51 protein-coding genes and 1 pseudogene (2 of these 52 cut by a window edge) are annotated in these 56,962 nt (G+C 64.1%); 35 read left to right on the forward strand and 17 right to left on the reverse strand.

Translation table 11 applies throughout. The features are described from left to right. Both AB3X96_RS07825 and AB3X96_RS07830 read left to right on the forward strand, forming a co-directional pair. Window positions 1–1,084, forward strand: partial view of a beta-galactosidase gene (locus AB3X96_RS07825; protein ID WP_368589244.1) — the 3' portion only. The gene continues 881 nt to the left of window position 1, outside the view; 1,084 of the gene's 1,965 nt are visible here — the last part of the coding sequence; its start codon lies off the left edge, out of view; it ends in the stop codon at window positions 1,082–1,084. A gap of 40 nt (window positions 1,085–1,124) precedes the next feature. Then, window positions 1,125–1,566, forward strand: a pseudogene (locus tag AB3X96_RS07830) (glycosyl hydrolase 53 family protein); the annotation flags it as partial. A 24-nt stretch (window positions 1,567–1,590) separates the two neighbouring features. Here AB3X96_RS07830 and AB3X96_RS07835 read toward each other — a convergent pair. Then, window positions 1,591–1,923 carry a hypothetical protein gene (locus AB3X96_RS07835; protein ID WP_176120664.1) on the reverse strand — a complete coding sequence of 111 codons (333 nt, stop codon included), beginning with the start codon at window positions 1,921–1,923 and terminating at the stop codon, window positions 1,591–1,593. A gap of 165 nt (window positions 1,924–2,088) precedes the next feature. Next, the gene (locus AB3X96_RS07840; protein WP_368589245.1) at window positions 2,089–2,541 is read right to left on the reverse strand and encodes an Lrp/AsnC family transcriptional regulator; all 453 of its coding nucleotides are present in this window, start codon (window positions 2,539–2,541) and stop codon (window positions 2,089–2,091) included. Between the two features lie 90 nt (window positions 2,542–2,631). On the opposite strand from AB3X96_RS07840, the gene AB3X96_RS07845 reads away from it, so the two are divergent. After that, window positions 2,632–3,279 (forward strand): LysE family translocator, encoded by a 648-nt coding sequence (locus AB3X96_RS07845; RefSeq protein ID WP_368589246.1) that lies wholly within the window; start codon window positions 2,632–2,634, stop codon window positions 3,277–3,279. Between the two features lie 120 nt (window positions 3,280–3,399). On the opposite strand, the gene AB3X96_RS07850 is transcribed toward AB3X96_RS07845, so the two are convergent. From AB3X96_RS07850 to AB3X96_RS07860, 3 genes are all read right to left on the reverse strand, one after another. Further along, complete coding sequence (locus tag AB3X96_RS07850; protein WP_368589247.1) at window positions 3,400–4,758, reverse strand: MFS transporter; 1,359 nt, start codon at window positions 4,756–4,758, stop codon at window positions 3,400–3,402. A gap of 372 nt (window positions 4,759–5,130) precedes the next feature. Then, window positions 5,131–6,117, reverse strand: coding sequence for a M14 family metallopeptidase (locus AB3X96_RS07855; protein ID WP_368589248.1), 987 nt, complete (start codon window positions 6,115–6,117; stop codon window positions 5,131–5,133). 283 nt (window positions 6,118–6,400) lie between these two features. After that, window positions 6,401–7,483, reverse strand: a complete 1,083-nt coding sequence (locus tag AB3X96_RS07860) for a tartrate dehydrogenase (protein ID WP_368589249.1) — start codon at window positions 7,481–7,483, stop codon at window positions 6,401–6,403. Between the two features lie 242 nt (window positions 7,484–7,725). On the opposite strand from AB3X96_RS07860, the gene AB3X96_RS07865 reads away from it, so the two are divergent. The 3 genes from AB3X96_RS07865 (at window position 7,726) to AB3X96_RS07875 (ending at window position 9,599) form a co-directional block, all read left to right on the forward strand. Next, complete coding sequence (locus tag AB3X96_RS07865; RefSeq protein ID WP_368589250.1) at window positions 7,726–8,478, forward strand: hypothetical protein; 753 nt, start codon at window positions 7,726–7,728, stop codon at window positions 8,476–8,478. A 1-nt stretch (window position 8,479) separates the two neighbouring features. After that, window positions 8,480–8,788: a hypothetical protein gene (locus AB3X96_RS07870; RefSeq protein WP_368589251.1), complete on the forward strand. Its 309-nt coding sequence runs from the start codon at window positions 8,480–8,482 to the stop codon at window positions 8,786–8,788. Between the two features lie 325 nt (window positions 8,789–9,113). Then, on the forward strand, window positions 9,114–9,599 hold the full coding sequence (locus AB3X96_RS07875; RefSeq protein ID WP_176379608.1) for a hypothetical protein: 486 nt from the start codon (window positions 9,114–9,116) through the stop codon (window positions 9,597–9,599). Window positions 9,600–9,726: 127 nt separating this feature from the next. Here the strand turns inward: AB3X96_RS07875 and prpR are convergent, their stop codons facing one another. Continuing rightward, complete coding sequence (prpR, locus tag AB3X96_RS07880) at window positions 9,727–11,685, reverse strand: propionate catabolism operon regulatory protein PrpR (protein ID WP_368589252.1); 1,959 nt, start codon at window positions 11,683–11,685, stop codon at window positions 9,727–9,729. Between the two features lie 244 nt (window positions 11,686–11,929). Here prpR and prpC point away from each other — a divergent pair, with 244 nt between their 5' ends. From prpC to AB3X96_RS07900, 4 genes are all read left to right on the forward strand, one after another. Beyond that, the gene (gene prpC / locus AB3X96_RS07885) at window positions 11,930–13,099 is read left to right on the forward strand and encodes a 2-methylcitrate synthase (RefSeq protein WP_368589253.1); all 1,170 of its coding nucleotides are present in this window, start codon (window positions 11,930–11,932) and stop codon (window positions 13,097–13,099) included. 184 nt (window positions 13,100–13,283) lie between these two features. Continuing rightward, the gene (gene acnD / locus AB3X96_RS07890; protein ID WP_368589254.1) at window positions 13,284–15,881 is read left to right on the forward strand and encodes a Fe/S-dependent 2-methylisocitrate dehydratase AcnD; all 2,598 of its coding nucleotides are present in this window, start codon (window positions 13,284–13,286) and stop codon (window positions 15,879–15,881) included. A 109-nt stretch (window positions 15,882–15,990) separates the two neighbouring features. Further along, complete coding sequence (gene prpF / locus AB3X96_RS07895) at window positions 15,991–17,175, forward strand: 2-methylaconitate cis-trans isomerase PrpF (protein WP_368589255.1); 1,185 nt, start codon at window positions 15,991–15,993, stop codon at window positions 17,173–17,175. A 235-nt stretch (window positions 17,176–17,410) separates the two neighbouring features. Then, window positions 17,411–18,652: an MFS transporter gene (locus AB3X96_RS07900; protein ID WP_368589256.1), complete on the forward strand. Its 1,242-nt coding sequence runs from the start codon at window positions 17,411–17,413 to the stop codon at window positions 18,650–18,652. Between the two features lie 13 nt (window positions 18,653–18,665). Here AB3X96_RS07900 and AB3X96_RS07905 read toward each other — a convergent pair whose 3' ends face one another. Further along, window positions 18,666–19,061 carry a DUF305 domain-containing protein gene (locus AB3X96_RS07905; RefSeq protein ID WP_368589257.1) on the reverse strand — a complete coding sequence of 132 codons (396 nt, stop codon included), beginning with the start codon at window positions 19,059–19,061 and terminating at the stop codon, window positions 18,666–18,668. 190 nt (window positions 19,062–19,251) lie between these two features. Between AB3X96_RS07905 and AB3X96_RS07910 the strand changes: the two genes are divergently transcribed. Next, window positions 19,252–19,566 carry an antibiotic biosynthesis monooxygenase gene (locus tag AB3X96_RS07910; RefSeq protein WP_176107625.1) on the forward strand — a complete coding sequence of 105 codons (315 nt, stop codon included), beginning with the start codon at window positions 19,252–19,254 and terminating at the stop codon, window positions 19,564–19,566. A 73-nt stretch (window positions 19,567–19,639) separates the two neighbouring features. Next, entirely contained in the window at window positions 19,640–20,647 is a 1,008-nt protein-coding gene (locus AB3X96_RS07915; RefSeq protein WP_368589258.1) for an NAD(P)-dependent alcohol dehydrogenase, read from the forward strand. A gap of 50 nt (window positions 20,648–20,697) precedes the next feature. On the opposite strand, the gene AB3X96_RS07920 is transcribed toward AB3X96_RS07915, so the two are convergent. Together AB3X96_RS07920 and AB3X96_RS07925 are read right to left on the reverse strand one after the other, a co-directional pair. After that, on the reverse strand, window positions 20,698–21,321 hold the full coding sequence (locus tag AB3X96_RS07920; protein WP_368589259.1) for an ATP-binding cassette domain-containing protein: 624 nt from the start codon (window positions 21,319–21,321) through the stop codon (window positions 20,698–20,700). Between the two features lie 107 nt (window positions 21,322–21,428). Next, entirely contained in the window at window positions 21,429–22,277 is an 849-nt protein-coding gene (locus AB3X96_RS07925; protein ID WP_368589260.1) for a shikimate dehydrogenase, read from the reverse strand. Window positions 22,278–22,482: 205 nt separating this feature from the next. Between AB3X96_RS07925 and AB3X96_RS07930 the strand changes: the two genes are divergently transcribed. From AB3X96_RS07930 to AB3X96_RS07960, 7 genes are all read left to right on the forward strand, one after another. Then, window positions 22,483–24,270, forward strand: a complete 1,788-nt coding sequence (locus AB3X96_RS07930) for an FAD-dependent oxidoreductase (RefSeq protein WP_368589261.1) — start codon at window positions 22,483–22,485, stop codon at window positions 24,268–24,270. A 99-nt stretch (window positions 24,271–24,369) separates the two neighbouring features. Next, the gene (locus AB3X96_RS07935) at window positions 24,370–26,154 is read left to right on the forward strand and encodes an FAD-dependent oxidoreductase (protein WP_368589262.1); all 1,785 of its coding nucleotides are present in this window, start codon (window positions 24,370–24,372) and stop codon (window positions 26,152–26,154) included. Further along, window positions 26,154–26,765: an NIPSNAP family protein gene (locus AB3X96_RS07940; RefSeq protein WP_368589263.1), complete on the forward strand. Its 612-nt coding sequence runs from the start codon at window positions 26,154–26,156 to the stop codon at window positions 26,763–26,765. Before AB3X96_RS07935 ends, AB3X96_RS07940 begins: the two co-directional genes overlap by 1 nt. 15 nt (window positions 26,766–26,780) lie before the next feature. Continuing rightward, entirely contained in the window at window positions 26,781–27,632 is an 852-nt protein-coding gene (locus AB3X96_RS07945; protein ID WP_368589264.1) for a sugar phosphate isomerase/epimerase family protein, read from the forward strand. Between the two features lie 234 nt (window positions 27,633–27,866). Continuing rightward, complete coding sequence (locus AB3X96_RS07950; RefSeq protein WP_368589265.1) at window positions 27,867–28,721, forward strand: IclR family transcriptional regulator; 855 nt, start codon at window positions 27,867–27,869, stop codon at window positions 28,719–28,721. A gap of 213 nt (window positions 28,722–28,934) precedes the next feature. After that, a complete protein-coding gene (locus AB3X96_RS07955; RefSeq protein ID WP_368589266.1) occupies window positions 28,935–29,177 on the forward strand; it encodes a hypothetical protein in 243 nt (80 codons plus the stop codon). 677 nt (window positions 29,178–29,854) lie between these two features. Then, window positions 29,855–31,753: an ATP-dependent metallopeptidase FtsH/Yme1/Tma family protein gene (locus AB3X96_RS07960; RefSeq protein ID WP_368589267.1), complete on the forward strand. Its 1,899-nt coding sequence runs from the start codon at window positions 29,855–29,857 to the stop codon at window positions 31,751–31,753. A gap of 16 nt (window positions 31,754–31,769) precedes the next feature. Here the strand turns inward: AB3X96_RS07960 and AB3X96_RS07965 are convergent, their stop codons facing one another. Both AB3X96_RS07965 and AB3X96_RS07970 read right to left on the reverse strand, forming a co-directional pair. After that, window positions 31,770–32,030 (reverse strand): hypothetical protein, encoded by a 261-nt coding sequence (locus AB3X96_RS07965; protein ID WP_368589268.1) that lies wholly within the window; start codon window positions 32,028–32,030, stop codon window positions 31,770–31,772. Between the two features lie 85 nt (window positions 32,031–32,115). Further along, window positions 32,116–33,264: an acyltransferase family protein gene (locus tag AB3X96_RS07970; RefSeq protein ID WP_368589269.1), complete on the reverse strand. Its 1,149-nt coding sequence runs from the start codon at window positions 33,262–33,264 to the stop codon at window positions 32,116–32,118. Window positions 33,265–33,594: 330 nt separating this feature from the next. Between AB3X96_RS07970 and AB3X96_RS07975 the strand changes: the two genes are divergently transcribed. Both AB3X96_RS07975 and AB3X96_RS07980 read left to right on the forward strand, forming a co-directional pair. Further along, window positions 33,595–34,710: an OpgC domain-containing protein gene (locus AB3X96_RS07975; protein ID WP_368589270.1), complete on the forward strand. Its 1,116-nt coding sequence runs from the start codon at window positions 33,595–33,597 to the stop codon at window positions 34,708–34,710. Between the two features lie 35 nt (window positions 34,711–34,745). After that, window positions 34,746–36,401 carry a tannase/feruloyl esterase family alpha/beta hydrolase gene (locus AB3X96_RS07980; RefSeq protein WP_368589271.1) on the forward strand — a complete coding sequence of 552 codons (1,656 nt, stop codon included), beginning with the start codon at window positions 34,746–34,748 and terminating at the stop codon, window positions 36,399–36,401. Window positions 36,402–36,501: 100 nt separating this feature from the next. On the opposite strand, the gene AB3X96_RS07985 is transcribed toward AB3X96_RS07980, so the two are convergent. Continuing rightward, on the reverse strand, window positions 36,502–36,978 hold the full coding sequence (locus tag AB3X96_RS07985; RefSeq protein ID WP_368589272.1) for a hypothetical protein: 477 nt from the start codon (window positions 36,976–36,978) through the stop codon (window positions 36,502–36,504). Window positions 36,979–37,071: 93 nt separating this feature from the next. Here AB3X96_RS07985 and AB3X96_RS07990 point away from each other — a divergent pair, with 93 nt between their 5' ends. From AB3X96_RS07990 to AB3X96_RS08005, 4 genes are all read left to right on the forward strand, one after another. Continuing rightward, the gene (locus AB3X96_RS07990) at window positions 37,072–37,254 is read left to right on the forward strand and encodes a hypothetical protein (RefSeq protein WP_368589273.1); all 183 of its coding nucleotides are present in this window, start codon (window positions 37,072–37,074) and stop codon (window positions 37,252–37,254) included. A gap of 314 nt (window positions 37,255–37,568) precedes the next feature. Beyond that, window positions 37,569–39,500, forward strand: a complete 1,932-nt coding sequence (locus tag AB3X96_RS07995; RefSeq protein ID WP_368589274.1) for a response regulator — start codon at window positions 37,569–37,571, stop codon at window positions 39,498–39,500. Between the two features lie 221 nt (window positions 39,501–39,721). Then, window positions 39,722–40,648, forward strand: a complete 927-nt coding sequence (locus AB3X96_RS08000; RefSeq protein ID WP_018437181.1) for an ABC transporter ATP-binding protein — start codon at window positions 39,722–39,724, stop codon at window positions 40,646–40,648. Continuing rightward, a complete protein-coding gene (locus AB3X96_RS08005; RefSeq protein ID WP_176107643.1) occupies window positions 40,645–41,406 on the forward strand; it encodes an ABC transporter permease in 762 nt (253 codons plus the stop codon). The genes AB3X96_RS08000 and AB3X96_RS08005 overlap by 4 nt, the downstream gene beginning before the upstream one ends. An 82-nt stretch (window positions 41,407–41,488) precedes the next feature. On the opposite strand, the gene AB3X96_RS08010 is transcribed toward AB3X96_RS08005, so the two are convergent. Next, window positions 41,489–42,490: an autoinducer binding domain-containing protein gene (locus AB3X96_RS08010; RefSeq protein ID WP_368589275.1), complete on the reverse strand. Its 1,002-nt coding sequence runs from the start codon at window positions 42,488–42,490 to the stop codon at window positions 41,489–41,491. A 182-nt stretch (window positions 42,491–42,672) separates the two neighbouring features. Here AB3X96_RS08010 and AB3X96_RS08015 point away from each other — a divergent pair, with 182 nt between their 5' ends. From AB3X96_RS08015 to AB3X96_RS08025, 3 genes are all read left to right on the forward strand, one after another. Then, entirely contained in the window at window positions 42,673–43,584 is a 912-nt protein-coding gene (locus AB3X96_RS08015; RefSeq protein ID WP_368589276.1) for a helix-turn-helix domain-containing protein, read from the forward strand. A gap of 280 nt (window positions 43,585–43,864) precedes the next feature. Then, window positions 43,865–44,290: a DUF3830 family protein gene (locus AB3X96_RS08020; protein WP_368589277.1), complete on the forward strand. Its 426-nt coding sequence runs from the start codon at window positions 43,865–43,867 to the stop codon at window positions 44,288–44,290. A gap of 121 nt (window positions 44,291–44,411) precedes the next feature. Next, window positions 44,412–45,446, forward strand: coding sequence for an SGNH/GDSL hydrolase family protein (locus AB3X96_RS08025; RefSeq protein WP_368589278.1), 1,035 nt, complete (start codon window positions 44,412–44,414; stop codon window positions 45,444–45,446). Window positions 45,447–45,520: 74 nt separating this feature from the next. Here the strand turns inward: AB3X96_RS08025 and AB3X96_RS08030 are convergent, their stop codons facing one another. Together AB3X96_RS08030 and AB3X96_RS08035 are read right to left on the reverse strand one after the other, a co-directional pair. After that, window positions 45,521–45,649 carry an oxalate:formate antiporter gene (locus AB3X96_RS08030; protein WP_368589279.1) on the reverse strand — a complete coding sequence of 43 codons (129 nt, stop codon included), beginning with the start codon at window positions 45,647–45,649 and terminating at the stop codon, window positions 45,521–45,523. A gap of 10 nt (window positions 45,650–45,659) precedes the next feature. Next, window positions 45,660–47,063, reverse strand: a complete 1,404-nt coding sequence (locus AB3X96_RS08035; protein ID WP_176107649.1) for an OFA family MFS transporter — start codon at window positions 47,061–47,063, stop codon at window positions 45,660–45,662. A 675-nt stretch (window positions 47,064–47,738) separates the two neighbouring features. Here AB3X96_RS08035 and AB3X96_RS08040 point away from each other — a divergent pair. The 6 genes from AB3X96_RS08040 (at window position 47,739) to AB3X96_RS08065 (ending at window position 53,853) form a co-directional block, all read left to right on the forward strand. Beyond that, on the forward strand, window positions 47,739–47,957 hold the full coding sequence (locus AB3X96_RS08040) for a hypothetical protein (RefSeq protein ID WP_368589280.1): 219 nt from the start codon (window positions 47,739–47,741) through the stop codon (window positions 47,955–47,957). After that, a complete protein-coding gene (locus AB3X96_RS08045) occupies window positions 47,935–48,654 on the forward strand; it encodes a GntR family transcriptional regulator (protein WP_013091210.1) in 720 nt (239 codons plus the stop codon). Before AB3X96_RS08040 ends, AB3X96_RS08045 begins: the two co-directional genes overlap by 23 nt. A gap of 438 nt (window positions 48,655–49,092) precedes the next feature. Next, window positions 49,093–50,856, forward strand: coding sequence for a thiamine pyrophosphate-binding protein (locus AB3X96_RS08050; RefSeq protein WP_368589281.1), 1,764 nt, complete (start codon window positions 49,093–49,095; stop codon window positions 50,854–50,856). Between the two features lie 24 nt (window positions 50,857–50,880). Beyond that, entirely contained in the window at window positions 50,881–52,128 is a 1,248-nt protein-coding gene (frc, locus tag AB3X96_RS08055; RefSeq protein WP_368589282.1) for a formyl-CoA transferase, read from the forward strand. Window positions 52,129–52,137: 9 nt separating this feature from the next. Next, window positions 52,138–52,953, forward strand: a complete 816-nt coding sequence (locus AB3X96_RS08060) for a fumarylacetoacetate hydrolase family protein (RefSeq protein WP_368589283.1) — start codon at window positions 52,138–52,140, stop codon at window positions 52,951–52,953. Window positions 52,954–53,007: 54 nt separating this feature from the next. After that, window positions 53,008–53,853, forward strand: a complete 846-nt coding sequence (locus AB3X96_RS08065; protein ID WP_368589284.1) for an NAD(P)(+) transhydrogenase (Re/Si-specific) subunit beta — start codon at window positions 53,008–53,010, stop codon at window positions 53,851–53,853. Window positions 53,854–53,943: 90 nt separating this feature from the next. Here AB3X96_RS08065 and AB3X96_RS08070 read toward each other — a convergent pair whose 3' ends face one another. Then, the gene (locus AB3X96_RS08070; protein WP_368589285.1) at window positions 53,944–54,264 is read right to left on the reverse strand and encodes a hypothetical protein; all 321 of its coding nucleotides are present in this window, start codon (window positions 54,262–54,264) and stop codon (window positions 53,944–53,946) included. A 96-nt stretch (window positions 54,265–54,360) separates the two neighbouring features. Continuing rightward, window positions 54,361–55,308, reverse strand: coding sequence for a LysR family transcriptional regulator (locus AB3X96_RS08075; RefSeq protein WP_176107657.1), 948 nt, complete (start codon window positions 55,306–55,308; stop codon window positions 54,361–54,363). Window positions 55,309–55,684: 376 nt separating this feature from the next. Between AB3X96_RS08075 and oxlT the strand changes: the two genes are divergently transcribed. Beyond that, a protein-coding gene (gene oxlT, locus AB3X96_RS08080) for an oxalate/formate MFS antiporter (RefSeq protein WP_368589286.1) crosses the window boundary here: on the forward strand, window positions 55,685–56,962 show its 5' portion. Its footprint extends 72 nt past the window's final position; only the first 1,278 of its 1,350 coding nucleotides appear in the window; its start codon is at window positions 55,685–55,687; the stop codon falls past the right edge of the window.

Below are 56,962 nucleotides of genomic sequence, written 5' to 3' on the forward strand. Positions count from 1 at the left end.
CGTGTCCGCGTTCGATCACGACCGCTACCGCGGCATTGGCGGCGGGCGCTTCTGGGTGATGGAGCAGCAGGCCGGTCCGGTGAACTGGGCGTCGTGGAATCCGGTGCCGGCGTCGGGCATGGTGCGGCTGTGGGCTTACGAGGCGTTCGCGCATGGCGCGGAGCTGGTGTCGTATTTCCGTTGGCGCCAGTGCCCATATGCGCAGGAGCAGATGCATTCCGGGCTCAACCTGCCGAACAACGAACTGTCGCCGGGCGGTCTCGAGGTGCAACGGGCCGCGCGTGAAATCGCGGGCAGTACGGCGCTGTCGACGCTTGCCGCGCCCGCACGAGCGGCCACCGCGCTGGTATTCGACTACGAGACGCAGTGGATGTTCGAAATTCAGCGACATGGCAACGGCTTCGACTATCAGACGCTCGCGTTCGACTACTACGAGTCGCTGCGCGAACTCGGGCTCGATGTCGACATCGTGTCGAGCCGGGCGGATCTTTCAGGCTACCAGCTAGTCGTGGTGCCGAGTCTCGCGGTGGTCGACGCCGCACTCGTCGAGCAGATCGCGCGTTCGAACGCGCAATGGGTGTTCGGCCCGCGCAGCGGCTCGAAAACCGACGCGTTCGCGATTCCGGGCAATCTCCCGCCCGGCGCATTGCAGCGCGTGCTGCCGATCCAGGTGCTCGAAGTCGAAACACTGCGCTCGACGCTCGCGCCCGCGCTGTCGCTCGACGGCACGACGGGTCACGCGCTGCACTGGCGCGAGCATGTGCGCGCCAATGGCGAGACACGCATTGCCGCGCGCTTCGACGATGCGTGGCCCGCGCTGCTGATGCACGGCAACGTGCGCTACGTGGCCGGCTGGCTGTCGCATGAACTGCATCGCACGGTGTTGCGGCAGGCGGCGCGCGACGCGGGACTCGATACGCAGATGCTCGCCGACGGACTGCGGCTGCGCCGCCGTGGCGGCCTGACCTTCGCATTCAATTTCGGCGCGCAACCGGTGCAGGTGCCGGCGCCGCGCCATGCGACGTTCGTGCTCGGCGAGCCGCGCCTGAATACCTGCGACGTTTGCGTGTGGAAAGACACGTGACGTGGTGCGGATGTCACGTCATGTCGGAGAGTCAACCAGGTTCGACAGCATGACGCAGCGCGGCGTCACATTCGACGTGATCCGCCTGTCGTACTACCCGCCGTGGCAGGGCTCGTTCAGCGACCTGCAGGGCAATGTGAGATCTCGCGACGCGCTACGACAAGGACGTGATCGTCGTCGAGACCGCGTATCCGTGGACGACCAGCGACGGCGATCCGGAACCGGACTCGATGACCAACGTCGGCACTGCGCCGTATCCGCAGACGCCCGCCGGCCAGGCGCAGTCCCTCGGCGCGGTGACCGACATCGTGAAGGCGATCCCCGACCGCCACGGCAAGGGCGTGTTCTGGTGGGAGCCGGAGTGGATTCCGACGCCGAACGTCGGCTGGAAAGTTGGCGCCGGCGATCAGTGGGACAACAACACGCTGTTCGATTTCCACGGCAATGCGTTGTCGTCGCTGGAGGCGTTCCGGCGGCGTTAGCGCATCGCGGGCGACACACCGGCATTACTGTGCCGGCGCTGCCTGCCCCTTGTGCTGGTTCACGCACTCCGACGTGATCGCCATGCTCGCCTGATCGGGCGTCATGTGGGGCGCGTCGGGGCGGTAGATCTTTTCGATGATCGCATTGACGGCCGCGCGGTCGGACGGGTCCTTGTAGTAGCGGGCGGCCTGGTCGAGCGCCTGAGCTTTGGTCTTCTTGTGGGCGCGCCACGACGCGACCTGGCCGGCGATATCGCCGAGCGCGAAACATTGATTGCTGACGGTCTGCGCAACGGCCTGAGTGGCCGGCTGCGCGACGCACAGCGCGACGAGCGCGGATACGACAACGCGTTTCATTACCGGAATCCTGAGATGAGACGGCGGCGGCGGGGAAGCGGCGGTGGTCGCCGCGCCGGGCCGCGCGCGGAAAAATTGTTGCGTAGTGTATCGGGAAGTGGCCTGGGGCGCTTTTTGCCGCGGTGGATCACAACGCCGCAGGCGAACGGGCGTGACGTCGTTGCGTCACAACGGCAGCGGCCGATCTTCGAAAATGCTCTTCATGACCAGCGTCGACGACAGTCGCAGCACGCAGGGCAGCGTCAACAGATAGCGGTCGTAAAGCACCTGGAACGCCTTCAGATCGCGGGTGACGACGTGCAGCATGCAATCCGGATCGCCAAACAGGCGCTCCGCCCGGGTGATCTCCGGGATGTCCGACAGCGCGCGTTCGAAAGACTCGATGTTTTGGCTACTGCCTTCCCGTAACGTCGCGAACACGATTGCCGAGAAGTTCAAACCGATCGTTGCCGGATCGATAACCGCGCGATAGCCGCTGATGACCCGGGCTTTCTCCAAAGCCCGCAGGCGCCGCTGGCACGGCGAAAGACTCAGACCGATCCGCTCACTGAGTTCAGTGACGGTGAGTCGTCCATCTTGCTGCAATTCAGCAAGAATCTTGCGGTCAATTTCGTCCATATGAAAAATTCTAGCGCAGACCGCTTTGTGGGGGCAAGAAAGAGGGAGCACCTTCGACAGCCAAAGCCGTAACATTCCCTCCGTCCAAATATGCTCGTCGGGGAGAAGAAGGCTGTGGAAGTGAGCTTGTTGACGGCCTTTTGGCTCGTGTCTTTTTCGTTGGTGCTGGTACCCGGCGCGGACTGGGCGTACGCGATCTCGGCTGGATTGCGCGAGCGGGCGATTGCGCCCGCCATCGCCGGCATGTTGTCCGGCTATCTGGCGATCACCGTGGTGGTGGCGGCCGGTGTCGGCGCGCTGGTCGCCAAGGCGCCAGCGGTGCTGGCCGTGTTGACGTTCGTGGGGGCGGGCTATCTGCTGTGGGTCGGCGGCAATATTCTTGCTCGCCCCGCGGTGCCGACGGTAGCGGCCCAGCGCGCATCCGGCGCGGCGTTGGACTGGTCCATCCGCGGCTTCGCGGTGAGCGGCCTCAATCCGAAAGCGCTGCTGCTGTTTCTCGCGCTGCTGCCGCAATTCACGCGTGCGACCGACGCGTGGTCGATTCCGGTGCAGATCGGCGCGTTGGGCCTGCTGCACATGGCCAATTGCGCGGTGGTTTATTCGGTCGTCGGACTCGGCTCGAAGGTGGTTTTGCGCACGCGTCCGAGCGTCGCGCGCAGGGTTAGCCAGGTTTCGGGCGCGGCGATGGTTCTGATTGCCGTGCTGCTGTGTGTCGAGCAGCTCCTCGCGTTCAAATAGGCGCGAGATTCCATGCGTTCAGCCAAATAAAAAGCCGCCCTGCGAATCGCAGGGCGGCTTCTGGGTCACCACTCGTTCGAACCGTTAACGGTCCGCTAGCGGACACATTTCATTGCACGCTCAATGGCCGAACGATTGCGTCTTCGACGCACCCGCTTCCGACGTATGCGGGCGTGCCGCCTGCTTGATCAGCAGCGCGACGCACGACAGCACACCCGCGGCCGCGATCGTCGTGAAGATGCCGCCGAACGAGAAGTGGCGGCGCGTCAGCTCGGCCACGAGGAACGAGCCCGCGATGCCGCCGAAGCGGCCGACGCCGAGCATCCACGCGACGCCCGTGCCGCGGCCCGCGGTCGGGTAGAACGCGGCGGCGAGCGCCGGCATCGACGATTGCGCGGTGTTCATCAGCACGCCGGCGATGAACACGATCAGCACGAGCGCGCCGACGTTGCCGGCCGCCTGACCGATGAAGTACACGCTAATGGCGGTCAGCGCATAGCAGACCGCGATGACGCGGTTCGCGTTGAAGCGGTCCATCAGCACGCCGGCCAGCACCGCGCCGACGCCGCCGAGCGGGAACAGCGCGGAGATCAGCGTCGCGCGTTGCGGCGTGAGGCCGGCGTCCTTCAGCAGGATCGGCATCCAGTTGATCGACGCGTAGAAGATCACGAGGCCCATGAAGTACGCGAGCCACAGCATCACCGAGCCGACGATGTACGAGCGCGACAGCACGACGCCGAGACCCTTGCCGCCGGTTTGCGGCGCGGTTTCGGTCATCGTGAAGCCGACGGCCTGCACCGCGTCGCCGGAAATGCGAGCAAGCGCCGCGCGAATCCGGTCGGCCGGCTTGTTGTTCGCGACCATGTAGCGGACCGACTCCGGCATCTTGGCGAGTAGCAGCGCCAACAGGAGCAGCGGCGTGACGCCGCCGAGGATCAGCACGCTGCGCCAGCCCAGATGCGGAATCATCCACGCGGCGAGGAAACCGCCGAACGCGGCGCCGAGCGGGAAGCCGCAGAACATCAGGTTGATCACGGTGGCGCGGCGGTTGTCCGGACAGTATTCGCCCATCATCGTGACCGCGTTTGGCATCGCGGCGCCGAGGCCGACGCCGGTGATGAAGCGCAGCACGGTCAGCTGGTCGATGCTGGTCGAGAACGCCGACGCGAGACAGGCAAGGCCGAACAGCAGCACCGAGCCGACCAGCATCGAGCGACGCCCGAGGCGGTCGGATAGCGGGCCCGAGCCGAGCGCGCCGCACGCGAGGCCGAACAGCGCGGCGCTCAGCACCGGCGCGAGCGCGGGCTTCTCGATGCCCCATTCGGTGACCAGCGAAGGCGCGATGAAGCCGATCGCAGCAGTGTCAAAACCGTCCAGCAGGACGATGATGAAGCACATGAAAAAGATCAGCCACTGGAACGGCGAAAACGGATGCTCGTTAATGAAGGTTTGAACGTTCACAGCGGGGCTGCGGTTCATGATGGTCTCCTGACAGCGAAAGGCCCGACACGACGAGCGATTCTTCTCAAACTGTACGCCGTCTGGCAACGGCGCACGCTGCCTGCAGTGGCCGAATTGGCCATGCATCGGCAATGAATCATACCCGGACGGATCGGCTTGACGGAATCGCGCCGGGCGAGGAATGTTGTTCGTATACAGAACGGTGATTCTCTACGCGAACGCGCGCCACTGTAAGGAATGAAATCAATCCGGTCAACGGGGGAATACCCGAGTTTTCGCGCTGTCGATGCGTGGCAGGGCGGTGCGCTGCAAACGCGCCGGAGAAAGGGCCAGGCGCGCCAAGCTCAGCGCGCCGAAACAAGCGGCAAACGGCTTCGAGACACCCGCCGGTCAGCTCGTCACCGCGGGATGAGCCACCGTCCGCTCGATTCGTCCCAGCCGCACGACGGTCACACCGGGGCGCAACTGCCGCAGCGACGGCATCACGAGCATGCAGTTGTCGTAGGGGGTGCGCACCTCTTCGCCGTTGGACCAGCCGATCACGGCGCCTGCCTTGGCGAAAACCTCGAGGCCGGTGTACGCCGCCGCGAAGCTGAAGTCCATGCTGGTCGCGACGACCGGCTGTGTCACGCGCACGATGCTCTGCTCGGGCGGCAACGGCGCGAGCCACCCCGGCGGCAGATCCGTCTCGTCCATCACGCCGGCCAGCAACAGGAAACGCGCGGTCGCGTCGCGTGCGACCGCCACCGCACTGCGCTCCCAATGCTGGCCGCATTCGATCAGCAACGCGTTCTTCGGGCTCGCGGCATCGCCGAACCCTTCGTAGTCGCGCATGCGGCGGCCTTCGGGATGCCCTTCGTCGCAGATCACCGTGGCGGGCGTACCGAGCCGCACCGCGAGGTCGATGCCTTTTTGCAGCGGTCCCGCGACGATCAGCGGCTTGCACCGCTCGTGCATCGAATGCAGGTCGAGCAGCGCGTCGACCGTGTCGATCACCGGGCGCATCGCACGCGCGCGCTTAAGTTCGCTCGACGTGCGCGATCTGTCGTCGAGCACCGCCGCCGTCCACACGCGGTTCAAGTCCTGATCGACGAAGCGCGCGGCGTCGGGATTCGCGGGATCGAAACGCCGGTACGCGGCGACGTTCGCGAACGACAGCGTGAGCTGCCCGCGTCGCGGCCGCAGCGCGCGGCGCAGCAACTCATCGACGACGATCGCGCCGCACACTTCGTTGCCATGTGTAAGCGCGTTGATCATCACGTGCGGCCCGGGCACGCCCGAATCGAACGTGTGAACGTATGCGATGCCCGACGACGACTGCTCGTGCTGCGCAATATCGGGGAATTCGACTTCGATCGGATAGGCTTCTCGGCTCATAGCGGCGTCCCGGGTGAATGGCATGGGTAATCTTTCCGTAAGACGTCGCTATGTTCGGCGCCTTGCGCAAAAGACAGTAAATGTTCTTCCGATATGTGCTCACCGTATCCCGCGACATCGACAAAATCGTGAACAGATATCAATGAGGTGTGGATACGATGCGCATTTTCAGCGTGTGCGTTCGCGCATCGCCCAATACCGGTTGCCGAGAAAGCCCGCGATCCCGTAGACGGGAATGCCGCACAGTTGCGCGAGGTAGGGCGCGTGCCGTCTTTGCTTCATATCACGCGAGTTTCGCAGCAATCGCCTTGCCGACTTCGCTCGTGCTTGCGTTGCCGCCGAGATCGCCGGTGTGCGGACCCTCGATCAGCGTCGCCTCGATCGCTGTCAGGATCGCGTCGTGCGCCTCGCGTTCCTTGCCGCTCGAATGACCGAGGAAGTCGAGCATCATCGCGGCCGACCAGATCATCGCGATCGGATTCGCGATGTGCTTGCCGGCGATGTCGGGTGCCGACCCGTGCACCGGCTCGAACAGCGACGGAAACTTGCGGTCCGGATTCAGGTTGCCCGATGGCGCGAGGCCGATCGTACCCGTGCACGCGGGGCCGAGATCGGACAGGATGTCGCCGAACAGATTGGTCGCGACGACCACGTCGAAACGGTCCGGGTTCAGCACGAAGCGCGCGCACAGGATGTCGATGTGCTGCTTGTCCCACGTGACGTCCGGATACTGCGCGGCGATGCCGGCCGCGCATTTGTCCCACCACGGCATGCTGATCGCGATGCCGTTGCTCTTCGTCGCGACGGTGATTTTCTTGCGCGCGCGGCGCTGCGCGAGATCGAACGCGAACTTCAGCACGCGCTCGCTGCCGTGCCGTGTGAACACCGACTCCTGCAGCACGAACTCGCGCTCGGTGCCTTCGAACATCACGCCGCCCACCGACGAATACTCGCCCTCGGTATTCTCGCGCACGATCCAGAAGTCGATGTCGCCGGCCTTGCGTCCCGCGAGCGGCGACGGCACGCCTGCAAATAGGCGCGCCGGACGCAGATTCACGTACTGGTCGAACTCTCGGCGAAACTTCAGCAGTGACCCCCACAGCGAGATGTGATCGGGCACGGTGTCGGGCCAACCGACCGCGCCGAACAGGATCGCATCGGCCGATTGAAGTTGCGCTTTCCAGTCGTCCGGCATCATCTTGCCGTGCTTCGCGTAGTAGTCGCAGCTCGCCCACTCGATGTGCTGATACTCGAGTTCGATACCGAAGCGTTGCGTTGCGACCTCGAGTACGCGCAGCGCTTCGGGCATCACCTCGACGCCGATGCCGTCGCCGGGGATGACGGCAATCCGGTATTTGTTCGACATGCTGGGCTCCTCCTTGGGGAATGGATTGGGGATTCGGTGACGGATATTTTATTCGTGGCGCGTTCGTTCGTGCGGTTTGTCGTTCCGGCGGAGGCGGGGATGGATGTGCATATTGATCCGATGACTTGAGAATCTGCGCGACGAGGAAGGCGCGGCACGCATCTCATGCGAGGCTGAAGGAGGGGTTTTTTGGGATGTGTCTTGTTGCACAATCGGGCCTCCTTCATTGGCTGTGAGGTACGATGACTTCACTTTCCCTCGGTTCTTTCCATGAGGTCCGTGAAAGGCGGCACGGACATTTCTTCTCGATCAGTCTTTACAGATCGTTCAACCTTCACCTCGAATCTAACTGGTTGTTTGACGTTGACCGGTGGTTCCATTTTGCATTGCCGGCGAGCGTACCCCGCGAGTCGCACGATGACATCGTGCAGGGCATGGAGGAAGCGCGCGCAGCGTGGCTGCGATATAGCCCATCCATGCTGCTGTCGCACCAGTCGTACGAGTTGCGCGATATGCTCGGCCGGAGTCACAACCGCTTTCATATGTACAGGATGAAAGACGATGAGGTTGCCAAAGCCCTGTACAACGAGGTGAAGGGCGGTAGTCTGATCTTTGTCCCTGAGCGGGACGAGATGCGAAAGTGCGTGCAGGCGATACGGGAGCAGCGGGAGATGGCGTCCCGGGCGGGCCCCGTGCGCGAGCAGCAATCGAGCGACGTGGACATGCTAAGGTCGATCTACGGGAACCGCCCGCGCGTGCCGCAGAATCTTGGCAACGCAAAGCCGTTTGAGTACACACCGGACGCGTTAAGCGACGATGTGCAGACCATTGCGGCGCGCGGCGTCAGTGAGGCCCACGAGGCTGAATGTTATGCACTCTATGATCGGGACATCGAGCAATGCAATGTCGCGCGGGCGATATATCAGGATCCGCGCACATACGCCCTATGCACCCAGCGCGCTTTTTTCAATTATCAAAGCTGTCGAGGATACTGAGATGTCGAAGCCCCCACGCGCAACTATCATTTTCTACGACGAACAAACACAGCAATTGAAAATGTGTACGGTATTCAGGAGAGAAGTGCAGACCGTCATTGACCGTGAAATAGCCAGAAGCGGCGGTATGACCATTCCGCCCGGAGCAGAGGAGTATGGGACGGAGCCAATCGGGGATGAAGACGCCCGTAAGCTTGGTGCGATGGCAATACTCATGCAGGCAGGGGTACATGTAGAACTTCGTGAGCGACTCCAAATCACGACCGCAGAGCCAATCAATTGGGATAAGCAGAAGCCATCTGCAGACTAGTGCTACCAACGCAAACGCAAATCAGAACGATCCGATGCACAATGCGGCGCCGGTCCGTATGTTGATCGGCCAGTTGCTTCGATGACTGGCTGTTCTAGCTAGTGCTATGGCCATTGCCGCCTCCTTTGAGGCGGATTTTTTGGGATGGTGTCTTGTTGCACAATTGGGCCTTCTTCATTGGCTGTGAGGCACGATGACTTCACTTGCCCTCACTTGGACTGAACAAGGATCAGACTCGCCGCCTTCGTTGCGATATCCAGAACGACGATCTTGAGTAACACGGCATGATGGAGCGCGCCCTATACTTGTTTGGAGACAAATCGGAATGATCGATACGAAAGAGCAGGTAGCTCGTCACCTTTCCACTTTGATCGGGCTTGACGTTAGCGGAGTGGCGCATGCGGCTGACATGCTCACGCTACAGTTCGGACCGCTTCGGGAAGTAAAGACCAATAGAGGCACCATCAAGCATCTGGGCGATTGGGCGCTACATATTCAGTGTGACTGGCGCATCGAGCAAGGAAGCGCGATCGTTGCGTCTTACTCGGACTTTGCAGCATCTGAAGAGAGTACGAGAATAACAACACAACGAATTCGCGATCTCCTTGTGACTCAAGGCCCAACGGCTGTTTTGGATATCGAGGCGGGCGAAGGCGGTAATGCCGTCATTTGGCAGGCGGGAGGTATGCGTCTAGTAATTCTTGCGGATGCAATACCTGACGATGAGGACTGGCGCCTATTCTCCTCGAATCCCGATGCGAAGCACTTTGTGATCGAAGGCGGCAAGGTCGATCCCGGGTCCTTGTATTGACTGTGCACCAAAAAGCAATACCATCTTTTCGGGCTGCCAACGGCCTCGGTGCGACGTTTTCAATTCGCGACCCAAAGGGGTCTCGGCCCAGCATGACGTCCGCCGTTCCAAACTTCGCCGCAAACACCTACCGCCCCGCATTCAACTTGCGCCACAACGTCGTCTTGCTGATGCCCAACGCGGCGCAAGCCGCATCGCGATCGCCTTCGTGAGACGCGAGCACCGCGCGGATTTCATCGGCCTCGACATGACGGCTGCGCTCTCGCAGCGTCAGCGCCGCCGGCTTCGTGCGCGCGATGGGCTCGACGACTTCCGGCGCGATCACGCGCAGCATGTCGCGCGTGACGAGCGCCGCGCTGGCATCCGTGCCCGCGTCGCTATCGGCGAGTTCAACCACGATCCGCTCGATCACATTCTGCAACTCGCGCACATTACCCGGCCACGCATAGCGCCGCAGCGCCGCACCCAACCCCTCGAGCATGCGCGCGGCGGTCTGCGCGTCGGGCACGCGCGCGGCCAGCCTCGGCTCGCGCGCGGCCGCCTGGCGCAACAGTTCGGCGGCGAGCGGCAGCAAGTCGTTCGGCCGCTCGCGCAGCGGCGGTAGCGCGATGCTGAGGATGTTGAGCCGGTAGTACAGATCGGCGCGGAAACTGCCGGCCGCGACGGCGTCGGTCAGCGCGCGATGCGTCGCCGCGACCACGCGGATATCGACGCGCATTGGCTCCGTCGACCCGAGCCGCACGACCTCGCGCTCCTGCAACACGCGCAACAGGCGGCTCTGCAACGGCAACGGCATCTCGCCGATCTCGTCGAGAAACAGCGTGCCGCGATGCGCGACCTCGATCAGCCCCGCCTTGCCGCCCCGGCGCGCGCCGGTGAACGCACCTTCCTCGTAGCCGAACAGCTCGCTTTCGAGCAGCGCCTCCGGAAACGCGCCGCAATTGATCGCGACGAACGCGAAGTCGCGCCGTACGCTCAACTGATGCATGCTCTGCGCGACCATCTCCTTGCCGGTGCCGCTCTCGCCGAGAATCAGCACGGTCGCGTCCGACCTCGCATAACGCGCGACCAGCGCGCGCACCCGTTCGATCGATTCCGACGCGCCGACGATATCGTCGAGCCGGTAGCGCGCGGTGAACTGCTGCACACGTTGCCGCGCGCGCAACGTGCGATCGAGCCGCTCGACCGCGCGCGATTCCTGAAACGTCAGCACGGTGCCCGGCGCCGCGCCGCTGCTCGCGAGCGGCCCGCGATGCACGACATAGCTCGCGCCGCGTACCGTGCAGAAGCTGTCGCCCTCCGCGTCGGGCAGACTGCCCGCAAGGTCGGGCGCGAGTTCGAGCAGCGCGCGGCCGACGGCCTTCGCGGCATCGATGCCGAGCACGCTCGCGAGACGCTGGTTCATCAGTTCGACGCGGCCTTGCGCATCGAGCGCGACCACACCGTCGCGCAGATGCTGCAGCAACGTGTCGAGCCGCTGACGTCGCACGGTTTCGCGGCGCGTCGCCTGCGCGACTTCGAGCGCGGTGTCGAAGCCGGCCCGTACCGACGCGCGCGAATAAAGAAACACCGCGTCCATGCCCGCGTTGGCGGCGAGATCGGTGACCATGCCCGGGCCGACCACGACGTCGATGCCGCGATCGCTGAGATCGAGCACGACGCTCTCGGCGTCCTGCGCGGACTGATACGACGCGAACGTGACGTCGAGCGCGTACGCGGCGGTGAAACGGCGGACTTCGTCGGGGGTGTCGCCGTGCGTGACGAGCGCGACGCGCGCGCCTTCGCGACGCGCGCGGGCGAGCGCATGCATCACGTCGTAGCCGGTCGGACTGATGCGCACGACCGGCACCGACACGCGCGTCTTCAGATATGCGCCATTCGAGCCGCCCGCTAGCACGACATCGGGCCGCGCGGCGCCCGCGCCTTCGATTTCCCGCACCGCGTCTTCGAACGCGTGCGACACGATGCGAACATCCGCGCGATCCACATATTCGCCGGCGATGTCGAAGAACAGATCGCGCAGGCGGCTGATGCTGAGCGCCCAGACGCGCGGACGCTGTGGCGGTTCGTAAAGAGAGGTGCTCAAGGTGGGCGACTCGCGACGGCGGGTTGGTTCGGAGACTCCATTATGCGAGCATTCGTTCCCAATTTGAAATTCGCAGTTTCATTAATGAAATCGAGTGTGTGGCGAGGCCGCCTGATTGGTTCGCCACACTTGCGTCAAATCAGGCACTTAGCAGGCGGCGTGCGGCCTGGCCCGTTCCTTGCGTTCTAGGCAGCCCAGTCAAGGCAATGCCCCAAATTCCAATCCTTTCCCGGAGACAATCCAAATGAGTGAAGCAGACAACAGCACGCCGAACACAGGCGCTTTCAAGCCGAAAAAATCCGTCGCGCTGTCGGGCGTGACCGCGGGCAACACCGCGCTGTGCACGGTCGGCAAGACCGGCAACGATCTGCACTATCGCGGCTACGACATTCTCGACATCGCCGAGGCGTGCGAATTCGAAGAGATCGCTTACCTGCTGGTCCACGGCAAGCTGCCGACCCAGTCCGAACTGACCGCCTACAAGACGAAGCTGAAGTCGATGCGCGGCCTGCCCGCCAACGTGAAGGCCGCGCTCGAATGGATTCCGGCCGCCGCGCATCCGATGGACGTGATGCGCACCGGCGTGTCGGTGCTCGGCACGGTGCTGCCGGAGAAGGACGATCACAACCTGCCCGGCGCGCGCGACATCGCCGACAAGCTGATGGCCTCGCTCGGCTCGATGTTGCTGTACTGGTATCACTACTCGCACAACGGCAAGCGCATCGAGGTCGAAACCGACGACGATTCGATCGGCGGCCATTTCCTGCATCTGCTGCATGGCGTCGAGCCGTCGAAGGCGTGGGTCGATGCGATGCACGTGTCGCTGAACCTGTACGCGGAGCACGAGTTCAATGCGTCGACGTTCACGGGCCGCGTGATCGCGGGCACGGGCTCGGACATCTATTCGGCGATCACCGGCGCGATCGGCGCGCTGCGCGGCCCGAAGCACGGCGGTGCCAACGAAGCCGCGTTCGACATCCAGTCGCGCTACCAGACGCCCGACGAAGCGGAAGCCGACATCCGCCGCCGCGTCGAGAACAAGGAAGTCGTGATCGGCTTCGGCCATCCGGTGTACACGATCTCGGACCCGCGCAACAAGGTCATCAAGGACGTCGCGAAGAAGCTCTCGAAGGAAGCGGGCAACATGAAGCTGTTCTCGATCGCCGAGCGCCTCGAATCGGTGATGTGGGAAGCGAAGAAGATGTTCCCGAACCTCGACTGGTTCAGCGCGGTGTCGTACCACATGATGGGCGTGCCGACCGCGATGTTCACGCCGCTGTTCGTGATCTCGCGTACGGCCGGCTGGAGCGCGCACATCATCGAGCAGCGCGTCGACAACAAGATCATCCGGCCGAGCGCGAACTACACCGGACCGGACGACCTGCCGTTCGTGCCGCTGGCGAAGCGCGTTTGACGTGAGCCTCGGAGCGGCACGCATCGCGCGGCCGCTCCGCTGGAAGCATCGAACAATCGCAAATCAGCAACCCGTCAGCAGCGAGCTAAACTACCTGCACTGCCCGTCCGGCCGCGCGAGCGACGCGCTCCCGGAGGCCGCCGGCACACCGTCCGGCAGCCGATAACCGTCCTGTCCCTACGTCATGAATACTGCCAACCGCAAACGCCTTCCGGGCACCGAACTCGACTTCTTCGATACGCGTGCCGCGGTCGACGCGATCGAACCCGGCGCCTACGACAAGCTGCCCTACACGTCGCGTGTGCTCGCCGAAAACCTGGTGCGCCGCTGCGATCCGGTGACGCTGACCGCTTCGCTGAAACAGATCATCGAACGCAAACGCGAGCTCGATTTTCCGTGGTTCCCGGCGCGCGTCGTGTGCCACGACATTCTGGGCCAGACCGCGCTCGTCGATCTGGCGGGTCTGCGCGATGCGATCGCCGCGCAAGGCGGTGATCCGTCGCTCGTGAATCCGGTGGTGCCGACGCAGCTGGTCGTCGATCACTCGCTCGCCGTCGAGTGCGGCGGTTTCGATCCGGACGCGTTCGCGAAGAATCGCGCGATCGAAGACCGCCGCAACGAAGACCGCTTCGACTTCATCAACTGGACCAAGCGCGCGTTCCGCAACGTCGATGTGATTCCGCCGGGCAACGGCATCCTGCATCAGATCAACCTCGAACGGATGAGCCCGGTCGTGCAGGTGAAGGACGGCGTCGCGTTTCCCGACACGCTGGTCGGCACCGACTCGCATACGCCGATGGTCGATGCGCTCGGCGTGATCGCGATCGGCGTCGGCGGCCTCGAAGCGGAGAGCGTGATGCTCGGCCGTGCGTCGTACATGCGGCTGCCCGATATCGTCGGCGTGGAGCTGAGCGGCAAGCCGGGCGAGGGCATCACCGCGACCGACGTGGTGCTTTCGTTGACCGAATTCCTGCGCAAGCAGAAGGTGGTCGGCGCGTACCTGGAGTTCTATGGCGAAGGCGCGGCGAACCTGACGCTGGGCGATCGCGCGACGATCGCGAACATGGCGCCCGAGTTCGGCGCGACCGCCGCGATGTTCTACATCGACGAGCAGACCATTCGCTATCTGAAGCTGACCGGCCGCGACGACGAACTCGTCAAACTCGTCGAAACGTACGCGAAACACACCGGCTTGTGGGCCGATACGCTGAAGCATGCCGAGTACGAGCGCGTGCTGAAGTTCGATCTGTCGACCGTGGTGCGCACGCTCGCGGGGCCGTCGAATCCGCATCGCCGCTTGCCGGTGTCGGAGCTGGCCGCGCGCGGCGTCAGCGGCAAGGTCGAGAACGAGCCCGGTCTGATGCCGGACGGCGCGGTGATCATCGCCGCGATTACGAGCTGCACCAACACGAACAATCCGCGCAACATGATCGCCGCGGGCCTCGTCGCCCGCAATGCGAACCGGCGCGGACTCGTGCGCAAGCCGTGGGTCAAGAGCTCGCTCGCGCCGGGCTCGAAGGCGGTCACGCTGTATCTGGAAGAGGCAGGGCTGCTGCCGGAACTCGAACAACTCGGCTTCGGCGTGGTCGCGTATGCGTGCACGTCGTGCAACGGCATGTCCGGCGCGTTGGACCCGGTGATCCAGAAGGAAGTGATCGAGCGCGATCTGTATGCGACCGCCGTGCTGTCGGGCAACCGCAACTTCGACGGCCGCATCCATCCGTATGCGAAGCAGGCGTTTCTCGCGTCGCCGCCGCTGGTGGTCGCTTATGCGATCGCGGGCACGATCCGCTTCGACATCGAAAAGGACGTGCTCGGCGTCGATGCGGACGGTCATGCGGTCACGCTGAAAGATTTGTGGCCGGCGGATGCGGAGATCGATGCGATCGTCGCGGCGAGCGTGAAGCCGGAGCAATTCCGCAAGGTGTATGAACCGATGTTCGCGCTGTCCGCCGACACCGGCGCGAAGGCCGACCCGCTGTACGACTGGCGCGCGCACAGCACTTACATTCGACGTCCGCCGTACTGGGAAGGCGCGCTCGCCGGCGAGCGCACACTCAAGGGCATGCGCGCGTTGGCCGTGCTCGGCGACAACATCACGACGGACCACCTGTCGCCGTCGAACGCGATTCTGCCCGACAGCGCGGCCGGCGAGTACCTGACGAAGATGGGCCTGCCCGAAGAGGACTTCAACTCGTACGCGACGCACCGCGGCGATCACCTGACCGCGCAGCGCGCGACCTTCGCGAACCCGACGCTGAAGAACGAGATGGTGATCGAGAACGGCCAGGTGAAGACCGGTTCGCTCGCGCGCATCGAGCCCGAGGGCAGGGTCACGCGCATGTGGGAAGCGATCGAAACGTATATGGAGCGCAAGCAGCCGCTGATCGTGATCGCGGGCGCCGACTACGGCCAGGGTTCGTCGCGCGACTGGGCCGCGAAGGGCGTGCGGCTGGCGGGCACCGAAGCGATCGTCGCGGAAGGCTTCGAGCGGATTCACCGCACGAACCTGGTCGGCATGGGCGTGTTGCCGCTCGAATTCAAGCCGGGTGTGAATCGCCTGACGCTCGGCATCGACGGCACCGAGACGTTCGACGTAATCGGCGAGCGCAAGCCGCGCGCCGATCTGACGCTGGTGATTCATCGCCGCAACGGCGAGCGTGTCGAAGTGCCGGTGACGTGCCGGCTCGATACGGCCGAAGAAGTGTCGATCTACGAAGCCGGCGGCGTGCTGCAGCGTTTCGCGCAGGACTTTCTCGAGTCGGCCAGGGCGGCGGCTTGATGGTTTGAAGCGAGTTTTGCACTGAACGTCACAGCAGAAGAGGGCGATGCGGCTCGATACGCCGCATCGCCCTTCCTCATCAAAGAACAGGTCACATCAGGACACTTTCATGCACTCACCACAGATCAGGATTCCGGCCACCTACATGCGCGGCGGCACCAGCAAGGGCGTGTTTTTCCGTCTGCAGGATCTGCCTGAGGCCGCGCAACGGCCGGGCGCCGCGCGCGACGCGCTGCTGATGCGCGTGATCGGCAGTCCCGATCCGTACGGCAAGCAGATCGACGGCATGGGCGGCGCGACGTCGAGCACCAGCAAGACCGTGATCATCTCGCGCAGCAGCCGGCCCGATCACGACGTCGACTATCTGTTCGGTCAGGTGTCGATCGACAAGGCGTTCGTCGACTGGAGTGGCAATTGTGGCAACCTTTCGGCCGCGGTGGGACCGTTCGCGATCAGCGCGGGCCTCGTCGATGCGAGCCGCGTGCCGCGTGACGGCGTCGCGATCGTGCGGATCTGGCAGGCCAATATCGGCAAGACGATCATCGCGCACGTGCCGATGACCAATGGCGCGGTGCAGGAAACCGGCGACTTCGAGCTCGACGGTGTGACCTTCCCGGCCGCGGAAGTGCCGCTCGAATTCATCGACCCGGCCGCCGACGAAGAAGGCGCGGGCGGCGCGATGTTCCCGACCGGCAACCTCGTCGACGACCTGGAAGTGCCCGGCGTCGGCACGCTGAAGGCGACGATGATCAACGCGGGCATCCCGACGATTTTCGTCGACGCCGAAGCGATCGGCTACAAGGGCACCGAGTTGCAGGACGCGATCAATAGCGATGCGAAGGCCCTCGCGATGTTCGAGACGATCCGCGCGCACGGCGCGCTGCGCATGGGGCTCATCAAGAATCTCGACGAGATCGCGACGCGCCAGCACACGCCGAAGATCGCGTTCGTCGCTAAGCCGGTCGACTACGTGGCGTCGAGCGGCAAGCCGGTGCGCGCGGGCGACGTCGATCTGCTGGTGCGCGCGATGTCGATGGGCAAGCTGCATCACGCGATGATGGGCACGGCGGCGGTCGCGATCGGCACTGCGGCGGCGATCGCCGGCACGCTCGTCAATCAGGCGGCGGGCGGCGGCGAGCGCGAGTCGGTGCGCTTCGGGCATCCGTCGGGCACGTTGCGCGTCGGCGCGCAGGCGAGCCTGAAGGACGGCGAGTGGGTCGTCACGAAGGCGATGATGAGCCGCAGCGCGCGCGTGTTGATGGAGGGTTGGGTGCGGGTGCCGCAGCAGGGCTGAGGTGGCGCCTGCGACTCGTGCGTGTGAGTTGCGCACGTCAGCCGTTCAACAGGCCAACCGCGACAGCGGCGTGACGTGGACACGGCTCGTGTTCCGCGAACGCCCCGATCCAGGCGCGCCGCAGCCGTCGCATCCGCCGCTGTGAACCGACGCGTCATCTACAATGGCCGCTCGAGACGGCCGCTCCCATAACGACTCCCAGCGGCCGGCTCAGACCCGACGCAGAGGAGGCACGATGCAGAACAGGCTGGACGCCGACGCAACGAATTCCGCCGGCGCGGCGCGCGACAACGCGCGTGCCAAACGCGCGGTGCTCGTGATCGCGATTGCCCAATTGCTCGGCACCTCCTTGTGGTTCAGCGCGAACGGCGCGATGCGCGATTTGCAGATCGCGTGGCAACTGAGCGCGTCCGGGATCGGCTGGCTGACGAATGCGGTGCAGGCCGGCTTTATCGTCGGGACCTTGCTGTCGGCGACCACCGGACTCGCGGATCGCCTGTCGGCGAGCAAGGTGTTCGCCGTCTGCGGCGTGCTCGGTGCGACCTTGAATGCGCTGTTCGCGCTGTGCAGCAGCGGGCTCGCGTCGGCGCTCGTGTTTCGCTTCGGCGTGGGCGTCGCGCTCGCGGGCATCTATCCGCTTGGCATGAAACTGCTCGTGACGTGGGACCCGCGTCGCGCCGCGCAGACCCTCGCGTTGCTCGTCGCGATGCTGACGCTCGGCACGGCGTCGGTGCATGCGATTCGCGCGTTGCTGTCGGGCGTGCCGTGGCAAACCGTGGTGCTCACCTCGTCGGGGCTCGCGGTGATCGGCGCGCTGCTGGTGTTCGTGCTCGGCGAGGGACCGCACGCGCGGCGCGCGGGCAACCGGCGCTTCGGTCTGTCGGCGGGCGTCGGACAGGTCGTGCGCATCAGCGAGTTTCGCTCGGCCGCGCTCGGCTACTTCGGTCACATGTGGGAGTTGTACGCGTTCTGGACGCTGACGCCGCTGCTCGTGCAGCGCGCGTTCGCGAGCGGCGCGCCGGCAGCACCGGGCACTGTTGCATTGTGGTCGTTCCTGATCATCGCAATTGGCGCGCTCGGCTGCCTGTTCGGCGGCAGGCTCAGCCAGGCGGTCGGCAGCGCGCGCACCGCCGCGCTTGCACTGTCGATGTCGGGCACGCTGTGCGCGATTTATCCGCTGACCACCGGGCTCGGCACCGCCGCGCAGCTTGCGCTGCTACTCGTGTGGGGCATCAGCGTGATCGCCGATTCGCCGCAGTTTTCTGCGCTGTCCGTGAAGGCCTGTCCCGCCGACAAGATCGGCGGCGCGCTGACGCTGCAGAACAGCTTCGGCTTTTTCCTGTCCGCATGCTCGATCCTGTGGTCGACGAGCGTGTTTCACGCGCTCGATGTGCGCGTCGCGTGGCTGCTGCTGCCGGGGCCGATCATCGGTCTGATCGCGATGTCGCCGCTGCTGCGCAAGCACCCACGCTGGTGACGCTGGCGGCGCGTTACTTGCCGCCGTGCTTTTCCTGCCAGCGCCGCATGAACGCGATCTCGTCATGCTGCGCCTTGATGATGTTGCGCGCGAGTTTCTTGATCTCGGGGTCCTTGCCGTATTTCAACTCCGCCTGCGCCATCTCGATCGCGCCCTGGTGATGCGGAATCATGTGCGCGACGAAATCCCGATCCGCGTCGCCGGTGTATTCGGGGGCGCTCATGTCATGCATCATGCGATCATCGGCGGCCTTGAAGGCTTGCGTCGATGCGTCCGCGTCCGCATGCGCCGAATCCTGCATATTCATGCCGGGCATGCCCTGATGTTGCGCGTGAGCGGGCAGAGCCGCCGCCGCGAATGCCAAACCGCCGAACACACAGAGAGCGCGCGCCGCGCGAAGGTTTTTCATATTCGATTTCCGTTGTTGAAGAGAGTGGCGACGTGATCCGCGCGATTCTAACGGTCACCTCGGACATCGTGGAGCTTCCCACCGTGGTAAGGTCAAGCGAAGGCAAAGCAATGCACGCCTATAATGAAATGCCACCGGATCACCAATCCAGCATCATTGGCAGCATCACTCACTCGACGAGGCTGACCGTATGTACATCGCGATGAACCGCTTCAAAGTGGCGCCGGGCTCCGAGGACGCCTTCGAGCATCTGTGGACCACGCGCGACACCCATCTGAAAGAGGTGCCGGGCTTCGTGGAATTCCATTTGCTGAAGGGACCGCGCAAGGACGATCACGTGCTCTATTCGAGCCATACGATCTGGCGCGACCAGGCATCGTTCGAGGCATGGACCCGGTCCGACGCGTTTCGCGCCGCGCATCGCAGTGCCGGTAACGAAAGCCGCGTACTGTATCTCGGCCACCCGGAATTCGAAGGCTTCGAGGTCATCCAGACCGTCAAATAGCGCAGCGCTCGCGCGGACATGGTGCATGCGCGTCCGACACCTATCACGCATCACTCATCGAGGAACGAAAAACATGAAAGCCGTCAGAATCGGTTCGCCCGCCACCGTCGATAGCCTGCAGGTCGTCGATCTGCCCGATCCCGGTCAGCCCGGGGCCGGGCAGATTCGCGTGCGCATTCGCGCGAGCTCGTTGAACTACCACGACTACGGCGTCGTCTGCGGCAATCTGCAGGCCGAGGCGGGCCGCATTCCGATGGCCGATGGCGCGGGCGTCGTCGAAGCGGTCGGCGCGGGCGTGCGCGAATTCAAGCCCGGCGATCATGTCGTGTCGTGCTTCTTCCCGCACTGGGAAAACGGCTCGCCCGCACTCGGCGATTTTTCGACGACCCCCGGCGACGGCGTCGACGGTTACGCGCGCGAAGTCGTCGTGCTGCCGAGCCACTACTTCACGCACGCGCCGGCCGGCTATAGCCACGCCGAAGCGGCGACGCTGACCACGGCGGGGCTGACCGCGTGGCGCGCGCTGGTCGTCGATGGTCAGTTGAAGGCGGGCAGCAGTGTGCTGGTGCTCGGCACCGGCGGCGTGTCGATCTTCGGCTTGCAGATGGCGAAGGCGATGGGAGCTTCGGTGATTGCGACGTCGTCGTCGAATGCGAAGCTCGCGAAGCTGCGCGAACTCGGTGCCGATCATACGATCAACTATCGCGACAATGCCGAGTGGGGCAAAGAAGTGCGTCACATCACCAACGGGCACGGCGTCGATCACGTGATCGAAGTGGGCGGTCCAGGCACGCTGCCGCAGTCGATCACCGCATGCCGCATCGGTGGGCATATCGCGCTGATCGGCGTGCTGACCGGCCGCTCGGGCCCGGTGCCGACCGCGCATCTGATGGTGCGGCAACAGCGTCTGCAAGGGCTGATCGTCGGCAGCCGGCAGGATCAGATCGACATGGTGCGCGCGCTGGAGACGACCGGCATCAAGCCGGTGATCGACAGCACCTTCGAGCTGGACAAGCTCGCCGACGCGTTCCGGCACGAGGCATCGGGTGCGCACTTCGGCAAGATTTGCGTGGCGATCTGAGAATGGAATGCTCGCGCGCGGCCCGGCATGGCGCGCGCGAGCGTTCTAGCTCAAGAGTGCCTCGCGAGGTCCGCGAAACAGACACGCGTCGCCTCGCAGGCCTGCGTGAACCCTTCGTCGTAACTCGTGAAAAACACCGTGCGCGTCGTGCCGAGCGTTCTGAACAGCTCCGCGAGCACCGTGCGCGCGGACGCGTCGAGTCCGCCGGCAGGTTCGTCGGCGATCAGCACTCGGGTGTCGCCGAGCGCGGCCGCCGTCAGAAACACTTTTTTGCGGCTGCCATACGACATCTGCTCGAAGCGTTTGTCCAGATGCGGCGCGAGGCCGAAGCGTTCGGCGAGCGCGAGCACGTCGTCGGTCAGCACGGTGTGTCGCGCCGACGCGATCTGCCGCAGATAATCACGGCCGGTCTGATCGGGCCAGCTCATGCTGTCTTCCGGCACGTACGTGAGCAGCGCTTGCGCGGCATGCTGCGCGGTACGCAGCGAATGGCCGCCGAGCCATACGTCGCCGCTATCGGCTTCGAGCGCGCCGGCGAGGATGGCGAGCAACGTCGATTTGCCGCTGCCGGATTCATCGTTTAACGCGACGCAGCCGGACGTCGTGTCGAAGTGCAGTCCTTCGAACAGGACCCGGCCGCTGTAGCGCTTGCTGAGGTTGTCGAATCGAAGCATGGGTTGGCGCGCAAAGGGCGATGTGAACCGCGGCGCAGGATTGCGCCGCATTTCGTGCGGGTAATTTCGCGCCAGTGTAGCAGCGTGCACCTGCTTCTTTTGCGCCGTTACGCAGCCGGCGATGTCTCCAGCAAGAACTCCACCATCCGATCGCATACGCGTTCGAACATCTGTGTGCCCGTCACGGTCGGGCAGCCGCGCGCCCGTGCCGCTTCGATCAGCGGCGTGAGCGGCGGTTTCGTTACGACATCGCCGACGAAAGTCGTGGCTGGCAAGCGCGCGACGTCGATCGGCAACGGATCGCCCTCGCGCATGCCGAGCGGCGACGCGTTGACGACCACGTCGTACCTGGTCAATTCCAGTTCGGCCGCCGCGCCACCCGCCGTGCCGCGGCCGAGCGCGTTGAGCCGCGCGGTCAGCGAGCCGGTGCGTTCGACGTCGTTGTCGCGCACGTCGAGCGAGCCGACGCCGCTCTGAATCAGCGCATGGCCGATCGCCGAGCCCGCGCCGCCCGCGCCGACCAGCAGCGCGCGTTTGCCCTGCAACTCGCAGCCCGCGGCGACGAGCGCCGCGACGAAGCCGGTGCCGTCGAACATGCCGCCATGCCAGCCGCCGTCGGCGTTGCGGCGCAGCGTGTTGACCGCGCCGAGGAACGCGGCTTCTTCGGCGAGCGTCGCGCAATAGCTGGCGGCGCTGAATTTGTGCGGCACCGTGATGATCACGCCGTCGACGTTGCGCATCGGCGCGATGCCCGCGAAAAACGCGGGCAGATCGGCGGGCGCGACGTGCGCGGGCACCACCAGCGCATCCCGGCCGGCCGAACGCAACGCGGCGGTCACACCGGACGGCGAACGCACCTGCGCAATCGGATCGCCGACGATGAAATACACGCGCGTCGCGCCGCTCAGACCCGCGTCGAGCGACGCCGCGAACGAAGAGTTTCCAGCCTGCTGCATAGTCGAATCTCCTGAGATGGGTGCCCGTTCGCATCGTGCCCGATGCGGGGGTCAATGTGTTGCTGTTGTCGAGTGGGTTCAGAAAACTTTGCTTTTTCTCAATACTGGAATAGTATTCCAACTACAAAGCGAATTCTAGATATTGAGAAGAATGCGGAACCGCCGCTGCGGCTGGATGCAACGACGAGCACACAAGGAGCAGCAGATGGGGGAGACATTGAGCGATTTGCAGCAGAACGAAGCCTTCGACGTCGTGGTGATCGGTGCGGGAGGAGCGGGCATGTCGGCGGCGCTGTTCGCGGCGATCGACGGCGCGCGCGTGCTGCTGGTCGAAGGCACCGAATACGTGGGCGGCACGACCGCATACTCGGCCGGCACCACCTGGATACCGAACTCGCCGCACGGCCCGTCGATCAATCCCGACGACAGCAGCGCCAACGCCGAGGGCTTTTTACGCCGCGCGGTCGGCGAGCGCAGCAGCGAAGCGTTGCGTCGCGCGTTCCTGCAGGCGGGGCCGCAGGCGGTCGCGCATATCGAGGCGAATTCGGACGTCAAGTATCGGGCGCGGCCGTTTCATCCGGACTATCTGTCGGAGCTCGAAGGCTCGACGCTGCGCGGCCGCGCGCTCGAACCGCTCGCGTTCGACGGCCGCAAGCTCGGCCGTCACTTCGCGCTGATCCGTCCGCCGATCCCCGAGTTCACGGTGCTCGGCGGCATGATGGTCGATCGCGACGACGTCGGGCATTTGCTGAATATGACGAAGTCGTTCAGGTCGCTGCGCCACGCGGTGAAACTGCTTGTACGGCATGCGCGCGACCGCATCAGCTGGCCGCGCGGCACGCGTCTCGTGATGGGCAATGCACTGATCGGCCGGCTGCTCTCTTCGCTGCTCGCGCGCGACGTCACAGTGCTCGTGAGCACGAAGCTCGAAGCGTTGCGCACGAACGCGAGCGGCGCGATCGACGGCATCACGCTGAGTCAGAACGGGCAGCGCCGGCAAATCTCGGTCACAGGTGGCGTGATTCTCGCGAGCGGCGGTTTCAACCGGCATCCGCAACGGCGCCGCGCGATGCTGCCGGATGCGGACCTCACGTGGTGCCCGGGCGCGCCGGGCCATGACGGCAGCGCGCAGGATCTCGCGCTCGCGGCGGGCGGGCGCTACGGCGAGGGCGCGCTCAGCAACGCGTTCTGGGCGCCGGTGTCGATACGCAAGCGCGCGGACGGCACGACCGCGGCGTTCCCGCACTTCATCATGGATCGCGGCAAGCCCGGCATGATCGTCGTCAATCAGCAGGGGCGGCGCTTCCTGAACGAAAACACGTCGTATCACCTGTTCGGCATCGCGATGCAGGAAGCACATCGCAAGACCCCATCGGTGCCTGCCTACCTCGTCACCGACGCGGACGGCCTGTGCAAATACGGTCTCGGCATGGTGCGGCCGGGCGGCAAGGGCCTCGCGCCGTTTCTCGCGGACGGCTATCTGACGCAAGCCGCGACGCTCGACGAACTCGCTGCCAGGCTCGGCATCGACGCGGCCGGTCTCGCCGACAGCGTCGCGCGGATCAACGACTACGCGAAAACCGGCGTCGACCCGGAATTCCAGCGCGGCACGACCGACTATCAGCGCGCCAACGGCGACGCGAACTGGCCCGGCCCGAATCCGTGCCTCGGCCCGATCGTGCGCGCGCCGTTTTACGCGGTGCCGCTTTATCCCGGCGATATCGGCGCCGCGACCGGCCTCGTCAGCGACGACAAGGCTCGCGTGCTGAATCGCGACGATCATCCGATCGGCGGCCTGTACGCATGCGGCAACGACATGCAATCGGTGATGGGCGGTGTCTACCCGGCACCCGGCATCACCCTTGGACCGGGGCTCGCGTTCGCGTATCTGGCGGCGCGCGATGCGGCGATGCGCGCCAAAGCCGCGCGGGGCGATGCGGCGTCGTTCGTTGCGCGCGGCACGACTGAGACCGCCAACGAAAAGATCGTCTGACGAACCAGGGGCACGCCTGGTTCGAACCAGGTTAAGAAGTGGAATAGTATTCAACAACTGCGGCATCACGGATTTTCCCACCCGACGAAGCGAATGGCGATGAAGCGCGAACCGATCCTCGAATGCGATGTACTGGTGCTGGGTTCCGGCGCGGCGGGACTGTCTGCCGCGGTGACGACAGCCACGCGAGGTCTGCGCGTGATGGTGGCCGAGAAGGCCGACGTGTTCGGCGGCACGAGCGCATGGTCGGGCGGCTGGATGTGGATTCCGCGCAATCCGCTCGCGACGCGCGCGGGCATCGTCGAAGAACCCGAAGCATCGCGCACCTATCTGCGCAACGAACTCGGCGCCCACTACGATCCCGACAAGGTCGACGCGCTGCTCGATCGCGGTCCGGAGATGATCGAGTTTTTCGAGCGCGAGACGGCGGTGCGTTTTATCGACGGCAATCGTATTCCCGACTTTCATACGACGCCGGGTGCAATGACAGGTGGCCGATCTGTCTGCGCGATGCCGTTCGATGGCCGCGAGCTCGGTTCGCTGATCGAGCGCTTGCGTCCAGCGCTCGACGTGGTGACGCTGAAGGGCATGGCGATCGCGTCGGGTCAGGACCTCGCGCATTTCTTCAATGCGACGCGCTCGCCGCGTTCGGCCTTGCATGTGCTGCGCCGGCTCGCCGCGTTCGCGAGAGACAAGTTGCGCTATGGCCGCTCGATGCATCTGGTCAACGGCAATGCGCTGGTCGCGCGTCTGCTGAAATCGGCGTATGACCGCGCGGTCGATTTGCGTACCAGCGCCAAAGCGGTTGCTTTGCTGCGCGAAGGCGGGGCCGGGGGCGGGCGCGTCACTGGAGCGCGCGTCGAGATCGACGGTGTCGCTCACGAGGTGCGCGCCGCGCGCGGCGTCGTGCTCGCATGCGGCGGTTATCCGCATGACGTCGCGCGGCGCGCGCAAACCTTCGCTTATACGCCGTCGGGTCGCGAGCACTGGTCCGCCGCACCACTGACCAATACCGGCGACGGCATTCGTCTCGGCGAAGCGGTCGGCGCGCATTTCGACGCGTCGCTGGAAACGCCGGCGGCGTGGGCACCGGTGTCGCTGGTGCCGCGCAAGAGCGGCGAGGCCGTCGCGTTTCCGCATCTGATCGAGCGCGCGAAGCCGGGCGTGATCGCGGTCACGCGCGCGGGTCGGCGCTTCGTCAACGAGGCGTCGTCGTATCACGACTTCATTAATGCGCTGATCGGCACGACGCCGAAGGGCGAGGAAGTCTGCGCATGGCTGATCTGCGATCACCGCTTCCAGCGCCGTTACGGGCTCGGCTTTTCGAAGCCGTTGCCGTTCCCGACCGCGCCCTATCGCCGTTCCGGTTATCTGCGGCGCGCGCACAGCCTTGCCGAACTCGCAAGCCACTGCGGCATCGACCCGCAGGGACTTCAAACGACGGTCGCCGCCTACAACAGCTACGCGAAAGACGGGTTCGATCCGCAGTTTCACAAAGGCTCGACGCCATACAACCGCGTGCAGGGCGATGCAGGGCACAAGCCGAACCCCTGCAACGCGCCGCTCGAACACGGTCCGTTCTATGCGGTGAAGCTGCTGCCCGGCAGCCTCGGCACGTTCGCCGGTCTCGCGACCGATGCCGCCGCGCGCGTGCTCGACGACGCAGGCCAGCCGGTGCCGGGTCTGTACGCGGTCGGCAACGACAGCGCGAGCATGATGGGCGGCTGCTATCCAAGCGGCGGCATCACGCTCGGACCCGCGATGACTTTCGGGTATCTGGCGGGGCTGTCGCTCGCCGGCGCGGCGCAGGCCGATGGTACGGCCCGTGCCGCGCGCACCGAACCCACTCCGAATTCCTCCATCCCGTCACAAGGACGCATCTGATGACTCTCTACGACCTCGTTACGCTCACCGTCAAGATCGGCACCAACGCACAGGTGTTCGAAAACATCCAGGCCCACGGCGACGCACCGGGCTCGAAGCTGCTCGGCTGCTGGTACTCCGATATCGGCACGCTCGGGCAGGTGCTGGTGCTGCGCGGCTTCGATTCCGAAGCGTCGCTGATCGCCGGGCGCAAGCGTATGCTGCTCGAAGGCGATCCATTCGGCTGCGGCGAATTCATCACCGACGTGAAGATCGACAGCTATGCGCTGTTCCCCTTTCTGCCGCCGATCGAGCCGGCCGTGCATGGCGGTATCTACGAGATGCGCGTGTACGGCACCAAGCTCGCGAGCCTGCAGCACACGATCGACGCCTGGGAAAAGGCGGTGCCCGAGCGCACGCGGCGCTCGCCGCTCGTCGGCGCGATGTATGCGCTCGACGGCGCCGTGCCGCGCTTCCTGAACATCTGGCCGTATGCGAGCGTCGACGAGCGTTCGCGGATTCGCGCCGAAGCGGTGAAGGACGGCATCTGGCCGCCGAAGGGCGGCCCGGCCCATCTGACGACGATGGAGTCGACGATTTGTATGCCGGCGCCGTTCTCGCCGCTGCGCTGAACTCGAGGAAACGACATGACCCCGCCCAACTCGCGCGAGCTGTCGCTGTCGGCGTTGACCGTGCTCGAACTGAGCCCGCCGCAGATGGTCGAGTGCGCCGCGCAGGCCGGCTACGACTGCGTCGGCCTGCGCCTCGTGCCCGCCACCGATCACGAAGTGCGCCACGACATCATTAGCCCAGGCGCATTGAAGCGCGAAACGCTCGCGCGTGTGCGCGACACCGGCGTCAAGGTGCTCGACGTCGAAATTCTGCGCCTGAAGCCCGACACCGACATAAACGCATTTCTGCCGATGCTCGACACCGCCGCCGAACTCGGCGCACGCTATGTGCTGGTCGCGGGCAACGATCCCGACGAAGCGCGCACCGCCGAGCGGCTTGCACGATTGTGCGAGCTGGCCGAACCGCGCGGCCTCGCGCCGTCGCTCGAACCGATGCCGTGGACCGACGTGAAGGACGTCACGCAAGGTGCGCGCATCGTGAAGGCGGCCGCGCGACCCAATACCGGGCTGATCGTCGATCCGCTCCACTTCGATCGCGCGGGGACGCCGACGGATACGTTGCGCGCGTTGCCGCGCGAGTACTTCGGCTACGTGCAGTTCTGCGACGCGCCGGCCGAACGGCCAGCCGATCTCGACACGTTGCTGCATCAGGCACGTTGCGAGCGCATGATTCCGGGCGAGGGCGGCCTCGATCTCGCCGGCATTCTGCGCGCGCTGCCCGACGATCTGCCGATCAGCCTCGAAGTGCCGATGCAGCAATGGGCGAAAACCGCCTCCGCGCTCGAACGCGCACGCAGGCTGCGCGAGGCGACACTCGCTCTGCTCGAACGGACTTACGCGGCGACGCCGTCATCCATCACGTCATGATGCAACCGCAAACCGCAGTTCACCTCCGGCTGGTCCTTCACGAAAGCGCACGGCAAAGAGGCGCGAGGGACCGGCTCGGCCAATCGATCACGATAAAAGATCTGGAGACAGCAGGCATGCGCGTGAGCGCGGGCATCAGGCATTGAGCGCGCCGGAACCGGCGCCCGCCGTGCCCTTGAATTCCAATGTGGAATCATGTTCTCATGTGGGATTCGAATCGAATGAGAGTGGATCATGGCGGGAAATCTCGAGCGGGCGCTGGCCATCATCGAATTGCTGGCGAAGCAGGGCGGCAGCATGCAGCTGGCCGCAATCGCCGACACGCTGAACATCCCGCGCAGCGGCACGCATCGGTTGCTCGCGGAGCTGGGCGACGAAGGCTACGTGCGTCAGGATGAGCACGGCGAGTACGTGCTTGCGCTGAAGCTGGTGTCGCTCGGGCTGATGTGGCTGTCCACGGCCGGCGTGCTCGATATTTCGCAGCCCGTGCTGGATCGGCTCGCGAGCGCGTCGGGCGAACTCGCGCGCCTGGGCGTGATCGAGGACGATCACATTACGTTCGTCGGCAAGGCGCAGGGCGCGCGCTCCGGGCTGCGCTACGACCCGGACATGGGCAGCAGTCCGCCGCTGCATTGCACCGCGAGCGGCCAGGCGTGGCTCGCGACCATGAGCGACGAGGAAGCGCTCGAACTCGTGTCGCGCCAGGGCGGCATCGGCAAGGCGGGCCCGCGCGGGCCGAAGGCGCCGAAGACGATCCAGCAGTTTCTGCAGGACTTGGGCGGCGCGCGCAAGCGCGGCTACGGCATCGCGAGCGAAACCTACGAGGCGGGCATGACGTCGATGGCGGCCGCGATTCGCCATCCGGTGACCGGGCTGGTGGTCGGCACCGTCAGCCTCGCGGGGCCGACGAGCCGCCTGCCGGAGGCGCGGCTGAAAGAACTCGCGCCGGCGCTGCTCGAAGCCGCGTCGGACATGAGCGCGGCCACCCTCAGCTCGCCGTATTTCAAGCGCACGCCGCGCGTCGCGCCGCCAGTGGCGGTCGTGCGGCCGGTCGAGCCGAAGCGCAAGGGGCGGCCGCGCGCGGCTTGAGCGCCGCCCATCCGAATCCATTCGCGAGTTCCGCGATCTCAAGCAGCGGGCAGTCGGCATTTCTGACGCAAGCGCCCAATTTTGAGACGCACGGTCAAGCCGTGCCCCAAAACTGCGCTAACGTCACACGCGTAGATTGCAGATCGCTTTCGGTTTGAGCGATCGATGCGGCGGGGTCATCGGGCAAACAGGCAGGACGCGGGGGGAGCGAAGATGAGCCTTACGAGCAGGCAAACAGCCGCGCAACGCGGCGGGCGGCTACCGGCGAGGTTCGCGGATAGCCATTTGCAGCATCTCGAGAGTGTGCTCGGCTACGCGACGCGCAAGCGCGCGACGCAATCCAGTGAACTCGACCACGTCTATTGGGAGCGGCGCATCCGCGCGCTCGAGGATACGCATCATCTTGTCGAGAGCCAGCGCTCGCGCATTGCGAAGCTGCGCGACATGTTGCGCTAGCAGGCGCAGGCCAGCGTCGCGTGGCGCACGGCGGCCTGAGATGTCGGGGTGGTCCGCGAGGACCGAAGCAGTGCAGTGGAGGAGAGTACCGTCGACGCCGCTCGGCGCCGACGTAAAAAAGCAGAACCTGAGAGAAAAGCGGCGATGACGCGAACGGGCCCGCAGAGGCCCGTCGCGCATCCGCCCGATATGGCCGCCGGATTCCAAAATCCTGACTTAATCGCGAGCTGTTTTTTCAGATCAATTATGTCTTTCCAAAACCTCGCTTTTCCCAGTAATTCTGACTGATCTTAATTGGGGTGCGGTTTGATATAGACATTGAAAACACGCGCCGCTTTTTACACTGATAAACTGTGCGCCGGAGCCAATGCGGCGACGCCTTTCGCGCCCTCGCCGCATTCCCCTTCCGGCGTGTCGACGGCCGGATAGACGGTACAAATAGGCCTTTTTCGCGAATTTGACAGACGCGTAACCTGGGCATACTGCCTTCGGCAACCGCGGCTCACCGGGACGCACTTCTCGTCGTCCTTCTGGATTGTCCTTTAAGCCACGCGCCCGTGTGGCGCTTCGCCTCAGCCGATTTTCCGCAGACTCCACCTTGCGCTTTCGACAGGTAATTTTGACAGACAGCTTGATTCAGTAAGGGCTTGTTCAAGTCCTCATTTTGGAAATGACTCATGAAGCCGGGAAATAATTCGCTTAGGAAAAAGCGCGCACGCAAAATTGCGTTGGGCGCTGTGGCGGTGCTAATCGCGGTGCTGGTCGGTTGGGGCGGCTGGTATTTCCAGCATCGCGCCGTGCCGCAGGCCCCGGCGCTGAACGGCATTGCGAGCCAGATGCGTCACGATGCATCCGCGTGGACGCATCAAGAGAAAGACGCGTCGACGATGCTGCGCGACATTCACGACGCGAACGTCGCGGCGATCGGCGTGAGTCCCAATGCGATTCTGGTGTCGCTGCGCGACGGCTCGAAGTACTTCGTCACCGATCACAACGCCACCTTCTCGCACGCGCTGCTGCTCGGCGAGCGCTCCGACGCCGCCGCGTATCAGCTCGTGTGGCTGCCCGACGTCGACATCCACAGCGATGGCGCGCGCTGGACGCAACTGTTCGAGCAGTTGCGCGACGTGCTGAGCGTATTGCTGCCGCTCGCGCTGATCGGCGGCATGGCGTGGTTCATGCGGCGCGAGATGAAGGGCGGCGCGACGCTGCTCAGCGAAACGCCAACGTTGCGTTTCGACGACGTGATCGGCGCGAACGAAGCGAAGGCCGCGCTCGCCGACATCCGTGGTTACCTGTCCGATCCGAAGCAGTTCTCGTCGCTGGGCGTGCGCGCGCCGTGCGGCATCCTGATGGTGGGTGCGCCCGGCGTCGGCAAGACGCGGCTCGCTCAGGCGCTGGCCGGCGAATGCGGCGCGAACTTCATTTCGATCACCGGCAGCTATTTCAGCGCGAAGTACTACGGCGTCGGCATCCAGAAGGTGCGGCACCTGTTCGAACTCGCGCGCAAGAACGCGCCGACTGTCATCTTCATCGACGAAGCGGACGGTCTCGCGAAGCGCACCGATACCGGCGGTGGCCCGGTCGAAGCCGAAAGCAACCGGATCATCAACCAGCTGCTCGCGGAGATGGACGGCTTCGAATCGAACGAGGGCGTGATCGTGGTGGCCGCGACCAACCATCCCGACAATCTCGACGAAGCGTTGCGCCGCCCCGGCCGTTTCGATCGCACGGTGCAGGTGCGTCTGCCGGACCGCGAAGACCGCGCGAAGATTTTCCGTTTCTACGCGCAGCGGCTGAAGTCGAAAGCCTCGGATATCGACTACGACCAGCTCGCGCGTTTGACGACTGGACTGTCGCCGGCCACCGTCGCGATGGTCGTGAATCAGGCGGGGCTGATCGCGCGCAAGGCGGGCGATAACGAAATCGCCGCGAAGCACTTCATGGAAGCGATCAAGATCGCGCGCATCGGCGACGTGAGCGGCGCCGAGCGCGCGCTCACCGAGGACGAGCGCAAGCGCATCGCGGTGCATGAGGCGGGTCACGGTCTGGTCGCCGCGCTGCTTGGCACCGGCGTGCTCGAGGAGGTGACGATCCTGCCGCGCGGCGGCGCGCTCGGCGTCGCGCTGATCACGAAAGCGCAGGACAAGCACCTGTATCGCGAAACGGAGATCCGCAATGAAATCCAGGTGCTGCTCGGCGGACGCAACGCGGAGATTCTGATGTTCTCCGAAGCATCGAGCGGCGCCGCATCGGACTTGCAGGAGGCCTCGCGTATCAGCCTCGACATGGTGTCGAAGTTCGGCTTCAACAGCGACGGCGATCTGTTCAGTCTCGCGGCGCTGCCGTCGCAGTACGCGGGCCTGCAAATGAAGAGCGCAATCGAGCATGCGAACGTGCTGCTCAAGGAGCTCAACGAACTTTGCTACGGGCTGTTGCACGCGTACGAGCCGGTACTGCGCGACATTTCAGAGCAGTTGCTCGAGCATGAGACCGTGCCCGGCGATACCGTCTATCGGCTCATTGCCGAGCACAAGAGCACGTTGAAGATCGTGCATGAGCCCGCGGCGGCTTGACGGTCGCTTCGAAGCGCTACGCGAAGTGGGACGGTCCCGGATCGGGCACGCCCGGCGACGCATCGGTATCACCTGACGGATCGCCGCCCCCTGGGCCTGATTTGTTCGGGTCGGGTTCGGGGGTTTCGCCTTTTTTCGGCAGAGGCTGGTCGAGGCCCGGTTCGACCGGAGTGGGGAGTGCATCGCCGATGGGCTTCGAGACCTCGGCGGGCGGACTGCCGGGATCGTCGTCCGCCGGGCGATCAGGCTCGCTCGGAGAGTTCGCGGTGTTCGACACAATCGTCTCCAGTTGCTGAAGATAAGCTCTCGGACAGCAATGCGCGTGCCACGGTCCCGTGGCGGATGTTTGAAGCGGCGCGCTTCTATCGTTTGGCCGGTTCGGTCCCGCGCAGTGCCTCAGGTGAGGGGCGGCCGGATGGTGAGGCCGAACTATGGCGTGATCCGCGCAGGCGCAAAATCGGCGCCTCGATCAGCCGCCACGACAGCAACGCGATGCCTAGCGAAATCGCAAACGATGCGACGATGCCAAGCATATGTGCCCACATTGGCACGGTGCCGCCGAACAACGCTTCGGCGTGACGGTTGCGCGTCAGATCGGGGATCAGGTTGTGATACAGATAAAAGCCGTAACTGATGCGCCCAAGACCGGCGAGCCAACGCGTCTGCAGCAGACCCATCACGGCAGCATTGCGGCAACACGCGATCGAAGCCACTAGCGCCGCGATACCAATCCCGTACATTGCGCTGATCGCGGTAAACAGCAACGGATCGTCGAGCGTGCTCCATCTCGGCTCGGCCGCGCACAAACCGATCACGACGAGACTCAGCGCGAACAGCGTCAGGCCATGACCGAGCCAGGCACGCACGCGGCCGCGATCGTCCGCGATCACCAAGCCACCGATACCACCTAACGCGAGCAGCCAGACATTGCTCAACAGGTGCGTATAGATCGCGATCTCATCCCAATGCGCGGCACGCATCGCGAACAACCCAGCAAGGCCGAGGGCCACGATCGCCCAACATGCCGCTCGATGTCGCCGCGCGGCAAGCAGCAGCAAAAGCGGCGCAACCACGAGATAGAACTGCTCCTCGATCGCGAGGCTCCACAAGTGCGAATAGCGGCCCGGCCAGTAGCGCAGCACCGAGCCGATCCAGAAGTTAGACAGATACGCAAAGTGAAACGGCATGCCGCTCGCGAGTTCCGGATTCGCGAGGCCGAATGCCATCAACCCGCACATCACGACGAGCATCAGGTAATAGATCGGAAAGATGCGCACCGTACGACGAAACAGAAAGCGTGCGAGTTCGACGCCGAAACGGCTGTCGCCCGATTCGATGCGCGCGCGTTGCGACGACAGGATGCCGATGATTAGAAAGCCGCTCAGCGCGAAGAAGATCCACACGCCGAGATGCCCGATCTCGCCGATGTCGCCGAATAGACGATGCTGCAGAAACACCATTAGCACGGCGATCGCGCGCAACCCATCGAATCCGGCAATTCTGTTTTTCATAAACCTCTATTCGCAAAGCGGCTGAAAAGCACGAAAACATCGTACGGGGAAAAAATGCGAAAAAAATCGCCGCGCGCGTTCGATGATTTTTTTTCGAGGCTTGTGTCCGCCCATCAATGCGGGCGTCCCTGTTTCGTGCATCAAAAGCCGCAAAACTTTCCGCGCGTTCGTTAAAGACGCACCGAGTATTACCAGTCGCCAACGACTCGATTTCAGATAGGCGATGCGGGGAACGAGTTAGCCTTTTGCAGTTCGCACGGCATTGGCCGCTGACGCGTGGCCATTCACGTTCTTGCGTGCAGTCGGCGCGCGCATTCTTCGAGAAGACGAATGGAAACATCTGGCCGTGGTCGTGGACGATCGGTCGAAGTCGATTTCTTTCGCGGTATCGTGCTGATCGTCATCGTGCTCGATCACATTCCCGGCAGCACGCTATCGCATCTGATGCTGCACGCGTACGCGTTGTGCGATTCAGCCGAGGTGTTCGTGTTTCTCGGCGGCTATGCATCGGCGGCCGCGTATACGGCGGTGCTTGCGCATCGCGGCGAACACGCGGCGCAGCTGCGCTTCGTCAAACGCTGCTGGGAAATCTATCGCGCGTATCTATTGACGGCGATGCTGATGCTCGTATCCGGCGCGGTTCTCGCGCGGCTCGATCTGAATCGGCCGATGGTAGAAATGACCGGCTGGCCACCTTTTGCGTTGCAGCCGTGGCGTGAGGCATTCGACATCGCGCTGTTACGACGGCAGCCGTATCTGTCCAGCGTGCTGCCGATGTATGTGCTGTTCGCGCTATGTGTGCCGGTGATGGTGCCGCTCGCGCGCCGCTCGGTATCGCTTGCGCTTGCCGTGAGCCTCGCGCTGTGGGCCGTCGCGCGGCCGCTTGCCGCGTTATTCAGCATTGACGATGTCGCCGGCTGGGCTTTTAATCCATTTGCGTGGCAACTGATGTTCGTGCTCGGCATGCTGTGTCGTATGCAGCCGATCAGCGAACGTTTTCATGCGAGCTGCGCCGCCCGGTGGCTCACGCGCGTCGCGGTCGTTGCGGTGCTCGCCTTCGCGATCGTCAAACTTTTCGTGCTGACGCAGCCTTTGCCCGGCACGCACAAACAGAATCTTTCAGTGGAACGTGTGATCAATTTCATCGTCATCGCCTGGCTCGCCGCCCAGTTCGTGCGGATGGGCAGCATCGCGTGGCTCGCGACGCGGCTGCCCGTCGTGGTGACGGTCGGGCGCGCCGGGCTCGTGTGCTTCGTCGCCGGCACGCTGGTGTCGTTGATGATCGACACGGCGACACCGCACACCTTTCATGGTTTTCGCGCGGTGCTGGTCGGGCTCGGCGGCGACCTCGCGGCGATAGGCGCGCTGCTGATGATCGCGCGCGGGTGGAGCGGCTGGAAGGGGCAGCAGCCGCGCGCGCACGCGAAGGGCGCGGGTTGCGGATGACACGACGCGAGCGCCGTGGGCGCGTCACGACTCCGATGCGCACCACGCGCAAGCTCGTTGGACTCGCAACCGTGATGAGCGTCGTGGTGCTCGCGTGGCTTGCGATACATCGCACGGCCGCGCAGGCCAAAGAAACACCGTTCGCGATGCACTGCGCGGAGTTCGCGGGCGCGGTGCTGTCGCCCGAACTGATCGAGATGCCAACGGCCGGCGCGCTGATCGAAAGTGCGGCGATGATCGGCGCGACCGCGCGGGGCAATCAGCAAGGCGGCGAGTATTGCCGCATCACGGGCCGCATCAAGGCACTGAATCCGACCACACCCGACATCCGCTTCGATCTGAATCTGCCGCGCCGCTGGAATGGCCGCGCGTTGCAGATCGGCGGTGGCGGGTACAACGGCGTGGTCGTCAGCGGCATTGGCGTGATGCCGTTTTCGCCGGATCGCGCGCCGCTCGCGCAAGGCTATGCGACGTTCGGCGACGACTCGGGGCATGTCGGCGATTCGTCGCTCGCGGAGTTCGGTCTCGTCGATGAAGCGGTGACGAACTTCGGCTACGCGCATCTGAAGAAAACCCACGACGTCGCGCTCGCGCTGATCGCGAACGCGTACGGCAGGCCGCCGCAGCGCATGTATTTTGCCGGCGGTTCGACGGGTGGCCGCGAAGGCTACACGGTGATGCAGCGCTTTCCGGACGACTACGACGGCGTGATCGCCAATTCGCCCGCGCTGAATTTTTCCGGCGTGCGGCTGCTCGGCGTGAAGCTCGGTCAAGCCGAATATGGCACGCCGGGTGGCTTCGTGCCAGCGGCGCTGCTCGAAGCCGTCCATCAACGCACGCTCGAGGTATGCGACCGGCTCGACGGCACGGAGGACGGCATCGTCAGTGACGTCGAAGCGTGCCGCGCGCACCAGGCGGAAATTATCGATTCCCTGCGCTGCGCGCTGCGCCCTTCATCGCACGATGCGTGTCTGACCGACGCGCAATTGGCCACCTTGCTGGTGATGCGAGATGGACTGTCGCTGCCGTATCGGCTCGCGTGGGGCGTGAGCGGCTATCGCGGCTACAACGTGTTCCAGGGCACGCAACTGACCGGCGCGCTCGGGCTCGCGCATCAACCGGGGCGTCAGCCGGTGCCGACGTTCCGTGCGAACGGATATCTGTTCGCGCAAGGCGACGGCTATCTGCGCTACTTCGTCGCGCGCGACGCGCAGTTCGATTCCTTGACGTTCGATCCGCAACGGCCCGGCAAATATCTCTCGCAGTTGATCGCGCTGTCGGCCACGATCGGCTCGATGAACCCGGACCTGTCGCGCTATATCGCGCGCGGCGGCAAGCTGATCACGCTGCAAGGTCTCGCCGACGAAGTGATCAGCCCGAACCAGACGATCGCGTATCACGACGCGCTGATCGCGCGTTTCGGCAAGGACGAGGTCGATCGTTTCATGCGGCTCTACATGGTGCCGGGGTTCCAGCATGGCAACGGCGTGTTCATTCCCTCGGTCGATCTGCTCGGCGCGCTCGACGCGTGGGTCACGCGCGGCGTCGCGCCGGAAACGCTGACGGCCACCGATCTCGCCGCGGCGACGAATGGACGTTCGCGGCCGCTGTGCCGCTATCCCGGGTTTCCGCGTTATATCGGCAAAGGCAATGTAAATCTGGCGAGTAGTTTTGTCTGTGCGCAGCCTTGAGGTATGAGTCCTCGCAGCGCCTGTGCGGACGAGCGGGCCACACAGGAAAACGGCGACGCAGCAACTCGACGCCGCGTCGCCCGCTGAAGCTCGACGGCCGTTACTGCCCGTTCTGCATCCTGCCGTTGTTCATGTCGTTATCGTTGTTCATGTTGTTGCCGGTTCCGCTGCGCATGCCGTTGTTCATGTTGTTGCCCATGCCGCCTGTCGCACCACCGGTCGCCGGGCTATTCGGGCTCGCGCCGGTGCCCGTGCCCATCCCGCCGCCGGTGCCCGTCACACCCGGCGAACCGTAGCCGGAGCCGGTGTTGCCCGGCGTGCGGACCGAGCCCGGGCCAACACCCGGAGTGGCCGTACCGCCCGCGCCGCCCGTCGTGCCGCCACCGGCGCCGATGCCGGTGCCGGTGCCGCCCGCGCCACCACCGCCGCCGCTCATGCCGCCGGCAGCACCGCCGCCCGCGCCTCCCGCACTACCGCCGGCGCCCGCGCCGGCAGCACCGCCCGCCTGCGCGTATATGCCACCCGACAACGCCATCACGAGCGCGGAAGCAAAGATCGTCCTGGTCATGCGTTTCATGATTTACCTCCACCAAAAGAGTTGCTGTCCTGCAAGGGCCGCAAGGGGTGTGCCTCGGGGTTGATCGGCCGGATGATCGGCGAGAGCGCCGCGATGGCGCGCGTGCTCGACGCTGAAACGGTGACCGCGACGAGCGAACCCGCGCGCAACACGCTGACGTATGGCCGCGGCGGCGACGTCTGCTTCTACACGGTGCAACGCAATGGCCGCCGCACCGCTGTGCGGTTCGACTTCATCGACCAAGGTCCGGGAATTGCTGAATTCAAGAGGCGTTGACCGACGGCTTCACGAGCGGCAACGGATTGGGCCTCGGTCTGGGCGGCGCAGGCGGCCGTTCGCGCGGCTCGGTCCGGCGAGCCTCGACCAGATCGCGCAGCGTACGGCGGCCCAGTCGGGCAGAACTGGCGATACGACCGCAACCGAACACTTCGGCGAGCGCGGCGTCGACGGCATTTCAGCGGATCCTGGCGGCGCGGCCGCGGCGGGAGAAGCATGAGCGCATCCGCACCGAAGCGCACGGCGCGGCGCGCTCGGGCACTGCATCATGAATGCTCCGCATCGCGGGCATTCTCCTACGGACACGCCTTTTCATGACCGATGCGAACGCGAACCTGATCCTCAACGTCGACGATAACGAAGGCGCTCGTTACGCGAAAACGCGCATCCTGTCGCGCGCGGGCTTCATAGTGATCGAGGCCGGCAACGGCGCGCAAGCGATCGAGCGCGCGCGCATTTCGCAGCCGGACCTCGTGCTGCTCGACGTCAATCTGCCCGATCTGAACGGCTTCGAAGTGTGCCGCCGCATCAAAGCCGCGCCCGAGACCTCGGGCGTGCTCGTGATCCACACGTCGGCGGCCGCGGTGCAGAGCATGGACCGGGTGCGCGGCCTCGAAGGCGGCGCGGACAGCTATTTGACCGAGCCGGTCGAGCCGGCCGAACTGATCGCGCAGGTGCGCGCGCTGCTGCGCGTGCGCCGCGCGGAGGGCGCGTTGCGCGAGAGCGAAGAACGCTTCCGGCAGATGGCCGAGAACATCGACGACGTGTTCTGGATGCTCGACCCATCGAGCGCGCAACTGCTGTATGTGAGCCCCGCGTATCGACGTCTTTGGGGCGACGCGGCGCACGAGCCGACGCCGAGCGGGCGCCACTGGGCCAACCACATTCATCCGCAGGACGAGGCCGCGCTCGAGGCCGCGTATCGCGCGCTCGCGACCGGTGTCGCGTACGAGATCGAATACCGGATCGTGCGGCCCGACGGCGAGACGCGCTGGGCAGTCGAGCGCGGCTTTCCGGTGCGCGACGCGCGCGGGCGCATCTACCGGCTCGCCGGCATCGTCAACGATATTTCGGATCGCAAGGCCAACGAGATGGCGTTGCGCGACGCCGATCGCCGCAAGGACGAGTTCCTCGCGATGCTCGCGCACGAGCTGCGCAATCCGCTCGCGCCGATCCGCAACGCGATCGAACTGCTCGACCCGAGCCGTGCGCCCTCGCAGCAAAGCTTCGAGGCGATGCGCGCGGTGATCGGGCGCCAGGTCAAGCATCTGAGCCGGCTCGTCGACGATCTGCTGGACGTCGCGCGCATCACGCAGGGCAAGATTACGCTGCGCCACGAGATCGTCGAGCTGGCCGCCGCGCTCGAAGCCGCGATCGAAACCGTGCGGCCCGCGTTGAATCGCAAGGGCCATACGCTCACCACCGATCTGCCCGGCGAGCCGCTGTTCGTCGTCGGCGACGGCGTGCGGATCGCGCAGGTGCTCGGCAATGTCCTGTCGAATGCGGCGAAGTACACGCCGCAGCGCGGCGACATCCGCATCGAAGTCCGCGAAGCGGGCGATGACGTGCTGATCAGCGTACGCGACAACGGCGTGGGCATCGGCGCCGAAACGATCCCGCATATTTTCGATCTGTTCGTGCAATCGGAAATCTCGATCGAACGCTCCGAAGGCGGCCTCGGCATCGGCCTGCCGCTCGCGCGTACGCTGGTCGAGTTGCACGGCGGCGGGATCGAGGCGTATTCGGCGGGACTCGGGCGCGGTAGCGAGTTCGTCGTGCGTTTGCCGCTGACGCGGCTTGCCGACGCCGAGCAAGCGTCGACGGCGGCGCCCGAAGCGGTGCCGAATCACGGCGGCCAGGCGCTGCGCGTGCTGCTCGTCGACGACAGCGTCGATGCGGCGCTCGCGTTGTCGCTGGTGCTGCAGGCGGACGGGTACGAGGTGCGCGTCGGGCACGAGGCCAACACCGCGCTCGAACTGGCCGCGCACTTCCAGCCGCAGATCGTGCTGCTCGACCTCGGCCTGCCCGGCATGGACGGCTTCGAGCTCGCGCAGGAGATGCGCCGCCGTCCGGTCACCGTCGACGCGCTGCTGATCGCAGTGACCGGCTATGGCCAGGCCACCGACCGGCAGCGCTCGCGCGAGGCCGGCTTCGATCATCATCTGGTGAAGCCGGTGTCGGTCGAGGAAATCCAGAACGTGATCGCAAGCCGCTTTCCGGGCGCGCACCACAGCGCGTCGGCGTAAAAGGCTGCCGGCGCGCGTCGCGCGCGCCCGGATGGCCGCGCCGGGCCTCGGTCCGCATCCGAACCCATCAGTAAGCCGAACTATCTCGCGCCGCGGCGAATCCGCGGCCGCGTGGTTCCGTGCCCTGCAGGCTTTCGCACTTTCCATTACATTGCGGATGCGGCGCGTCCGTTCACGCCGGTTTCCCTCATTCAACAGCGGTGTCTGCCATTATCGAGTCCATGCAGCCTATCGTTTCGGTCACGAATCTGTCGAAAACCTATGCCAGCGGTTTTCGGGCACTGAAGAACATCAATCTGGCAATCCACCGTGGAGAAATCTTCGCGCTGCTCGGGCCGAACGGCGCGGGCAAGACCACGCTGATCAGCATCGTCTGCGGTATCGTCAACGCGAGCGAAGGCAGCGTGACGGTGGACGGTCACGACATCGGCGCCAACTATCGCGCGGCCCGCTCGCTGATCGGCCTCGTGCCGCAGGAGCTGACCACCGACGCGTTCGAAACCGTCTGGGCCACCGTGTCGTTCAGCCGCGGCCTGTTCGGCAAGCCGAAGAACCCCGCTTACATCGAGAAAGTGCTGCGCGACCTGTCGCTCTGGGAGAAGCGCAACAACAAGATCATCACGCTGTCGGGCGGCATGAAGCGGCGTGTGCTGATCGCCAAGGCGCTGTCGCACGAGCCGCGCGTGCTGTTCCTCGACGAACCGACCGCCGGCGTCGACGTCGAGCTGCGGCGCGACATGTGGAAGCTCGTGCGCTCGCTCGCGGCGAGCGGCGTGACGATCATCCTGACCACGCATTACATCGACGAAGCCGAAGAGATGGCCGATCGCATCGGCGTGATCAATGCGGGCGAGATCATGCTGGTCGAAGAGAAGACCGAGCTGATGCGCAAGCTCGGCACCAAGCAGTTGACGCTGCAACTGGAGTACCCGCTCGACGATGTGCCGGCTGCGCTCGCCGGCTACGGGCTGGCGGTCGCGAACGGCGGCAACGAGCTGATCTATACCTATGAAGGCGAGGGCGGCCGCACCGACATCATCGCGCTGCTGAAGTCGCTCGACGATGCCGGCATCCGCTTCAAGGACCTGCACACTACGCAGAGTTCGCTCGAAGACATTTTCGTCAGCCTGCTGCGGGGGAACCCATGAACATCTACGCAATGCGCGCGATCTACAAGTTCGAAATGGCGCGCACGTGGCGCACGCTGATGCAAAGCATCATCGCGCCGGTCATTTCCACTTCGCTGTACTTCGTCGTGTTCGGCTCGGCGATCGGCTCGCGCATCAAGGAAGTGGAGGGCATCAGCTATGGCGCGTTCATCGTGCCGGGGCTGATCATGCTGTCGCTGCTGTCGCAAAGCATCGCGAACGCGTCGTTCGGGATTTACTTTCCACGTTTCACCGGCACGATCTACGAGCTGCTGTCGGCGCCCGTGTCGTATCTGGAGATCGTCGTCAGCTATGTGGGCGCGGCGGCCACCAAGTCGATCCTGCTCGGACTCATCATTCTCGCGACCGCCGCGCTGTTCGTGCCGTTGCAGATCATGCATCCGTTCTGGATGGTGCTGTTTCTGGTTTTGACGGCGGTCACGTTCAGTCTGCTCGGCTTCATCATCGGCATCTGGGCGGACAGCTTCGAGAAGCTGCAACTGGTGCCGCTGTTGATCGTCACGCCGCTCACGTTCTTAGGCGGCGCCTTTTATTCGGTGGACATGCTGCCGCCGTTCTGGCATGCCGTCACGCTGTTCAATCCGATCGTCTATCTGGTCAGCGGGTTTCGCTGGAGTTTCTTCGAGTTGGGTGACGTCGGCGTCGGCCTGAGTCTGGGCATGACGCTGCTGTTTCTCGCGGTGTTCCTCGTGATCGTCGGCTGGATCTTCAGGACCGGCTATCGGTTGAAAAGTTGATAGACATGCGACACTGAAATGAGGAGAGGGCGCGACGGCGAAATGCCGTCGCGCCCTCTTCATCGATACGCGGTGACGCCGACTACGACAGATACGCCTGAGCGACATTGATCAACTGCACGCGGTTGCGCACGTTGAACAACTGCCGCAAGCGCCGCAGATGATAGTCGACGTTATGCGGCGACAGGCCGAGGAAATACGCGATCTCCTTGTCCCGCTGCCCCTGCACGACCGCCTTCAGCACCGCATGCTGCAGCTTGCTCAGCGCGATGCGCTGCTGCTGCGCGGGCGCGATGCCGATCACGCTTTTCGCGTGCGTCCAGATGAACTCGTGAATCGAGTGCGCGAACATCAGCGTTTCCGCGACGATCGATTCGGTCATCCAGCGCGGGTTGCCGATCGCCGAGTTGAAGCACAGGCTCGCGCTCAGCTCCGGCTCCGGCAGCGGCATCTGCGTGAGAATGCCGCTCTTGCGCCCGGCCGCTTCCAGCATGTCGATCAAAGCGCCGAGCCGCTCGCTGCGCAACTGCGCGCGCGGCAGATCGGCGCGCAGGTCGGCGGTATTCCACAGAAACGGCATGCCGGTCGGCGACGCGTGCGCGACGCGCGGATCGAGCTCGAAATAGCGCTCGCGGAAATAGCGCGTGAGCCATGCCTGCGACTCGTAACTCGTCAATACGAACATCGTCTTGTGATGCGACGACGTGCGCGTGGCGGTATAGCTGAACGAGTCGAAGCCCAACTGCCTGATGCGCTGGCGCACGAACTCCATGCGGTCCTGCGCGCTGCCGAACCGTCCGAGCGGACTGATCAGCGGCGCGGCGCGGCGCGCCGCGGGCGACGGCGTGCCGATCTCCTCCTCGGTAAACAGAGTCAGAAAGCCACTGCGCCCCGCGCCATTCACGGTGCGGGGAGACATCTTCACTGCTTCAGCCGCGTGGGCTGATTTCGCGGCGTGCCGCGCGCCGGCCGGATAAGCCGGTTGGGCGGATGCCGCTCTCGGGTGTGCTGCCGACGCGTGCCCGGCTTCGCCTTGCGGCGAGCCGTTCAGCCATTGCGGCAGCGTATCGCATTCATGTTCCATGAAACGGTAGCTCCGGCGTTCTAAACGCGTGAAATACGACAACCTCAATGATTAGCGATTTCGTGAAATGTCGGTAGCCGGTTCCTTGCTATCATTTTTGTGATCTTGCGCTGACAGTGGACCGGCAATACGGGTACGGCGGCGCTTCTCCTTCCATACGGCACCTCCTTCGAAGGGATGTGATGGCACGAATTCCCAAGCTCACGACGACGCTCGCCTACGACCGCTATATGGCCGGCCAGCGACTCGTGTCGAGCGTGGATCGCGAGTGGCGGCATCTGGTGCTGCGCTCGTATCTCGAACCGGTGCGGCAAGACCTGCTCGAAGCGCCCGGTTTGCGCGACTTCACGCTGATGACGCTCGCGAGCGGCGCCGAGCATCTCGAACGCAACCTCGGCGGAACTTGGGAAAGCGCCGATATGCGCGTGAACGACCTGTGGTTCGTGCCGCCCACGCCGATCTCGTGGCGCTGGCATTCGATCAGCGACGAGCCGTTGTCTACCTTGCACGTGCACATCGAGCGCGCTTTGATCGACAGCGTCGCGCAACAGATGGGGCTCGACGCGTCGCGTGAACTGTCGCTCGGCGACGCGATGCGCTTCAACGATCCGCTGATCGCCGCGATGCTTGCCGCACTGCATCGCGCCGCCCGCGATCCCGCCGATTCGCGTCTGTATGTCGATACGCTGGTTCACGCGCTCGCCGCGCACCTGCTGCAGCACTATTCGAGCGGCAACGGCGCGCGCCGCGGCAGCGCGACGGGCCCCGAACGGCTGGTGCCGCGCCGCATACGCCGGGTGATCGACTACATCCGCGCCAATCTCGCCGAAGATCTGGCAATCGCCGAACTGGCCGAGCAGGCCGGCCTAAGCAGTTTTCATTTTGCCCGGGTGTTTCGCCGCGAGACCGGGGAGACGCCACACCAGTTCGTCACGCGCTTACGGCTCGAGGAAGCGGCGAGGCTGCTGCGCGCCACGGATCGAACCGTGCTGCAAATCGCGCTCGAAGTCGGCTTCGAGAATGCCGGTCACTTCTCCGTGCAATTCAAGCGTGGCTATGGCGCGACGCCGCTCGCCTACCGGCTGCGCGGTTGAGATGGACGATCCGCAACGGCTTGTTTTTTTCTCCAGTCGGAATCACGCACCTGCGCAGTGTGCGTTGCATTGCGCGGCTTGCAAACTACGAACATTCGTGGCTGCGCGCGCTGCAAACTGGCATCGCACGTCGCGCAAGGCTTTGCGGTTCGGCCCGCCACCCGCGATCGTATCTGGTCTAAATGGACTGACCGCGACGCGGACAAGTGTACCTGTCGGAACCTTGCATCGGACGACAGAATCGAAGCGCCTTTCAATTTCATACACCGGATAACGCGCCATGACCCGACTCAAGATGACCGCCTGCGGCCACACCTTCATCGCCGAAACGCATCCCGATGCGCCGCAGACCGTGGCCGCGTTCCTGGAGCTGCTGCCGTACCGGCAGAAGCTGATCCACGTGCGCTGGAGCGGCGAGGGCTGCTGGGTGCCGCTCGGCGAATTCAAGCTCGAGAACGACGGGATCGCGGTCGGCTTCGAGAATCACACGAGCCATCCGTCGGTCGGTGACATCCTGTTCTATCCGGGCGGCTATAGCGAGACCGAGATCATCCTCGCCTATGGCTCGTGCTGCTTCGCGAGCAAGATGGGGCAACTCGCGGGCAATCATTTTCTGACGATCGTCGAAGGCAAGGAGAAACTGCGCGAACTCGGCACGAAGGTGCTGTGGGAGGGGGCGCAGGAGGTGGTGTTCGAGAGGCATTGAGCGGGCCGCACTTCCTTGCTGGGCATACGCGATGCTTGGTTGAAGAGCCGCGTGCGGTCGGGTACCGGCCGCGCACGTCAGGCACGCGGCACTGTCTGGCCCGCCCGGCGAGGAGGAGCAAATGCGAGGCATAAATGACAAGGTCCGCGCTGTAGTTTTTGCCATGTCGATCGTGCTGCTGTCGGCTTGCGGCGGGGGCGGCAGCGGCAGCGGCGGGTCGAGTAACGGCGGCGGCACGGCGACCGAGCCGGCCGGCGGCGTCAAGCTGCAGGTGGTGTCGTTCGGCGACAGCCTGTCGGACGTCGGGACCTATGCGCCCCTCGCGAGTGCGGTGGGCGGCGGGCGTTTCACCACCAACCCCGGCCAGGTATGGGCCCAGAACGTCGCGCAATACTATGGCGATACGCTGAGCGCCGCGTTCACGATCGATCTCACGCACAGGCTGAGTGCGCAGAGCGGCCTCGGTTATGCGGAAGGCGGCTCGACCGTGGCGACACCGGCGAACCAGTACGACTACCTGAGCGACGTCATCGGCAACATCGAAATGCCGGTCAATCAGCAACTGTCGAGCTATCTGGGCGCTCACGGCAGCTTCAACGCCAATCAGCTCGTGCTCGTGTGGGTGGGCTCGAACGATGTGCTGCGCGCCGGCAACCTGCCCGCCGCTGCGCCGGTCGTGCAGGCGGCGGCCACCACGCTCGCCCAGCTCGTCGGGCAGATCGTGCAGAACGGCGGCGTGCATGTGGTGGTGATCAATGTACCGAATATCGGGCTGTCGCCGAAGGGGCTCGCTTCGGCCGATGGTGGCGCGAACCTCACGCAGTTGTCGCAGCTATTCAACGCTACGCTCAATAGCGCGCTGCAAACCGATGGACTGCAATCGAAGGTGATCGAGATCGATTCGTACACGTGGACGAATCAGGTGATCGGAAGCTTTCAGGCGAACGGTTTTACCGTGTCGAATACGGGGCAGGCCTGCGACCCGAAGAAGACGCCCGATGACACCTCGCTGCTATGCTCGCCGGCGACCTATGTGAGCGCCAACGCGGATCGGACTTACATGTTCGCCGATGATCTGCATCCGACCACGCATATGCACGCATTGTTTGCGCAGTTCGTCGAGCAGCAGATCGCGCATAGCGGGTTGGGGCGGTGAGGGGGCACCGCGGCGCGGCCTGTTTTCGGCACCCCGTCCTTCAACCAGGCCGGGGTGCGCACCACATCACATCGTCACTTGAACAACTTCGTCGCCTGCGTCAGCGTATTGATGACCCCCCACGCAAGCGGCACCATCACATACAGCCAGAACACCACAAGCATCACCTTGTTGGTCGGATGTACGGTTTGAACGGTCGACATACGGATCTCCTCACGCGCCCTTGGCGACTTGTGCATCGGTCATGTGGTGCTTCTCGTCCACACGCTTGACCAGCAGGTTGCAGATAAAGCCGATCACGAGCAGCACGGCCATGATGTGTACGGTCATCGTGTACGCGTCCGCTTTCGCTACGCCGTTCGCGACTTCATACGCGCGGATGTAGTTGACGAGCACCGGACCCGCGACGCCGGCCGCGGCCCACGCGGTCAACAGACGTCCATGAATGCCGCCGACGAACGTCGTGCCGAACATGTCGGCGAGATAGGCCGGCACCGTCGCGAAGCCGCCGCCGTACATCGACAGGATGATGCAGTATGTCAGCACGAACAGCGCGATCTGTCCGTTCGCGGCGAAGCTCGGCACGAGGTAGTAGAGCACCGCGCCGAGCGCGAAGAAGATGTAGTAGGTGTTCTTGCGGCCGATCCAGTCCGACGCCGACGCCCACACGAAACGCCCACCCATGTTGAACAGCGACAGGAGCCCGACGAAGCCGGCCGCCGCGGCAGCCGTCACCGTGTTCTTGAAGCTCTCCTGGATCATCACCGAGGCCTGGCCGAGAATGCCGATGCCAGCCGTCACGTTCAGGAACAGCACGAGCCAGATCAGATAGAACTGCGGTGTCTTCAACGCCTGGTCGATATGCACATGATTGCTCGTGATCAGCCGGTGCTGCGTCGCTGCGGGCGGCGTCCAGCCGGCCGGCTTCCAGTCCGCCGGCGGCACGCGGATCGCGAGCGCGCCGATCGTCATCGAGATGAAATAGACGATGCCGAGCACGATGAAGGTCTCCGCGACGCCGATGCTCGTCGCGCTTTGAAAGTGCTTCATCAGCGCGACCGACAACGGCGCCGCGATCATCGCGCCGCCGCCGAAGCCCATGATCGCCATGCCGGTCGCCATGCCGCGGCGGTCCGGAAACCAGCGGATCAGCGTCGACACCGGCGACACATAACCGAGCCCCAGCCCGATCCCGCCGATCACGCCGTAGCCGAGATACAGCAGCACGATCTGATGCAGGTACACGCCGAGCGCGGACACGAGGAAGCCGCCGCCGAAACAGCAAGCGGCCGTGAACATCGTGCGACGCGGACCGACGTGTTCGAGCCATTTGCCGGCGAACGCCGCCGACAAACCGAGGAACACGATCGCAAGCGAAAAGATCCAGCCGAGCGCGGTCAGCGACCAGTCATCGGGCGCGGACTGCGTGATGCCGACCACCTTGGTCAGCGGTCCGTTGAAGACCGAGAACGCGTAGGCCTGGCCGATGCACAGATGCACGGCCAGAGCGGCGGGAGGCACCATCCAGCGCGAGAAACCGGGCTGCGCGATGGTGGCCTGTTTCGAAAAGAATGGGGCTGAACCTTGTTGGCTGCCCGGCTCGCTGATGCTACTCATAAGTGGGTCTCCTTACAGTTGTTCTGTTTATCGGCGTTTCGTGCAATTACCTGAGGCGGCGGAGTGTAACTTGCGCGGGCGGCCCCGTCATCGCTATATGTACTTTTATTTCATATGACCGGTCCGACACACCCGAAAATCATGCTGGGTCGACAATAGGACGTGGACGATGGCTTCGCAATATGAAGCGCGCGGACATAAGGTGTGATCCTGGTCAAACGCGACGACGCTTCACGCGATTCTGCAAATCGCGTGGGACGCGCCGACCGGGTCGCCTCGAACTTTCGACTAGAGGCACTATGCAAAGTGCGCGACAAGCGAGCCGCGCAGATCGCCCGGCACGAAAAAGAAACGGGCTGGCGCGGCTTCTTTGCCACGTCGGCCCGTCGTGTATCGGCGGCGAGTTTCGCCGGCGCGACGAGACCCGTCGACACACGAGCCCGACGCCGTAGCCGACCTGCACGCCGCTGCTGTAGAAGGCCTTCTTTTTCTCGGGCCAAGCGCCAAGGAACCCATCGCGGGCAATGATGTGGGCGAACCACGAAGCCCTATGGCGTGCTAACGTGAGGCATCTTAAAAACAACAGGTGTTGATATACTACATACCGAATATTGAAAAATGCGGCGTTGCAGCATATGATTGAGGAATCATCTTTCTCAATCTTCGGAGTTGCACGTGGAATTCGTCCCTCTCGCGCTGTTCGCCGTCGCTGTCGTAGGGTTGGGCTGTGCCGCCACCGTTTTGCTGACCGACTGGATTCCCGACTCGATCGGAGCGCGTGCATCGCAGCATGGCCGCTTCGTGGGACTCGGCGAGCAGCGCGGCAAAGCGGCGGCGCCGAATCGCGCGCGTGTTCGAGCAGAGGCGATGAATGTCGTCAGAACTTCCAACTGAAACAGTGGCCACCCCGTTGACCCTGTCGTTGCAGCCCATCGGCGCGAGCGCGAGCTTGCGCGATCAGGCGTATGCGATGCTCCGCCAGGCGATCGCCGACGCGGATATCTACCAGAATCGCGAAGAAATCCGTCTCGACGAGCGCGTGCTCAGCGAATCGCTCGGCGTGAGCCGCACGCCGGTGCGCGAGGCGATGACACTGCTCGAGCAGGAGGGCTTTTTGCGCATGGTGCCGCGGCGCGGCATCTACATCGTGCGCAAGAGCAAGCGCGAAATCGTCGAGATGATCCAGATGTGGGCCGCGCTCGAAAGCATGGCCGCGCGCCTTGCCACGCTGCATGCGACCGACGAGGAAATCGGCCGCCTGCGTCATATGTTCGACAATTTCCGCGACACGACGCCGGCCGAGCATATCGCCGAGTATTCGGACGCGAACATCGCGTTTCACCAGGCGATCGTCGAGTTGTCGAAGTCGCAGATCATTCTCGACACCATCAAAAACATCTTCATCCACGTGCGCGCGATCCGGCGCATGACCATCTCGCAGAGCGACCGGGCCGCGCGCTCGATCGTCGATCATCTGCGCATCATCGAGGCGCTGGAGAAGCGCGATACCGAACTGGCCGAGCGGCTCACGCGTCAGCATTCGCTCGATCTCGCGGCGTTCGTCGAAGCCAATTGCGATTTTCTCGATTGATGGCGGCGTAGACGCCTGATTGCCTGCCGATTTCGAAAAGCCCGCGGTGTGCAAGCACCGCGGGCTTTTTCGCGCGCGCTTCGCGCGAGCGGTGGCACCTGCACGGGAAGACTGCCGCCCCGTTGCGGGATAAACAGTGCTTGACGGTCTTAAAAATATGGTATGTGATATATCAACAACGACAGCCGCCATTCGCGACTCGGTGTTTTCCCTTGAAACAACCGCCGCAAAGCCTTGCAGATTCAGCGCAAAGCTACGGCTAGCAAGCTTGAGCAGCACGAACCTCGCGCCGTTTCTGTCTCGAAATTCGGCTTGATCCAATGTGATATATCACATACGGTATCTTCGAAGCCGTGAGACGTCGGTGCAGCCGGACGTATATCGAAGCGGACGCGTCCGTCGATAACCGTTGCACATCCGATAGATGAGGAGATGACCATGTCTGCAGTTGTTTCATCCCTGAGTCCGGCCACGGCCACCACGACCGCCGACGACACGCTCAAGCAGAAGACCCGCGACGCGGGCATCGTGTCTGGCGGCCATCTGGTTGCGAAGGCGCTGAAAAACGAGGGGATCGACACGATCTTCACGCTGTGCGGCGGCCACATCATCGATATCTACGACGGCTGCGTCGACGAAGGCATCCGCATCATCGACGTGCGCCACGAGCAGGTCGCCGCGCACGCGGCCGACGGCTACGCGCGCCAGACCGGCAAGCTCGGCTGCGTCGTGACCACCGCCGGCCCCGGCTGCACGAACGCGGTGACCGGCATCGCCACCGCGTTCCGCTCGGAAAGCCCGATCCTGCACATCGGCGGGCAGGGCGCCCTGACCCAGCACAAGATGGGTTCGCTGCAAGACCTGCCGCACGTCGACATCATGGCGCCGATCACGAAGTTCGCCGCGAGCGTATCGAGCACCGAGCGCGTCGCCGACATGATCTCGATGGCCGCTCGCGAATGCTTCAACGGCGCGCCCGGTCCCGCCTACCTGGAAATTCCGCGCGACGTGCTCGACCGCGAAGTCGACGCGACGCGCGCGATCGTGCCGCGGCCGGGCCGCTATCGCGCGTCGACGAAATCGATCGGCGATCCGCGCGACATCGAAAAACTCGCCGATATCCTCGTCAACGCCGAACGCCCCGCGATCCTGTACGGTCAGCAGGTGTGGACTGCGCGCGGTCACGAGGAAGCGATCGCGCTGCTGCGCGGCATCGAGATTCCCGGCTACTTCAACGGCGCGAGCCGCGGACTGCTGCCGCCCGGCGATCCGCATCACTTCGATCGCACGCGTTCGCAGGCGTTTGCGAATGCCGACGTGCTGATCGTGGTCGGCACGCCGTTCGATTTCCGCATGGGCTACGGCCGACGCATCAGCAAGGAATTGACGCTGGTGCAGATCGATATGGACTACCGAACCGTCGGCAAGAATCGCGATATCGATCTGGGCCTCGTCGGGGATCCGGGCGCGATTCTCGCTGCCGTGCTGCAAGCCGCGAGCGGTCGTATCAAGGACGACAGGCGTCAGGCGCGCCGCAAATGGATGGCGCAGTTGCGCGACGCCGAAGCGACCGCGACCGAAAAACTGCTGCCGCTGTTCCGCTCGAATAGCACGCCGATTCATCCGTACCGCGTCGCGTACGAACTCAACGAATTCCTGTCCGACGACACCGTGTATATCGGCGATGGCGGCGACGTGGTGACGATCTCCGCGCAAGCGGTGCGGCCGCGCCGACCGGGGCAGTGGATGGACCCCGGCGCGCTCGGCTCGCTCGGCGTCGGCACCGGCTTCGCGCTCGCGGCGAAGCTCGCGCATCCGCACAAGGAAGTGCTCTGCTATTACGGCGACGGCTCGTTCGGCATGACCGCGTTCGACATGGAAACCGCGAATCGCTTCGGCGCGCCGTATCTCGCGGTGGTCGGCAACAACTCGGCGATGAACCAGATCCGCTACGGCCAGCTTGCCAAGTACGGCGAGGAACGCGGCAACGTCGGCAATCTGCTCGGCGACGTGCCGTTCAACAAATTCGCCGAAATGCTCGGCGGCTATGGCGAGGAAGTGCGCGATCCCGCGCAGATCGCGAGCGCGCTACAGCGTGCGCGCGAAGCGATTCATCGCACCGGCCGCTCGGCGGTGGTCAACATCTGGGTCGACCCGCGTGAATACGCACCGGGCACGAAGAACCAGACCATGTACAAATAACCTTCATCGTTCAGGAGACACGACATGGCCAAGGCACTCGACGGTGTGCGCATCCTCGATTTCACGCATGTGCAATCGGGACCGACCTGCACGCAATTGCTCGCATGGTTCGGCGCGGACGTGATCAAGGTGGAACGGGCAGGCGCGGGCGACATCACGCGCGAGCAACTGCGCGATATTCCCGACGTGGATAGCCTGTACTTCACGATGCTCAATCACAACAAGCGCTCGGTCACGATCGACACCAAGCATCCGGAAGGCAAGCAGGTGCTCGAGGCGCTGATCCAGAAATGCGACGTACTGGTCGAAAACTTCGCACCGGGCGCACTCGACCGGATGGGCTTCACGTGGGAGCGGATTCAGGAATTGAATCCGCGCATGATCGTCGCATCGGTGAAGGGGTTCGGTCCCGGTCCTTACGAGGACTGCAAAGTCTATGAGAACGTCGCCCAATGCGCGGGCGGCGCCGCGTCGACCACCGGCTTCGACGACGGCCCGCCGATCGTGACCGGCGCGCAGATCGGCGATAGCGGCACGGGGCTGCATCTCGCGCTCGGCATCGTCACCGCGCTCTATCAACGCACGCATACCGGACGCGGCCAGCGCGTGCTCGCCGCGATGCAGGACGGCGTGCTCAATCTGTGCCGCGTCAAACTGCGCGATCAGCAGCGGCTCGATCGCACCGGCGTGATGAAAGAGTATCCGCAATATCCGAACGGCACGTTCGGCGACGCGGTGCCGCGAGCGGGTAATGCGTCGGGCGGCGGGCAGCCGGGCTGGATTCTGAAGTGCAAGGGGTGGGAGACGGACCCCAACGCATATATCTACTTCATCACGCAGGCGCCCGTGTGGGCGAAGATCTGCAACGTGATCGGCAAGGAAGAGTGGGCCACGGACCCCGACTACGCGACAGCGCCCGCGCGCCTGCCGCGACTGAAGGAGATCTTCGCCGAAATCGAACGCTGGACGATGACGAAGACCAAATTCGAGGCGATGCAGATCCTGAACAAATACGACATTCCGTGCGGGCCGATCCTGTCGATGAAGGAAATTGCCGAGGAGCCGTCGCTGCGCAAAACCGGCACGATCGTCGAAGTCGATCATCCGCAGCGCGGCAAGTATCTGACCGTCGGCAATCCGATCAAGCTGTCCGACAGCCCGACCGACGTCAAACGCTCGCCGCTGCTTGGCGAACATACCGATGAAGTGATGGCCGAGCTCGGTTATTCGGCCGAGCAGATCATGGCGCTGCGCACGGCTGGCGCGATCTAGGAGCGAGGCATGCAGACGTGGATGCGGTTCATGTCGGGCGACGGCGGCATCGTGTTCGGTCGTGTCGAAGGCGCCTACCTGCACGAGTACGAAAGTCTCGCGCAGCCGGTGCCGACCGGCGCGGTTCTGTCGCTGCGCGCACTGACGCCGCTGGCGCCGTGCGCGCCGGGCAAGATCGTCGCACTGTGGAATAACTATCACGCGCTCGCGGCGAAGCTCGACAAACCCGTGCCTACCCATCCACTGTTTCTGATGAAGCCGGCGGCGTCGGTAATCGGCACGGGCGAGCCGATCCACCGGCCACGGCATTACGCGGGCAAGATCGTCTACGAGGGCGAGCTCGGTATCGTGATCGGCCAGCGTTGCCGCGATCTGGATTTGCAGCAGGCGGAGGCGGCGATTTTCGGCTTCACGCTCGTCAACGACGTCACCGCCGCCGATCTGCTCAACGAGAATCCGCATTTTCCGCAGTGGTGCCGCGCGAAAAGCTTCGATACTTTCTGTTGTCTGGGTCCGGCCATCGTCTCCGGTTTCGACTGGCGGGCCGCGCGCCTGCTGACGACGCTCGACGGCGTCGAGCGTCAGAACTATCCGCTCGCCGATATGGTCTTCTCGCCGGCCGAGCAGGTGAGTCTGATCTCACAGGATCTGACGCTCGAACCCGGCGACGTGATCGCGTGCGGCACTTCGGTGGGCGTGGGTTCGATCAAGGACGGTGCAACGGTGTCGATCACGATCGATGGGATCGGCACGCTGAGCAATACCTTGAGCGCGGCGCCGCGCGACGAGCCACGGCGATTGGGCGATACCGCGAACGCCGGTTGACGAGGCCAGTGACCTCGGGCTCTTGCCTTTTCATCGCATCACGGAGGATCACGCATGCCACAAGCCTGTGGGAGTGCCGTGTTGATGGATCTGTTGCTGCTGCTTGCGGTGGCCGTCGCGATGGCGTTGGTCGCCGTGCTGACGGTGGCAGTGACCGTACTCACGCGACGACAGTTCGGCGGGCGTTCGGCGCATCGGCACACTTGCGTGCGCAAACGAGATCCAACACACAGGGCCCGGATGCTTGCATTGCTCGGCAGCGGCATTGGTTTGACGGTCGCGTCGATAGGCTTGATGGGTTACCTGTTGGCCGCGGCGCGCGAGAACACCGAACGCATCGAACTATTTTCAGCCGTATTGCTCGGCGCGCTGATCTTCGCGACCTGTGCGATCGCTTTCTGCAAACTGCGCGGCGTATTGCAACTCGAGGCGGCCGCGCTGCCGGGCCATCACGTCGTCAATCTGTTTGCGCTGCTGTTATGCGGCTGGCTCGGTTACAGCTTCGTCACCGAACAGGCACAGCCATTCGGACTCGCGGCATTGCTCGCGACGGGCGCGCTGGCAATGGCGATGGGCGTGCATCTGATGCTTAGCCGCGAGTACTCGGCCGACCCCGCTCACGCGGCGCATCACGACGGTTGCGCACCGCGCATGCGTACGGTCGCCGCGCGCAGCGAGGGCCTCGCGATCGGCAAGCCGGGCCTGCTCGCGAACATCGAGTGGCATGGTGGAGAAGAGCAAACCTGGGCGCTTCGCGATGTCGCGCCGGCGGTGATGCGCTTGAGCGCCTGGGCAGATCGTCGGAATGCGCGTGACGGTAGACGAAGTAATGGGCGCCAGCGCGACGGTTCACGCAAATGTACACACAAGCGGCCGGTTCATTTCACTACGCGCCGCTAGTCGACAATGCATACACCTCTGACAAACCTGGTTGCCAATAGCGAAGACGGCGGGATGATGATCCCGCCGCCCGAGTCTTGTTCAATGCTTCTAGTCACCAACCGCCGCGGCGAATTCGCTGTAGTACTGCGTCTTCCTGTGCAGAATGAGTTGCGCGAGAAAGTCGGCATCGTACGCGCGATGCAGATGGCTGTGATAGCGCTCGATATAAGCGGTGATTCGCGCCAACTCGCCATTGAACTCTTTCAGCATGTCGAGCGTCGCGCGGTCCCAGCGAAACCGCAGCCCGAGATCGCTGAACGCGGCATTGTAGGCGCTCAGATGCGCATCGTCGGGATGGTCCTCGTGATCCGCCGCCGCTGTGCGAGCGTTGCGTGTACTGATACGGGATTCAACCGGAGTGTGGTTCATGATCGGCCTCCTCGGCTCGCAAGTGAGAGAACTCGCTTGCAGCATAGAAGTCGCGATCGATTTGCAATAGTTAAAGTTTTATTGGCTTTCCATAGCTTAAGGCTTATGCACGCTCAGTTCCTTCACGCGCGTGATCTTTTCGATCAGATTGGCGCCTTCCTCCATCAGGAAGCGTTTGAAGGCGACGGCGACCGGCGGCAGACGTTTGTTCTTCCGATGCACGACGTACCAATTGAGCATGACCGGAAAGCTCTCGACGTCGAGCACGACCAGATGACCCAATTGCAATTCGAGGCTGATCGTATGGGCGGACAGAAACGCGATGCCCATTCCGGCAATGACCGCCTGCTTGATCGTCTCGGTGCTCTTGATCTCCATCGCGATCTTCAGATTGGACAGTCGGCCGGCAAAACCCTCTTCCATCGAATTCCATGTATCGGAGCCGCGTTCGCGCACGATGAACGCTTCGTTCGCGAGTTGACTGAAGCGGATATTGCGCTTGTGCGCAAGCGGATGAGTGGGCGCCGCGACGATCACGTACGGATGCGGCGCGAACGGTTCATTGGTCGCGTCGGTTTCGTGCGGCGGACGCACCATCACCGCGAGGTCGGTCTGATTGGTCGCCAGTTGATGCAGCAGTTCTTCGCGGTTGTGCACCGCGAGATTCAGATCGACACCCGAATAGCGACGCGTGAATTCGGCGAGAAGGCGCGGAAAGAAATAGTCGCCGGCGCTGATCACGGCGACATTCAGCTTGCCGCCGGAGACGCCCTTCAACTGGCTCATCGCTTCGTCGACTTCATGGAACTGCTGCATGATCGCGCGACTGTAGTGAAGCATTTCGGTGCCGGCCGGCGTCAGATAAATCTTTTTGCCGAGTTGCTCGAACAGAGGCAGCCCCGCATGTTCTTCGAGTTGCCGGACCTGGGTGGAAACGGCTGGCTGAGTCAGATGCAATTCTTCCGCGGCGCGCGAAAAACTCAGGTGGCGCGCCACCGTTTCAAAGACCTTCAGTTGCCGCAGAGTTGCATTGCGCATCGTCATGGTCGATGTATAAGGAAACGTGAATCGACATAATAACAAACTTTAATTATGAGTAATTCAGCGATGACCCTAGCATGAAACCCATAACAAGCCGAATAGCCACTGCAATACGCGGGTTAACGCATAGATATGTGGGGCGGCGGACTCAATAGCGGGGAATAAGCTGCAATGCTTACCGGCACGAAGCGTGGTTATGGTCGGAATAAAGCAAGAACTATCATCGAAACGCGGGTTCGGGGGATTTGCGGAAAAGCATGAAAGCATCGACTTCGAGATTTCCCGAATAGCGAAGTTCTCGGGCCATAACGATAAGGCGGGACGCATCCAGCGCGGCGCGTAAGCCGGCTGCACTAAATAAATAGTGGAGACAAGGCTCATGGACAATATCACTCAGCAATCGACGACGGGTATGTCATGGCGTAACCGATGGTCGCAATTGGTCATCGGCATGATATGCATGGCGCTGGTGGCGAATCTGCAATATGCGTGGACGTTATTCGTGGCTCCGATGCATGCGCGGCATAACTGGAGCGAGGCGTCGATCCAGCTCGCGTTCTCGATCTTCATTCTGACCGAGACGTGGCTCGTGCCGTTCGAGGGCTGGCTCGTCGATAGATTCGGGCCGCGCCCGGTGGTGGCAGGCGGCGCGCTATGCGCGGGTTTGTCCTGGATTCTCAATTCGTATGCAACGACGCTCGGCATGTTGTATTTCGCCGCGGTGATTGGCGGCATAGGCGCGGGCGGCGTGTACGGAACATGTGTCGGCAATGCGCTCAAATGGTTTCCCGACCGGCGCGGTCTCGCCGCTGGTTTGACGGCCGCGGGCTTTGGCGCGGGTGCGGCGCTGACGGTGATTCCGATTGCAAACATGATTACGCGCCGCGGCTATGAAGAGACGTTCCTGTTCTTCGGCATCGTGCAAGGCGTCAGCATTCTGCTGCTCGCGATGCTCCTGACGCGGCCGATCCTGCGTCAGGCAGGGGTACGCAAGAGCCGCTTCGCGGTGTCGAAAGTCGATTTCACGTCGCGACAGATGATCAAAACGCCAGTGTTCTGGGTGATCTACGCGTCCTTCGTCGCGGTCGCGGCGGGTGGTTTGATGGCGACCGCGCAGATCGGCCCGATCGCGAAAGACTGGGGCATAGCGCGCATTCCGATGTCGGTCTTCGGCGCGACGTTGCCGCTGCTGACTCTCACGCTGTCGATCGACAATATCTTCAACGGCTTGACGCGTCCGCTGTGCGGCTTCATTTCCGACAAGATCGGCCGTGAAAACACGATGTTCGTGATCTTCATCGGCGAGGGACTCGCGTTGCTCGGCATGATGCAGTTCGGCAGTAATCCGTATGCCTTCATGGTCTTTGCCGCGCTGATCTTCCTGTTCTGGGGCGAGATCTTCTCGATCTTCCCGGCGACGTGCGCGGATACGTTCGGCAGCAAGTATGCGGCCGCCAATGCAGGGACGTTGTACACCGCGAAGGGTACGGCCTCGTTGCTGGTGCCGATCGCGTCGGTACTCGCGGCGACGGGCGGCTGGAACCTCGTCTTCATCGTTTCCGCCGTCATCACGATCGCAGCGGGCATTTCCGCGAAGTTCATCCTCGAGCCGATGCGCACGCGCTGGATCGAATCGCACGATGAACCTCAGGGCGCG

Origin of the sequence: Paraburkholderia sp. BR13439 (genome assembly GCF_040948805.1) — a bacterium.
Lineage (GTDB): Bacteria > Pseudomonadota > Gammaproteobacteria > Burkholderiales > Burkholderiaceae > Paraburkholderia > Paraburkholderia youngii.

Coding starts and splice junctions, on each gene's coding strand:
- AB3X96_RS07835 (WP_176120664.1), bottom strand. CDS start 1,923: ATGAAACGCGTTGTCGTATCCGCGCTCGTCGCGCTGTGCGTCGCGCAG.
- AB3X96_RS07840 (WP_368589245.1), bottom strand. CDS start 2,541: ATGGACGAAATTGACCGCAAGATTCTTGCTGAATTGCAGCAAGATGGA.
- AB3X96_RS07845 (WP_368589246.1), top strand. CDS start 2,632: ATGCTCGTCGGGGAGAAGAAGGCTGTGGAAGTGAGCTTGTTGACGGCC.
- AB3X96_RS07850 (WP_368589247.1), bottom strand. CDS start 4,758: ATGAACCGCAGCCCCGCTGTGAACGTTCAAACCTTCATTAACGAGCAT.
- AB3X96_RS07855 (WP_368589248.1), bottom strand. CDS start 6,117: ATGAGCCGAGAAGCCTATCCGATCGAAGTCGAATTCCCCGATATTGCG.
- AB3X96_RS07860 (WP_368589249.1), bottom strand. CDS start 7,483: ATGTCGAACAAATACCGGATTGCCGTCATCCCCGGCGACGGCATCGGC.
- AB3X96_RS07865 (WP_368589250.1), top strand. CDS start 7,726: ATGACTTCACTTTCCCTCGGTTCTTTCCATGAGGTCCGTGAAAGGCGG.
- AB3X96_RS07870 (WP_368589251.1), top strand. CDS start 8,480: ATGTCGAAGCCCCCACGCGCAACTATCATTTTCTACGACGAACAAACA.
- AB3X96_RS07875 (WP_176379608.1), top strand. CDS start 9,114: ATGATCGATACGAAAGAGCAGGTAGCTCGTCACCTTTCCACTTTGATC.
- prpC (WP_368589253.1), top strand. CDS start 11,930: ATGAGTGAAGCAGACAACAGCACGCCGAACACAGGCGCTTTCAAGCCG.
- acnD (WP_368589254.1), top strand. CDS start 13,284: ATGAATACTGCCAACCGCAAACGCCTTCCGGGCACCGAACTCGACTTC.
- prpF (WP_368589255.1), top strand. CDS start 15,991: ATGCACTCACCACAGATCAGGATTCCGGCCACCTACATGCGCGGCGGC.
- AB3X96_RS07900 (WP_368589256.1), top strand. CDS start 17,411: ATGCAGAACAGGCTGGACGCCGACGCAACGAATTCCGCCGGCGCGGCG.
- AB3X96_RS07905 (WP_368589257.1), bottom strand. CDS start 19,061: ATGAAAAACCTTCGCGCGGCGCGCGCTCTCTGTGTGTTCGGCGGTTTG.
- AB3X96_RS07910 (WP_176107625.1), top strand. CDS start 19,252: ATGTACATCGCGATGAACCGCTTCAAAGTGGCGCCGGGCTCCGAGGAC.
- AB3X96_RS07915 (WP_368589258.1), top strand. CDS start 19,640: ATGAAAGCCGTCAGAATCGGTTCGCCCGCCACCGTCGATAGCCTGCAG.
- AB3X96_RS07920 (WP_368589259.1), bottom strand. CDS start 21,321: ATGCTTCGATTCGACAACCTCAGCAAGCGCTACAGCGGCCGGGTCCTG.
- AB3X96_RS07925 (WP_368589260.1), bottom strand. CDS start 22,277: ATGCAGCAGGCTGGAAACTCTTCGTTCGCGGCGTCGCTCGACGCGGGT.
- AB3X96_RS07930 (WP_368589261.1), top strand. CDS start 22,483: ATGGGGGAGACATTGAGCGATTTGCAGCAGAACGAAGCCTTCGACGTC.
- AB3X96_RS07935 (WP_368589262.1), top strand. CDS start 24,370: ATGAAGCGCGAACCGATCCTCGAATGCGATGTACTGGTGCTGGGTTCC.
- AB3X96_RS07940 (WP_368589263.1), top strand. CDS start 26,154: ATGACTCTCTACGACCTCGTTACGCTCACCGTCAAGATCGGCACCAAC.
- AB3X96_RS07945 (WP_368589264.1), top strand. CDS start 26,781: ATGACCCCGCCCAACTCGCGCGAGCTGTCGCTGTCGGCGTTGACCGTG.
- AB3X96_RS07950 (WP_368589265.1), top strand. CDS start 27,867: ATGGCGGGAAATCTCGAGCGGGCGCTGGCCATCATCGAATTGCTGGCG.
- AB3X96_RS07955 (WP_368589266.1), top strand. CDS start 28,935: ATGAGCCTTACGAGCAGGCAAACAGCCGCGCAACGCGGCGGGCGGCTA.
- AB3X96_RS07960 (WP_368589267.1), top strand. CDS start 29,855: ATGAAGCCGGGAAATAATTCGCTTAGGAAAAAGCGCGCACGCAAAATT.
- AB3X96_RS07970 (WP_368589269.1), bottom strand. CDS start 33,264: ATGAAAAACAGAATTGCCGGATTCGATGGGTTGCGCGCGATCGCCGTG.
- AB3X96_RS07975 (WP_368589270.1), top strand. CDS start 33,595: ATGGAAACATCTGGCCGTGGTCGTGGACGATCGGTCGAAGTCGATTTC.
- AB3X96_RS07980 (WP_368589271.1), top strand. CDS start 34,746: ATGCGCACCACGCGCAAGCTCGTTGGACTCGCAACCGTGATGAGCGTC.
- AB3X96_RS07985 (WP_368589272.1), bottom strand. CDS start 36,978: ATGAAACGCATGACCAGGACGATCTTTGCTTCCGCGCTCGTGATGGCG.
- AB3X96_RS07990 (WP_368589273.1), top strand. CDS start 37,072: ATGGCGCGCGTGCTCGACGCTGAAACGGTGACCGCGACGAGCGAACCC.
- AB3X96_RS07995 (WP_368589274.1), top strand. CDS start 37,569: ATGACCGATGCGAACGCGAACCTGATCCTCAACGTCGACGATAACGAA.
- AB3X96_RS08000 (WP_018437181.1), top strand. CDS start 39,722: ATGCAGCCTATCGTTTCGGTCACGAATCTGTCGAAAACCTATGCCAGC.
- AB3X96_RS08005 (WP_176107643.1), top strand. CDS start 40,645: ATGAACATCTACGCAATGCGCGCGATCTACAAGTTCGAAATGGCGCGC.
- AB3X96_RS08010 (WP_368589275.1), bottom strand. CDS start 42,490: ATGGAACATGAATGCGATACGCTGCCGCAATGGCTGAACGGCTCGCCG.
- AB3X96_RS08015 (WP_368589276.1), top strand. CDS start 42,673: ATGGCACGAATTCCCAAGCTCACGACGACGCTCGCCTACGACCGCTAT.
- AB3X96_RS08020 (WP_368589277.1), top strand. CDS start 43,865: ATGACCCGACTCAAGATGACCGCCTGCGGCCACACCTTCATCGCCGAA.
- AB3X96_RS08025 (WP_368589278.1), top strand. CDS start 44,412: ATGCGAGGCATAAATGACAAGGTCCGCGCTGTAGTTTTTGCCATGTCG.
- AB3X96_RS08030 (WP_368589279.1), bottom strand. CDS start 45,649: ATGTCGACCGTTCAAACCGTACATCCGACCAACAAGGTGATGCTTGTG.
- AB3X96_RS08035 (WP_176107649.1), bottom strand. CDS start 47,063: ATGAGTAGCATCAGCGAGCCGGGCAGCCAACAAGGTTCAGCCCCATTC.
- AB3X96_RS08045 (WP_013091210.1), top strand. CDS start 47,935: ATGTCGTCAGAACTTCCAACTGAAACAGTGGCCACCCCGTTGACCCTG.
- AB3X96_RS08050 (WP_368589281.1), top strand. CDS start 49,093: ATGTCTGCAGTTGTTTCATCCCTGAGTCCGGCCACGGCCACCACGACC.
- frc (WP_368589282.1), top strand. CDS start 50,881: ATGGCCAAGGCACTCGACGGTGTGCGCATCCTCGATTTCACGCATGTG.
- AB3X96_RS08060 (WP_368589283.1), top strand. CDS start 52,138: ATGCAGACGTGGATGCGGTTCATGTCGGGCGACGGCGGCATCGTGTTC.
- AB3X96_RS08065 (WP_368589284.1), top strand. CDS start 53,008: ATGCCACAAGCCTGTGGGAGTGCCGTGTTGATGGATCTGTTGCTGCTG.
- AB3X96_RS08070 (WP_368589285.1), bottom strand. CDS start 54,264: ATGAACCACACTCCGGTTGAATCCCGTATCAGTACACGCAACGCTCGC.
- AB3X96_RS08075 (WP_176107657.1), bottom strand. CDS start 55,308: ATGACGATGCGCAATGCAACTCTGCGGCAACTGAAGGTCTTTGAAACG.